The sequence below is a fragment of the Nocardioides sp. genome (assembly GCF_041393715.1).
Classification (GTDB): Bacteria; Actinomycetota; Actinomycetes; order Propionibacteriales; family Nocardioidaceae; genus Nocardioides.
On sequence record NZ_JAWKJQ010000001.1, the window covers coordinates 1 to 55,037 of the forward strand.

Here is a 55,037-nt window from a genome sequence, read left to right on the forward strand (position 1 = left end):
CGTCCGCGAGCTGCGTGGGCTCGGGCTGACCCCGTTGCTGCTCACCGGCGACAACCAACGGGCCGCACGAGCGGTGGCGGCGGAGGTCGGCATCGAGGACGTGGTCGCCGAGGTGCTGCCGGCCGACAAGGTCGACGCCGTCCGACGCCTCCAGGAGGACGGCAAGGTCGTGGCCATGGTCGGCGACGGGGTCAACGACGCTGCGGCGCTCGCCCAGGCCGACCTGGGGCTCGCGCTCGGCACCGGGACCGACGTGGCCATCCAGGCCAGCGACCTCACCCTGGTGCGCGGCGACCTCCGGGTCGCGGCCGACGCGGTGCGGCTGTCCCGGCGTACCCTCCGGACGATCCAGGGCAACCTGTTCTGGGCGTTCGCCTACAACGTGGCCGCGCTCCCGCTGGCCGCCTCGGGCCTGCTCAACCCGATGATCGCCGGCGCCGCCATGGCCTTCTCGAGCGTGTTCGTGGTGTCCAACAGCCTCCGCCTGCGCCGCTTCCGCTGACAGGTGGCGTCGTGGGGCGCCGATCGGGGGTGCAAGACTGCGGTCATGGCGCAGCGACCCGACGTCCAGGCCGCCGGTGCCGTGGTGACGCGCAAGGGCGGCGACGTGCTGGTCGTGCATCGGCCCCGCTACGACGACTGGTCCTTCCCGAAGGGCAAGCTCAACCGCGGTGAGCACGTCGTCGCCGCCGCGGTGCGAGAGGTGGGCGAGGAGACCGGGTTGCGGATCCGGCTCGGCCCACGGCTCCCCACACAGCGCTACCCGCTGGGCCGCACCCGCCACAAGGTCGTGCACTACTGGACCGCCCGCGTCGTCGGCAGCGACGACGTGAGTGGCTATCAGCCCAATGCCGAGATCGACCGGGTGCGGTGGGTGTCCCGGAAGAAGGCGCGCAGACTGCTGAGCTACGACTTCGACCGCCAGACCCTGGCCGATGCCGACGGGCTCCCGCGCGGCACCAGGGCGCTGGTCGTGCTGCGCCACACCAAGGCCAGGGCCCGCAAGACCTGGAAGAAGGACGACCGGCAGCGCCCTCTGCTCGCGCTCGGGAGGCAGCAGGCGGAGCGGCTGGTGCCGCTGCTGGCGGCCTACGACGTCGAGCTGGTCGCCTCCTCGAGCTCCGCCCGATGCGTGCAGACCGTGACGCCCTACGCCGAGCGCAGCGGCTGGCCGGTGACAACGTACGACGCCCTCAGCGAGGAGGGCGCCACCGCCGCGTCGGTGCTGGAGGTCGTCGACGACCTGATGCACCACCGTGAGTGCGCCGTGCTGTGCACCCACCGGCCGGTGCTGCCGACCGTCTACGACTCGATGCGCCTGCAGGCGCTGGGGATCGAGGACCCCAAGCTCGAGCCCGGCCGGATGCTGGTGATCCATCACCGCAAGGGCGCCGTCGTGGCCGTCGAGCTGCACTGACCGTGCCCAGGGCGTGACCGGGGCCACAGCCGAAGTGCCGGATACTCGGGGGCTGTTCACCCCCCGTTCACCGGGCAGGGCCGATCCGGTCACCTGCCCCTCCTAGCGTCAGCGTCGTCAGCTCGACGAAGACTCAGGAGAAACGAAGTGAAGCGCACTTCCATCAGCCGGGCCCTGGTGCCCGGCATCGCCATCGCCGCCCTCGCCCTGGCCGGGTGTGGAGCGGGCAACGAGGACACGAGCAGCAGCGGCAGCAGCGACGGCAGCGACAGCGGCTACTCCGGGACCCTCGCCGGCGGTGGCTCCTCGGCCCAGGAGGCCGCCCAGGGCGCCTGGATCGCCGGCTTCCAGACCGCCAACCCCGACGCGACGGTGACCTACGACCCGGTGGGCTCCGGCGGTGGCCGCGAGAGCTTCATCTCGGGCGACTTCGCGTTCGCCGGCAGCGACGCCTACCTCACCGATGACGAGGGTGAGCTGACCAACGCCAAGGACCGGTGTGGCGGCGACGTCATCGAGATCCCCGACTACATCAGCCCCATCGCCATCATCTTCAACGTCGACGGGGTCGACAGCCTGCAGCTCTCCCCGGACACCCTGGCGGGCATCTTCGCGGGCAAGATCACCACGTGGGACGACGCGGCCATCAAGGCGGACAACCCCGACGCGTCGCTGCCCTCGGCCGCCATCAACGCGGTGCACCGCTCCGACGAGTCCGGCACCACCGAGAACTACACGTCCTACCTCGACGCGGTCTCCTCCAGCGTCTGGGACGCCGGTGTCGTCGAGACCTGGCCGACGGAGTACGGCGGTGAGGGCGCGAAGGGTACCTCGGGCGTCGTGGCCGCGGTGACCAACGGCAAGAACTCGATCGGCTACGCCGACGCGAGCCAGGCCGGTGGCCTGGGCGTGGCCTCCATCGGTGTGGGCAGCGAGTTCGTCGCGCCCGAGGCCGAGGCCGCGGCGAAGATCCTCTCGGTCTCGCCCGAGGCGTCGGTCGCCACCGACTCCCAGATCGTCTTCGACCTGGACCACACCACCGAGGAGTCGGGCGTCTACCCGATCGTGCTCACGTCCTACCTCATCGCCTGCCCGACGTACGACGACCAGGCGACCGCCGACCTGGTCAAGGGCTACCTGACCTACATCCTGAGCGACGAGGGTCAGCAGAAGGGCTCCGACGAGGCCGGCTCGGCCCCGCTGCCGAGCGACCTGCAGTCCAAGGCGCAGGCGCTCGTCGAGGGCATCGCCGCCAAGTAGCAGCCCGTTCTGCCCACGGTCGACCCTGGGGCCCGCGCCGGCACCGGCACGGGCCCCGGGCTCGTCCAGGCATACTGATCAACCAGGCATGGGAGGAGCGTTCATGAGCTCGACCGAGACCCCGACGAGCGCGGCGGTCGCCGACCCGGCCGACGACGGTTTCGGGCAGGTCACCGGACCCGGTGACTCGGTCTTCCGAGGGCTCGCGACCGCCTCCGGCTACCTCATCATGGTGGCCCTGGCCGGCGTGGCGATCTTCCTGGTCCTCGAGGGCTGGCCCGCGATCCAGGCCACCGGCGTGCAGGCCTACGGCAAGGACAACATCGTCCTGTTCGTCTGGCCGCTGCTCTTCGGGACGCTGCTGGCCGCGGTGCTCTCGCTGATCATCGCCGTGCCCCTCGCCATCGGCGGTGCCCTGGTCATCTCGCACTACGCACCCCGACCGCTGGCGAAGACCCTGGGCTATCTCGTCGACCTGCTGGCCGCGGTCCCCAGCGTGGTCTACGGCCTGTGGGGGATCGGCTTCCTGGCGCCCTGGATCCTGCCGTCCTACGAGTGGCTCGGGGCGCACCTCGACTTCGTGCCGTTCTTCAAGGGCCCGGCGCTGAGCGGTCGGACCATCCTCACCGCGTCGATCGTGCTGGCGATCATGGTGCTGCCGATCATCACCGCGATCTGCCGCGAGATCTTCGCCCAGACGCCGACCATGCACCAGGAGGCGGCGCTGGCCCTGGGCGCCACCCGCTGGGAGATGATCCGGATGACGGTCTTCCCCTACTCCCGCTCGGGGGTCGTCTCGGCGATCATGCTGGGCCTGGGCCGGGCGCTCGGCGAGACGATGGCCGTGGCGATGGTGCTGTCGGCAACCGGCATCGTGACCGTCAACCTGATCTCGACGCAGAACCCGTCCACCATCGCGGCCAACATCGCCCTCAACTTCGGCAACGCGTCCGGCACGAAGATCAACGTGCTGATCTTCAGCGGCCTGGTGCTGTTCGTGGCCACCTTCGCCGTGAACTTCCTGGGCCGGTGGGTCGCCGCCCGTGGCCAGGTCAAGGAGTGAGCTCGTGACGACGCCGACCCTCGAACGCCCCTCCGGAGGCGACCGCGCCTCGCTGCCGCTGACCGCGCCGCAGCTGCCCCCCGTCGCCCCGTTGCTCTCCGCGCTGATGGCCGTCGGGGCGGCCGTGCTGGTGGGACTGCTGCTGTCGTGGTCGCTGATCCCGATCGTGGTCCTGGGCTGGCTGCTGCTGCTCGTCGTGCTGCCGACCTGGTCGCTGCTGCTCGAAGGGCGCCGCAAGGCCGTCGACCGGATGGTCACGGGTCTGGTGTGGTCCACGTTCGCGCTGGCTATGCTGCCGCTCCTGAGCCTGATCTGGCAGGTGGTCGCCAAGGGCGCCCCGGCCCTGTCCGTGGAGTTCTTCACCTACTCCATGCGCAACGTGATCGGCGAAGGTGGCGGGATCTACCACGCGATCGTCGGCACGTTCCTGGTGACCGGCCTCGCCACGCTCATCTCGGTGCCGATCGGCGTGCTGGCGGCGGTCTACCTCGTCGAGTACTCCTCCGAGGGCAAGGTCGCGAAGACGGTGACCTTCCTGGTCGACGTGATGACGGGCATCCCGTCGATCGTGGCCGGTCTGTTCGCCTTCGCGCTCTTCGTGCTCATCTTCGGACCGGGCATCAGGATGGGCTTCGGAGGCTCGGTCGCCCTGTCCGTGCTGATGATCCCGATCGTCGTGCGGGCCACCGAGGAGATGCTCAAGCTGGTGCCCGACGAGCTGCGCGAGGCGTCGTACGCCCTCGGCGTGCCGAAGTGGCGCACGATCGTCAAGGTGGTGCTGCCGACGGCGCTGTCGGGCATCGTCACCGGCATCACGCTGGCGATCGCCCGGGTGGCCGGGGAGACCGCGCCGCTGCTGATCATCGCCGGCAGTGCGACGTCGATGAACTGGAACCCGTTCTCGGAGCGGATGGCGACCCTGCCGGTCTTCATCTTCTCCTCCATCACCGAGACCGGTCGCTACCCCGAGGCGCAGACCCAGCGAGCCTGGGGAGCCGCCCTCGTCCTGATCATGATCGTGATGGCCCTCAACCTGATAGCCCGCGTCATCGGCCGGGTGTTCGCACCCAAGACCGGACGCTGACCGCAGCGGCAACGAGAGAAGAAGCAACCATGGCGAAGAGCATCGACGTCTCCGACCTCGACATCTACTACGGCGACTTCCTCGCCGTCGAAGGCGTCAACATGACGATCAAGGCGCGCTCGGTCACCGCCTTCATCGGGCCCTCGGGCTGCGGCAAGTCGACCGTGCTGCGGTCCCTCAACCGGATGCACGAGGTCATCCCCGGCGCCCGCGTCGAGGGCAAGGTCGTGGTCGGCGGACAGTCGCTCTACGACCCGGCGGTCGACCCGGTCGCCGTGCGCCGTCAGATCGGCATGGTCTTCCAGCGGCCCAACCCGTTCCCGACCATGTCGATCTACGAGAACGTGCTCGCCGGCAATCGGCTCAACTCCAAGAAGATGAAGAAGGCCGAGGCCGACGAGATCGTCGAGCGGTCTCTCAAGGGCGCCAACCTGTGGGGTGAGGTCAAGGACCGCCTCGGCAAGCCCGGCATGGGCCTGTCCGGCGGCCAGCAGCAGCGGCTGTGCATCGCCCGCGCGATCGCGGTGGAGCCGCAGATCCTGCTGATGGACGAGCCGTGCTCGGCGCTCGACCCGATCTCGACCTCGGCCGTGGAGGACCTGATCCACGACCTCAAGGACCGCTACACGATCGTGATCGTCACCCACAACATGCAGCAGGCGGCGCGGGTCTCGGAGGACACCGCGTTCTTCAACCTCAAGGGTGCCGGCCAGCCCGGTCATCTGGTGGAGTTCAACGCCACCAAGCAGATGTTCACCAACCCCGACGAGGAGGCCACCGAGGCCTACATCTCGGGGCGCTTCGGCTGAGGGTGTCTCCTGGTGGGGCGGTGTGACCGCTCAGCCCAGGAACAGGTGCAGCACGGCGTACGCCGCGGCGGCGACGCCGGCCGCCATCGGGAAGGTCAGCACCCAGGCCACCAGGATGGAGCGGGCCACGCCCCAGCGGACCGCGGAGAGCCGCTTGGTGGCGCCGACGCCCATCACCGCCGAGGTGATGGTGTGGGTGGTCGAGATCGGCGCCTCGAAGGCGTACGCCGTGGTGTAGAGCACGCCGGCGGCCACCGACTCGGCCGCGAACCCGCGGGCGGGGTCGAGGTCGATGATCCGGCGTCCGAGGGTGCGCATGATCCGCCAGCCGCCGGAGAGCGTCCCGAGCGAGATGGCCGTGGCTGCGGCGATCACCACCCAGACCGGCAGCGGGTCGTCGCTGCTGACGTAGTTGCCGGTGAGCAGGGCCAGGAAGATGACGCCCATCGTCTTCTGCGCGTCCTGGAGACCGTGACCCAGCGCCATCGCCGCGGCGGAGACGGTCTGGGCGAGCCGGAAGCCACGCTGCGCCTTCGTCGGATGCGCACGGCGGAACAGCCACATGATCGCCACCATCACCGCGAAGGCGAGGCCGAAGGCGACCACCGGTGAGACCAGCATCGGGACCAGCACCTTGTCGACCACGGTGTTCCAGTTGACCGAGGCGCCCGCCGCCAACGCTGCCCCGGCGAGCCCGCCGATCAGCGCATGGGACGACGACGACGGCAGCCCGAAGTACCACGTGACGAGGTTCCAGCAGATGGCACCCGCCAGGCCGGCCATCACCACCACCAGGCCCGCGCTGCCCGACGGCGGGGTGATCGTGTCGCTGACCGTCTTGGCGACCTTCTGGCCGAGGAAGCCGCCGACGAAGTTCATCACCGCGGCCATCGCCAGGGCGACCCGCGGCGTCAGCGCCCGGGTCGAGACGGAGGTGGCGATCGCGTTGGCGGCGTCGTGGAAGCCGTTGGTGTAGTCGAACGCCAGGGCGACGACGACCACCGCGACGATGATCGCGAGCTCCATCGGGTCAGGACTCCTTGACCGCGATCTGCTCCACCGTGTTGGCGACGAGTTCGAAGGCGTCGATGGCGCGCTCCAGGCACTCGACGACGTCCTTGACCTTGAGCACCTGGAGGGCCTTGTAGCCGCCGCCGAAGAGCTCGGCGATGATCCGGCGGTAGGCCCGGTCGCCGGACCGCTCGAGCCGGTTGACCTCCGACACGTAGTCGCCGAGCTGCTGCGGGTTGCGCAGCTTGGGCATCGCCTCGGCCGTGAGCTCCGCGCAGATCTGCAGCACCTGCGCCTGCTCGCTGACCTCGGCGGGCATCGCCTTGATGTCGTAGAGCAACAGCATGTCGACGGCCTCGTCGAGCAGGTCCATCACGTCGTCGAGCTGGTTCGCCAGCGTGTGGATGTCCTCCCGGTCGAAGGGCGTGACGAACGTGCTGTTGACCCGGTGCACGACGGCGCGCACGGTCTCGTCGGCCGCGTGCTCGGCGTCGCGCATCCGCTTCGCCACCAGCTCGCGGTCGCTGGTCTCGTCGAACATCTCGGCGAGCAGCCCGGCGCCCACGACGAGGTGCTGGGCCGCCTCGGCGAAGAGGTCGTAGAAGGCGCCGTCGACGGGGCGGAACCGGAACAAGAAGGCACTCCTGGCGTGACGGTCGTGGGTCGGTCGAACAAACCGTGCACATGCTAGGGCGTCCGGGTGAACAGCAGGCAACCGCGGGCCGGCCGGCGGCCCTGGGGCCGGCCCCACCCGGGCGACTCCCGGGCTCAGCCGCGCCGGGCGCGCTGCCGTTCGATCAGGGCGGCCTGCAGGTGTCGGGAGCCCTCGGTGCGGAACCATCGGCCGTCGGTCGCGAGCTCCCAGGCGCTCGTCTCCTCGTCGAAGGCGAGGTCGAGCAGCTGGCCGGCCTCGGCCACCTCGTCCTCGCCCGGCAGCCGGACCAGCACCTCCACGCGGCGGTCGAGGTTGCGGTGCATCATGTCGGACGAGCCGATCCAGGCCTGGGGGCGGCCGCCGTTCTCGAACCCGAAGATCCGGCTGTGCTCGAGGAACCGTCCCAGCACCGACCGCACCCGGATCGTCTCGGAGAGACCGGGGACGCCGGGGCGCAGCGCGCAGATGCCGCGGATCAGCAGCTCCACCGGCACCCCCTCCTGGGACGCGAGGTAGAGCGCGTCGATGATCCCCTCGTCGACGATCGAGTTGGCCTTGATCCGGATCCTCGCGGGTCGCCCCTCCCGATGATGCGCGATCTCGGCGTGGATCTGGCCCACCAGCCCGGAGCGCACCGAGTCGGGGGCGACGAACAGCTGGTCGTACTGCGCGTTGCGGGAGAAGCCGCTGATGTTGTTGAAGAGGTTGGCCACGTCCTCGCCGATGGCGGGGTCGCAGGTGAGCAGCCCCAGGTCCTCGTAGAGGCGGGCGGTCTTGGGGTTGTAGTTGCCGGTGCCGATGTGGGTGTAGCGGCGGATGCCGTCGGGCTCGTCACGCACCACCATGGCCAGCTTGCAGTGGGTCTTGAGGCCGACCAGGCCGTAGACCACGTGACAGCCGGCCTGCTCCAGCTTGCGGGCCCACCGGATGTTGGCCTCCTCGTCGAAGCGGGCCTTGATCTCGACGATCACCAGCACCTGCTTGCCGGCCTCGGCGGCGTCGACCAGGGCGTCGATGATGGGGCTGTCGCCGGAGGTGCGATAGAGCGTCTGCTTGATCGCCAGCACGTGCGGGTCGGCCGCCGCCTGCTCGAGGAAGCGCTGGACCGAGGTGGCGAAGGAGTCGTAGGGGTGGTGCAGCAGCACGTCGTGCCGGCGTACGGCGTCGAAGACGTCGACCGGCGAGGCCGACTCCTTCTCCGCGAGCAGGCGGTGGGTGGTCGGGACGAACGCGGGGTACTTCAGGTCGTCGCGCGCGATGTCGGCGATGACGTGGAGCCCGGTCAGGTCCAGCGGGCCGGGCAGCCGGAAGACCTCCTCGTCGGAGATGCCGAGCTCGGAGACGAGCAGGTCGAGCACCTTGGCGTCGATGGACTCCTCGACCTCCAGCCGCACCGGCGGCCCGAACCGGCGCCGCAGCAGCTCCTTCTCGAGCGCCTTGAGGAGGTTCTCGGCGTCGTCCTCCTCCACCTCGAGGTCCTCGTTGCGGGTGACCCGGAAGGTGTGCACCTGCAGCACCTCCATGCCCGGGAAGAGCCGCTTGAGGTGGGCGCCGATGACGTCCTCGAGGGGCACGAACCGGGTGTTGCCCAGGCCCACGAACCGGTCGAAGATCGGCGGCACCTTGACCCGCGCGAAGTGCTCGGTGCCGGTCGACGGGTTGCGCACCAGCACGGCCAGGTTGAGGCTCAGGCCGGAGATGTAGGGGAAGGGATGGGCCGGGTCGACCGCCAGCGGCGTGAGCACCGGGAAGACGCGGTCGCGGAAGAGCCGCTTGCAGTACTTCTGCTCGTCGCGGTCGAGCTCCTCCCAGCGGACCAGCTCGATGCCCTCCTTCGAGAGCGCGGGCACCAGGTCGTCGCGGAAGACCCCGGCATGCCGTTCCATCAGCTCACGCGAGCGGGTCCAGATCGCCTCCACGATCTCGCGCGGCATCAGGCCGGACGCCGCCTTGACCGCGACGCCGGCCGCGATCCGGCGCTTGAGACCGGCCACCCGGACCATGAAGAACTCGTCGAGGTTGCTCGCGAAGATCGCCAGGAACCGGGCCCGTTCGAGCAGCGGCAACGAGTCGTCCTCGGCCAGCTCCAGCACCCGCTGGTTGAACCGGAGCCACGACAGCTCGCGGTCGATGAACCGGTCGGCGAACTTCTCGACCGCCGCCTTGGCCTCCTCCGAGGGCTCGTAGGGCGGCGGCACATGGAAGGTGTCCGAGGGGTGCGCGAACGGGTCGTTTCCCTCCGGACCCTCATCGATGGGGGCGGTCACGTGGGAGGGGAGCAGGCCTTCGGTGGACACGGCACCAGTCTGTCAGGTCTCCCACGAGGTTGACCCGGCAGAAGTTCGCGTCGATCCGTCACAAGATCAGGTTGACCCGGCCGAAGTTCATGAAGTTCTGCCGGGTCAACCGAGAAAGGTGGCGAGTCCGTCGAGGAGACGGTCGACGTCGTCGTCGTCGGTGTACGGCGCCAGGCCGGCACGCAGGCCGCCGGTGTCACCGAGGCCCAGCCGCCGGGCCGGCTCGTAGGCGTAGAACGTGCCGGAGGGGGCCAGCACGTGGCGCGAGGCGAGGTGCTCGGCGGCCTCGTCGGTGCTGCGGCCGGGGAGGGTGAGCAGCGTGGTCGGGGTGCGGTGCGCCGCCACGGAGTGCACGACGACCGCGTCGCCGAGCCCGGCGAGGCCCTCGGCGAGGCGGGCCGAGAGTCGCTCCTCGTGGCCGTGGATCGCGGCGAAGGCCGCCCGCAGCCGCGCGCGACGCGGAGCGCTCGGGTCGCCCCCGTCGAGGCCGGCGAGGAAGTCGACGGCGGCGGTGGCGCCGGCCATCAGCTCGTAGGGGAGGGTGCCGAGCTCGAAGCGCTCGGGGACCGCGTCGGTGGCCGGCAGCAGCTTGTCGGGGTGCAGCGTCTCGAGCAGGGCAGGGTCACCGCCGAGGACGCCGCAGTGCGGGCCCAGGAACTTGTAGGGCGAGCAGACGAACAGGTCCGCACCCATCGCGGGCACGTCGACCAGCTCGTGCGCCGCGAGGTGGACGCCGTCGACGAAGAGGAGCGCGCCCACCCGGTGCGCCAGCGCCCCGAGCGCGGGGATGTCGGGTCGGGTGCCGAGCAGGTTGGACGCGCCGGTGACCGCCACCAGCCGGGTCCTCTCGGTGATCGCCTCGGCCAGGCTGGTGGGGTCGAGGTCGGCGGTGCCGGGGTCGATGTCGACCCAGCGCACCGTGACCTGGCGGGCCTCGGCGGCCTGCACCCAGGGGCGGACGTCGGCGTCGTGGTCGAGCCGGGTGACGACCACCTCGTCGCCCGCGGACCACTGCTTGGCCAGCGCCCGCGAGACGTCGTAGATCAGCTGGGTGGCGCTGCGGCCGTAGACGATGCCGGTGGCCGGGACGCCCAGCAGGTCGGCGTACGCCCGGCGGAACGCGGCGACGGTGTCGTCGGCGTTGCGCTCCGAGGCGACCAGGCCGCCGCGGTTGGAGAGCGGTCCGGCCAGGGTCCGGGCGACCGCGTCGGCCACGACCTGCGGGGTCTGGGTGCCGCCGGGGCCGTCGAAGTGGGCGATGCCGGACGCGAGGGACGGGAACTGCGCGCGCAGCGCGGCGACGTCGTAGGCCATGGCCGCAGGATGTCAGGTGGCGCGGGCGTACATCACGTGGGTGTCCGCGGGCGCGTGGGTGAAGCCGAGGCGCTCGTAGACCGCGCGGGCGGGCAGGTTGTCGGACTCGACGTAGAGCAGGATCTCGCGGACGCCGGCCTCGGCGAGGTGGTGCAACCCGGCGAGGGTGAGCAGGCGGCCCAGGCCGCGCCCCTGGGCGCTGGGGGAGATGGCGACGACGTAGACCTCGCCGAGGTCGGGGGAGTGGCGCTTGGTCCAGTGGAAGCCGAGCAGGGCGCCGTCGCCGTCGACGGCCAGCAGCAGTCCGGCGGGGTCGAACCACGGCTCGGCCATCCGGGCCGCGAGATCCGCGTCGTCCATGCCGCCCTGCTCGGGATGGTGGGCGAAGGCCGCGGCGTTGACCGCCAGCACCGCCGCGGCGTCGTCGGGCCGGTAGCCGCGGATCGTCAGGTCGGCTGGGATCTCGAGCGTCGGGAGCGGGGTCGTCGCTGGCCGGCGCATCACCCACAGCTCGCGCACACGGGCGAAGCCGTGCCGCTCTGCCAGCGCCGCCGCGGCCGGGTGGTCGCCGTGGGACCAGGCGGTGGCGACCGGGGCGCCGGTGAGCACGGCGGCGGCGAGCCGGCCACCGAGGCCGCGTCCACGGGCCCCCGGGGCGACCACCAGGTCGAGCGTCGCCTCGCGGACGAGTGCGAACCCGTGCTCGTCGACGATCCAGAGCCGGTGGGTGGCATCGAGCCCGTGGTGCTTGAGTCGCAGCTGCGCCGCCTCGTCGAGGGGGTCGGCGCCGTCGCCGTCCAGGCAGGCGGCTCGGACGGCGGCCACCACGGGCGCGCCGCGGTCGGCGTACGACGCGGGGGCGAGCTCCTCGACGCTCAGGCGTCCAGCTCCTGCGGCTCGGCGGCCTCCGGTGCCGCCTCGTTGCGGCGGCCCCGGTCGGCGGCCGAGACGAAGCGGTAGCCGACGTTGCGGACGGTGCCGATCAGGGTCTCGTGCTCGGGGCCCAGCTTGGCGCGGAGCCGCCGGACGTGCACGTCGACGGTGCGGGTGCCGCCGAAGTAGTCGTAGCCCCACACCTCCGACAGCAGCTGCTGGCGACTGAACACCCGGCCCGGGTGCTGCGCGAGGTACTTCAGCAGCTCGAACTCCTTGAACGTCAGGTCGAGCACGCGGGAGCCGATCTTGGCGGTGTAGGTCGCGTCGTCGACGGTCACCTCGCCGCTGCGGATGACGTGGGCCTCGGGGTCGTCCGCGGCCCGCTCCACGAGCCGGCCGAGGGCCAGCCTGATCCGGGCCTCCAGCTCGGCGGGGCCGCAGTCGGCGAGCACGACGTCGTCCATCCCCCAGTCGGAGGCCACCACGGCCAGACCGCCCTCGGTGACGACCAGCAGCACCGGATGGTCGCTCCCGGTGGCCCTGATCAGCCGGCAGAGGTCACGTGCGCCGGCGAGCTCCTGGCGGCCGTCGACGAGCACCACGTCGGCCTCGGGGGCGTCGAGCAGCGCGCTGCCCTCGGCCGGGAGCACCTTGACCGAGTGCGGCAGCAGCGCGAGCGCAGGCAGCACCTCCACGCTCGGCTGGAGCGCGCTCGTCAAGAGCAGCAGGGTGCTCACTCGCACCTCCCGTGGGCGGCCATGGTGCTTGCAGGGATAGGGCAGGATATCCCGTCGTGGAGCCTTCGACCGCCTCGTCGACCGGTCCTGAGACCGTCGAGAGCAAGATCACGGTGCGCTACTGGGCCTCCGCGCGGGCGACGGCCGGCCTCGAGGGGGAGCAGGTGGACGCCTCGGCGGCGCTCTCCCTGGCAGCGCTGGTGGACGCCCTGGTCGAACGGCACGACAGCCCGCGGCTGCGCTCGGTCCTCGACGTCTGCTCGGTCCTCGTCGGCGACCGGCCCGCCGGGTCCGGCGATCGCGCCGAGGTGTGGGTCGAGCCGGGCGACTCGGTGGAGTTCCTGCCGCCCTTCGCCGGCGGCTGACCCCGCCCGCGAGATGCCGGAAATGGTCGCGCGAGATGCGGGAAATGGTCGCGCGAGCGCGGGAATGACCGCCGTCGTACGCCGGTTGCACCAGCCATGACCGCCGGCCAGTGGGTGCTGCTCTCCTGCGTGGTGCTCGCGCTGGCCATCGGCGGCTACCGCGCCCTCTCCGACGGACGGTTCCGAGGCACCCATCGGGTGCGTGGCGTCGACGAGGCCGACGAGGCCCACGAGGCCGACAGGACCGCCGAACCCGGCAGGGCCGACGCGGCCGACGCCCCCACGGCACCGGGCGCGATCGACCTGGCGGCCCTGGGCGAGCAGCTGGGGGAGCGGGCGACGCTGCTGCAGTTCTCGTCGGCCTTCTGCGCGCCCTGCCGGGTCACCCGCCGCACCCTGGCGGAGGTCGCCGACCTGGTGCCCGGCGTGACCCACGTCGAGGTCGACGCCGAGCACCACCTCGACCTGGTCCGGCGCCTCGGGGTGCTGCGGACGCCGACCACGCTGATCCTCGACGCGTCCGGCCGCGAGGTGACCCGAGCGGCCGGGGCTCCTCGGCGCGACCAGGTGCTCGCGGCGCTGGGCGAGCCGGTCTGATGTCCACATCTTGGACGAGTATCTCGACAGTCGAGATTCAGGCACGGAGCACTCCGGAACCGCCTACCGTTCTCGGCATGTCCTCGACCCTGCTGACCCGCCGCCGCGCAGTGGACCACTGCCGCGTGCGCTCGTCGCTGTGTCGAATGTCCTGACCGGACGTCACCCGCGCCGCTGACCCCGCTCCGGGGCGGCCCCTCGCTCGAGGGCTGCGGCCTGCCTGGCGTCCGAGGTGTTCCCGACCGCCACCCCTCAGGACCCTGGAGCTCGCCATGAGCAAGCAGATCGACCCTCGCGGCCAGCGTTTCGCCGCCGCGCTCACCGCCCTCGTCCTCGCCGTCGTGCTGGCACTGTCGCCCAGCCCGCTGGCCGTCGCGCTGCTCGCGGCGCAGACGGCGCTGTTCGCCATCGCGGCCGGGCTCGGCGTCAGCCAGACGCCGCACGCCTGGCTCTTCCGCTCGTTCGTGCGGCCCCGGCTGGCGCCGCCGCGCGAGTGGGAGGACGCCGCGCCGCCGCGCTTCGCCCAGGCGGTCGGGCTGGTCTTCGCCTCCGTCGGGCTGGCCGGCTTCCTCGCCGGCGCGACCTCCCTCGGCCTCGTCGCCACCGGGTTCGCGCTGGTCGCCGCGCTGCTCAACGCGGTCTTCGGGCTGTGCTTGGGCTGCGAGGTCTACCTGCTGGGCCGGCGTACGGCCGCCCGGTTCGGGGCTCGCGATGCGTCGCAGACGGCGCGCTGAGGCGTCGCAGACGGGGCGCTGAGGCGTCGCAGACGGTTCAGCCGTCAGAACTTCACCCACCACCTTCATCACTTCCACCGCACAGGAGATCCGCCATGCCCCGAGAGACCGCTCTGGTCACCGCCGACTGGGTCGAGGAGCACCTCGACGACCCGACCGTCGTCCTCGTCGAGGTCGACGAGGACACCACCGCCTACGACAAGGGCCACCTCCGAGGCGCCGTCAAGCTCGACTGGACGACCGACCTCCAGGACCAGGTGCGCCGTGACTTCGTCGCCAAGGACCGGTTCGCCGAGCTGCTGTCGGAGCGCGGCATCGACAACGACCACACCGTCGTGCTCTACGGCGGCAACAACAACTGGTTCGCGGCCTACGCCTACTGGTACTTCACGCTCTACGGCCACGCCGACGTCCGCCTGCTCGACGGCGGGCGCAAGAAGTGGGAGCTCGACAGCCGCGAGCTCACCGACGAGCTGCCTCAGCGCGCCGCCACGTCGTACCGGGCGGAGGAGCAGGACCTCTCGCTTCGCGCCTTCCGCGACGAGGTCGTCGCCGCGATCGGCACCCAGAACCTGGTCGACGTCCGCAGCCCCGATGAGTACGCCGGCCGGTTGCTGGCCCCGGCCCACCTCCCGCAGGAGCAGGCCCAGCGCGCCGGCCACATCCCGACCGCGCTGAACGTCCCGTGGAGCAAGGCGGCCAACGACGACGGCACCTTCCGCTCCGACGACGAGCTGCGCACGCTCTATGCCGACGCCGGCATCGACTGGAGCAAGGACACCATCGCCTACTGCCGGATCGGCGAGCGGTCGTCGCACACCTGGTTCGTGCTGCGCGAGCTGCTCGGGCAGGACCACGTCAAGAACTACGACGGCTCCTGGACCGAGTATGGCTCCCTGGTCGGGGTGCCCGTGGCCCTCGGCGACGAGCGGGGCGAGGCGTGAGCGCCGGCACCGTGGTCCAGGGCTGCGGTGCGCCGGTCGGTGGGCTGCCGCTCGACGGGGTGAAGGTCGAGATCGAGGCCGTCGTGCAGGGCCGGGTCGTGCGCGCCGACGAGTCGCCGGTCGACGGCGCCTACGTCCGGCTGCTCGACCGGACCGGCGAGTTCACCGCCGAGGTCCGCACCTCTCCGGAGGGGCACTTCCGCTTCTTCGCCGGCGACGGGTCGTGGACGCTGCGCACCCTCGCGCCCGGCGCTGCCACGGTCGACACGGTCGTCGACGCCGCCACGGGCTCGGTGGTCGAGGCGCTGATCACCGTCTGATCCCGCCGGTACGCCGGCCGGCCCGCCGCCTCGTTCACGCAACGAGCGGCGGGCCGCGCCGTCTGCGACGCCTCGCGCAGCCGTCTGCGACGCCTCGCGTCCCCGTCTGCGACGTCCCGCGCAGCCGTCTGCGACGCCTTGCGTCAGCGTTCGAGGATCATCGTGACCGGGCCGTCGTTGAGGTAGCCGACCGCCATGTCGGCGCCGAAGACGCCGCGGGCGACCGTGGCCCCGAGCCGTTCGAGCTCGACGCAGAACGCCTCGTAGACGGGCTCCGACAGCTCCCCGGGAGCGGCGGCCTGCCAGGTGGGGCGGCGGCCCTTGCGCGCGTCGCCGTACAGCGTGAACTGGCTGACCACCAGGATCGGGGCATCGACGTCGGAGGCCGACCGCTCGTCGCGCAGGATCCGCAGGTCCCAGATCTTGCGGGCCATCCAGGAGGTCTCGTCCGGCCCGTCGGCATGCGTCACGCCGAGATAGACGAGCAGGCCCGGGCCCTCGATCTCACCGACAACCTTGCTGTCGACCGAGACACTTGCCCCAAGAACTCGCTGCACCACGGCTCTCATGTGGAAATCTTCCTGCTCAGGGGTTCGACGCGGGAGGCAGCAGCATGCCACGATGACACCATGCCCGATGCCGTCACCGTGCCTGCCGACCGCCTGCTGATCACCGTCGCTCCCACCGGAGCCGAGACGGCCAAGGCCGACTGCCCGCAGCTCCCGACCACGCCCGAGGAGCTGGCCACCACGGCGCGCGAGTGCGAGGCGGCCGGCGCGGCGATGATCCATCTCCACGTCCGCGACCGCGAGCACCGGCCGACGCTCGACCTGCCGCTGCTCAAGGAGTGGGTGGCGGCGGTGCGCGAGTCGACCGACCTGGTCGTCCAGCTGTCGACCGGGGGCTCGGTCCACGACCCGCTCGACCACCGGCTGAAGGTCCTCGACGCCGAGCCCGACTCCTGCTCGCTGACGATGGGCACCACCAACTTCGGCGACGACGTCTTCATGAACCCCTGGCCCTTCGTCACCGAGCTCTACCAGCTCAGCCAGGAGCGCCAGGTCGTGCCGGAGTTCGAGCTGTTCGACCTCGGCCAGGTGCACGCGATGCGGCGGCTGCTCGACAGGTTCGGGCTGCCCTACGGCGGCCGCGTCCACGCCGACCTGGTGATGGGCGTGCCGGGCGGCATGGACGGCACCGCCGACGCCCTCGTCGCCGCCGTCGCGGCCCTCCCCGCCCAGACGACCTCCTGGTCGGCGACCGGCATCGGCCGCTCCACTCTCGCCGTCGCCCTCGCCTCGCTCTCCAAGGGCGGCCATCTCCGCGTGGGCATGGAGGACGTGCTGACCATCGCGAAGGGCGTGCCGGTCGAGAGCAACAAGCAGCTCGTCGACCGGGTCGTCGAGCTGGCCCGGATCGCGCAGCGCACTCCGATGACGCCGGCCGAGGCGCGGACGTTCCTGGCGATCCGCGCCGCCTGACGCGGCTCCGGACGGCGTCAGGTCGTCTGGCAGGCTCGTCGACATGACCACCGAGGCGATCCGCGAGGACCTGACGTACGCCGGCGTGCTCGAGGCCGCCGAGGCGATCGCGGGCGTGCTCCCGCCCACCCCTGCGTGGAGCTATCCGCTCCTCGACCAGGCGGCCGGCCGCACGGTGGTGCTCAAGCACGAGAACGTCCAGCCCACCGGTGCCTTCAAGGCCCGCGGCGGCATCGCGCTGGCCGCGACCCTGGACCCGGCCACGCCCGGTCTGGTCACCGCGTCGACCGGCAACCACGCCCAGTCGGTCGCCCTGTGCGCCCGCCAGCGCTCGATCCCCGCGATGGTGGTGATGCCGGTCAGCGCACCGTCCAACAAGATCGACGCGACCACGGCGCTCGGGGCCGAGGTGGTGCTGCACGGCCCGACGATGACCGAGGCGGTAGCCCATGCCCGTGAGCTGGCGACCGCCCGCGGCTGGCGCTACGTCGACCCCGCCGACCCCGCGATCATCCATGGGCACGCCACGCTGACCCTCGAGCTGCTGCGCACCCACCCCGACCTGGAGGAGATCTACGTCCCCGTCGGGAGCGGCACCAGCGCGGCCGGCGCCTGCCTGGTCCGCGACGAGCTCGCGCCGTCGTGCCGGGTGGTCGCGGTGCAGTCGGCCCAGGCGCCCGCGGCCTTCGAGTCCTGGCGCGGCAGGGCGCCGGCGACCGCGCCGTGCACGACCCGCGCGAGCGGGCTCGCGACGGCGGCGTCCTTCGAGCTGCCGCAGCGGGTGCTCCGGGAGCGGCTCGACGACTTCCTGCTGGTGGAGGACGACGCGATCGACGACGCCCGGGTGTTGCTGGCCACGCACGCCCACACCCTCGCCGAGGGCGCCGGTGCCGCTGCGCTCGCGGGCGTCCTGGCCGCCCCGTCGAGCGCACGCAAGGTCGCGGCGGTCGTCAGTGGCGGCAACGCCGACCCTCGTGAGCTGGCAGACCTGGCCGACCGGTCGGCGTACGTGCGTCAGTAGACGAGGGCCTGGACCCCGTCGGCCAACACCTCTTCGGTGAACGTCGCGGCTCCCGCGACGCGGACGCCCGGCAGCACGGCGTGGGCACCGATCGAGCGGCGCTCCGCGCACTGCGAGCACACCGTGAGCCGACCGCCCGCCAGCACCGCGTCGCGCAGCTCGGCCAACGAGGTCGCTCCCGCCAGCCGGAACTCCTCGGCCTTGCCCGGCAGGGCGAACCACGCCGCCTCTCCCGCGAGCCACAGGCTCACCTCGGCGCCCGCGGTCACCGCCATCGTCGCCACCATGAAGCCCTGGTTGCAGCGCTCGGGGTCATCGGCGCCACAGGTGACCTTGACGACGAGGGAACGGGTCATGTGGTCAATCTAGGACCCCCGCGCGCCGCCTAGACTTCCCCCATGCCGTTCGAGATCCCCGAGAACATCCACCCCCACTGCGCCCGGCTGGCGTGGCTGCTGGGCACCTGGGCCGGCAACGGACACGGGGAGTACCCCACGATCGAGCCGTTCCAGTTCGGCCAGGAGCTGATCTTCCAGCAGGACGGCCGTCCCTTCATCCACTACTTCGCGCGCTCCTGGATCGTCGACGAGGCCGGTGCGCTGGTTCGGCAGGCGGCGCAGGAGACGGGGTTCATCCGCCCGCAGGAGGACGGCACCCTCGAGGTCGTGATGACCCACAACCTCGGCTATGTCGAGGTCTGGCACGGCGAGCTCCACCCCGAGCAGCCGCGCTTCGAGATCGCCACCGACGCCGTCGCCCGCACCGCCACCGCCAAGGAGTACGCCGGAGGCAAGCGCCTCTACGGCTATGTCGACGGCGACCTGCTCTACGCCTTCGACATGGCCGCGATGGGCCAGCCGCTGCAGCCGCACACGCACGCCCAGCTGAAGCGGCAGGGCTGAGCGGGCCGGGGCAGACGATGTCGGACCTGTCGGAGCGGCTGCGCGAGCACGGCCTGCGGCGCACCCCGCAGCGCGAGCTGATCCTGGCCGCCGTCGACCGGCTCGGTCACGCGACCCCCGACGAGGTGCTGGCCGAGGTGCGCACCCGGTCCGAGGCGATCAACATCTCGACGGTCTATCGGACGCTGGAGACGCTCGAGGAGCTCGGCCTGGTCCGCCATGCCCATCTGAGCGACCGCGCGCCGACCTACCACTCCGTCGTCGACCACGAGCACTTCCACCTGGTCTGCCGGAATTGCCACCGCATCGTCTCTGTTGGACCGGATGTCCTGGCCGACGTCCTGGCGCGGCTGCGCGACGAGCACGGGTTCGTCGCCGACGTGGGACACCTGACGATGTTCGGCCGCTGTGTCGAGTGTGCCGAGCCCGAGGAGGAGACGTGACAACCAGCCCGCTGCTGGAGCTGCCCGGCGCCGTCGAGGCCGACGGCGTCGATGCCGGGGTGGCCGCCCACTACGGCTCGTTCCACGGCGAGCAGCGAGCGCTCGAGTCGGGCGCCGGCTTCGTCGACCTGTCCCACCGTGACGTGCTGCGGGTGACCGGACCGGACCGGCTCGGCTGGCTGCACTCGCTGACCACCCAGGCCTTCGAGGGTCTCCAGCCCGGGGTCTGGACGACCGCCCTGGTGCTGTCCCCGCAGGGTCACGTGGAGCATGCGTTCACCGGCGTCGACGACGGCGAGGCGTGCACCGCCCACACCGAGCCGGGCGCCGGGGCGGCGCTGGTGGAGTTCCTCGACCGGATGCGGTTCATGATGCGGGTCGAGGTCTCGCTGGTCGACGACCTCGCTGTCGTCGGCCTGCCCGGGGGCGGGTTCGAGCTCGTCGACCGCGCCGCGCTGCCGGCGTACGCCGAGGCGCACGGGCCGGCCGCCGGCATCTGGGCCGAGGAGGCCCTGCGGATCGCGCGCGGCGAGCCGCGCCTCGGTCTCGACACCGACCACCGCACCATTCCCAACGAGGTCGGCTGGCTCGGCTCCGCGGTCCACCTCGACAAGGGCTGCTATCGCGGCCAGGAGACCGTGGCCCGGGTGCACAACCTCGGCCGCCCGCCCCGGCGGCTGACGCTGCTCCACCTCGACGGCACCGAGAACGCCCTGCCCGCGGTCGGCGCCGACGTGCTCGCCGGCGACCGGGTCGTCGGCCGCGTCGGCTCCTCGGCGCGCCACCACGAGCTCGGGCCGATCGCGCTGGCGCTGCTCAAGCGCAACACCCCCGTCGACGCGCCGCTCGTCGTCGACGGGATCGCCGCCGGCCAGGAGGTCGTGGTCGACCCAGAGGTCGGACTGCACGTGCGCGCCACGTTGCGCTGAGCGTTCACTGCCCGTTCACCGCCCCTGCGCTGCGCTGCGACGGAGGCGCTGCGGGGACGTCATGCGAACCGCCCGCCGGGACGCGCACCACGGATGACGTCGTTTGGCAGCGTCATCCGAACCGGTCGCCGGGGCAGCCGGAACGTATGACGTCTCCGGACCCGCCGCGGAGCGCACCGCGGTGGCCGAGCCGTAGCACCCCCGCGCCGACTCGTCCCAGGGAGGAACGCCCTCGCGCGGAGGTGCCGAGCTCAGGCGCCGGTGTTGATCATCCCGGCGCCGACGGTGACACCGGTGGCCTCGTCGATCAGGATGAACGACCCGGTGGTGCGGTTCTTGGAGTAGGGGTCGCACAGCAGCGGCACGGTGGTGCGCAGCTGGATGCGGCCGATCTCGTTGAGACCGAGCTCCTTGGTGTCCTGGTCGCGGTGCAGCGTGTTGACGTCGAGGCGGTACTGGATGTCCTTGACCAGCGCCCGGCCGGTGCGGGTGGTGTGCTTGATCGCGAGCTTCTGGCGCGGACGCAGCGGCTCGTTGGTCATCCAGCAGATCATCGCGTCGATGTCCTGGCTGGGCTTGGGCGCGTTGTTGACGCGGGCGATCATGTCGCCGCGCGACACGTCGACGTCGTCGGCGAGCCGCACCGTGACCGACATCGGCGGGAAGGCCTCGTCGATCTCGGTGTCGAACATGTCGATCGCCTCGACGGTGGAGGTCATGCCGGAGGGCAGGACGACGACCTCGTCGCCCTTCTTGATCACCCCGCCGGCGACCTGGCCGGCGTACCCGCGGTAGTCGTGGAACTCGTCGGACTTCGGCCGGACCACGAACTGCACCGGGAAGCGGACGTCGACCAGGTCGCGGTCGGAGGCGACGTGGACGTGCTCGAGGTGGTGCATCAGCGTCGGGCCGTGGTACCACGGCATCTTGTCGCTGCGCTCGACGACGTTGTCGCCCTGGAGCGCCGAGATCGGGATGACCTCGAGGTCGGGGATGTTGAGCTTGGTCGCGAACTGCGTGAACTCGTTGTGGATCTTCTCGTAGATCTCCTCGGAGAAGTCGACGAGGTCCATCTTGTTGACGGCCAGCACCAGGTGCGGGACCCGCAGCAGCGAGAGGAGTACGGCGTGGCGCCGGGACTGCTCGGTCAGCCCCTGTCGCGCGTCGACCAGCACCAGGCCCAGGTCGGCGGTCGAGGCGCCGGTGACCATGTTGCGGGTGTACTGCACGTGGCCCGGCGTGTCGGCGATGATGAACTTGCGCGTGGGCGTGGCGAAGTAGCGGTAGGCGACATCGATGGTGATGCCCTGCTCGCGCTCCGAGCGGAGCCCGTCGGTGAGCAGCGCCAGGTCGGTGTAGTCGTAGCCCTTGGAGTGGCTGGTGGCCTCGACGGCCTCCAGCTGGTCCTCGAAGATCGACTTGGAGTCGAGCAGCAGGCGGCCGATCAGCGTGGACTTGCCGTCGTCGACGGAGCCGGCGGTGGCGAAGCGGAGCAGGTCCATGGGGGCCCGTCCGGTGTGTGCCTCGGCAACGGGTGACATCTCGGGAGACATCAGAAGTAGCCCTCCTTCTTGCGGTCCTCCATGGCGGCCTCGGAGAACCGGTCGTCACCGCGGGTCGCGCCGCGCTCGGTCACCCGGGCGATCGCGATCTCGTCGATGATGGCGTCGATGGTGTCGGCGGTGGACTCGACGCAACCGGTCAGGGTGCGGTCGCCGACGGTGCGGAAACGGACGGTGCGGGTCTCGACCTGCTCGGAGCCCCGCGGCTGGATCTCCTCGCCGACCGACAGCAGCATCCCGTCGCGGGAGATGACCTCGCGCTGGTGGGCGAAGTAGATCGAGGGGATCTCGATGCCCTCGTGGCCGATGTAGTGCCAGATGTCGAGCTCGGTCCAGTTGGACAGCGGGAAGATCCGCATGTGCTCGCCGGAGTGCAGGCGGCCGTTGTAGAGGGCCCACAGCTCGGGACGCTGGTTCTTCGGGTCCCACTGGCCGAAGTCGTCGCGGTGGGAGTAGACGCGCTCCTTGGCGCGGGCCTTCTCCTCGTCGCGCCGCCCGCCACCGAACGCGGCGGTGAAGCCGTTGGACTCGATCGCCTCGAGCAGGGTGCCGGTCTGCATCCGGTTGCGCGAGGTCTTGCCGTCGTCGACGACCACGCCGTTGGCGATCGCCTCCTCGACGCTGGCGACCACCAGGCGGGCGCCCAGGCGGCTCACCCAGGAGTCGCGGGTGTCGAGCACCTCGGGGAAGTCCAGGCCGGTGTCGACCTGCAGCAGCGGGAACGGCAGCTTGGCGGGATAGAAGGCCTTCTCCGCCAGCCGGAGCATGACGATGGAGTCCTTGCCGCCCGAGAACATCAGGACCGGCTTCTCGAACTCGGCCGCGACCTCGCGGAAGATGTGGATGGACTCCGCCTCCAGCTGGTCGAGCTGGCTCAGCTGGTAGTCGGCGTGGGTGGGTGGCGCGCTCATGCGGATGGTCAGGCCTCTCGTCGTGACAGCGCTGCCATCGTATCGGCGGGGTAGCCCTCTGCCAGAATCGCGCCCACGGTGGTCTGGTTCTCACACAGCTACTCCTCAGTAGCCGTCGCCTATGCTGGGCGCCGCGCGAGGCCGGAGTGAGCCTCGAAGGACAGGGATGGATCGAGCTGTGACCGCTGGCGACCCGCACCCGCACCAGTACGCCGTCGTGGTGGCCGGCGGCTCCGGGACCCGGCTCTGGCCGGTGAGCCGGCAGTCCCTGCCGAAGCAGATGCAGGCGCTGATGTCGGAGAAGAGCCTGATCGCCGAGACCGTCGACCGGCTCGAGGGTGTGGTCCCGGCCGAGCGGATCTTCGTGTCCACGACCGCCAACTACCTCGAGCCGATCCGGTCGCTGCTGCCCGCCATCCCGCGCGAGAACTACATCGTCGAGCCCGAGAGCCGCGGGCCGACCGTGGCCTTCGCCCTGCTGGCCAGCGAGATCGTGGCCCGCGACCCCGACGCCGTGGTGTTCAGCCTCGCCTCCGACCACGCCGTGACCGAGGTCGACAAGTTCCGCCAGGCGGTGCTGACCTCTCTCGACTATGTCGAGCGCCATCCCGAGGAGATCGTGGTGGTCGGGATCACCCCGACCCGTGCCGACACCGGGCTCGGCTACCTCCGGGTCCGGGAGCCGGTCCAGGACGACCCGTTGGTCTATCGCGCCGGCAAGTACGTCGAGAAGCCGTCGCTGGAGGTGGCCCGCGACTACGTGCAGTCCGGGCAGTCGTTCTGGAACGCCGCCTACTACTGCTTCCGGGCGCAGACGCTGCTGGACGCCTACGCCGACGCCAACCCGCTGCTGGTCGAGCGGACGGCCGACTTCCTCAAGACCGGCGACCTGGCGACCTACCGGGAGATCCCCGGCGAGTTCCACGAGATCGACATCATCGACAGCGCCACCTATCCGCTGGCCGTGGTGCCCGGCGACTTCCGCTGGAGCGACATCGGCAACTGGTCCTCGCTGCACCGCGCGCTCGCCGAGGTCTCCGGCTCCGACGTGGTGACCTCGGGCGACAACCAGTACGTCGACGTCGACAGCCACAACGTGTTCGTGCGCAGCACCGACGGTCGTCAGGTCGTGGTGATGGGGATGCAGGACGTCGGCATCATCTGCACCGACGACGCGATCGTGGTGGTCGGGCTCAAGGAGCTCGAGTCGTCACCCGGGAGGATGAGGGCCCTGCTCGACCGGCTCCGCGAGAGCGGCAAGGGCGACCTGCTGTGACCCCGACAGCCACGGGCTCGGCGGTGCCCGAGCGGTGGACGCCCGGCGTGCTCGAGGCGCTGTCGGGCAACGACGGGCGGCTCGTCCACGTCATCCTGATCGCCACCAAGCCCGACATCATCAAGCAGGCGCCGCTGCATCCCGAGCTGGTCGGCCGGGGCGAGCTGGTGGTGGTCTGCCACACCGGCCAGCACTACGACGACAACTACAGCGGCGGCATGCTCGAGGAGTTCGGGCTGCCCGTCGACGTCCACCTGGGGATCGACGGCACCCTGTCGGGCAAGGTGGCGCAGATGGTCGACCGGTTCGGCCGGGTGATCGACACGCTGCGTGGCCTGGGGCTGACGCCGCTGCCCTACATCCACGGCGACACGCTCACGTCCATGGCGATCGGGGTCGCGTCCTATCTCAACGCCGTGGCCTGTGTGCACGTCGAGGCCGGCATCCGCACCATCACGCCCCGTGCGGAGGTGCTCGAGGGGTGGCTCGCTGCGTTCCGGAGCGGCGCGTTCGACTGGTCGTCGTACGCCGCCGCGCACCGCGACCCGGACACCTACGAGCGCGGCAGCCGCGAGCCCTTCCCCGAGCAGTTCAACACCCGGGTGTCCGACGCGGGGTCCGGTTTCCACGCCGCGCCCGTGGAGCTCGACCGCGGGTTCCTGCTCGACGAGGGCTTCCCGGCGGACACCGTCGAGGTCACCGGCAACACCGTCGTCGACGCCACCCGGGCCGCCGACGCCGACGCCGACGCGGTGACCATCTTCGAGACCTACCCCCAGCTGCGCGGGGGCCGGTTCGTGCGGATCTGCATCCATCGTCGCGAGAACACCGAGGATGCGACTCGCTTCGGCGTCCTGTTCGACGCGATGGAGTCACTGGTGCGCGCGGGCCGTGAGGTCCTGTTCATCCGGCTGTTCGGCACCGACGCCGCGCTGGAGCGCTTCGGCCTGACGGCGCGGCTGGCCGCGCTGGAGGCGGAGTTCCCGGAGACCTTCATCTCCTCGCCCGTCTGGAAGAACTACCGCGACGTGGTGGCCGCGATGCGCGAGTGCGCGGTGGTCGCCACCGACTCCGGCTCGATGCAGGAGGAGATGAACATCCTCGGCATCCCCTGCGTCACCCTGCGCTTCGGCAGCGACCGCGGCGAGACGCTGCTCGCCGGGGGCAACGTGCTCGCCCCGCCGGTCGATGCTGCCTTCGTGGCCCGGGTGATCGAGCTGGCGATGGAGCATCCCGAGCTCGGTGAGGTGCCGCCGCTCTACGGCGAGCACGTCTCACGACGGATCGTCGACGGGGTGCTCGCCCGTGCCGTGCCCGGGGCCGGGCTCTTCCGTGCCGAGGAGGCCCGGCTGTCGCTCTAGCGGCTGGGCTCAGTGAGGCTCGTCGACCTTCTTCATGCCCACGATGCCGGGCCGGTAGGTCGGGTCCTCGAGCTGTGCGACGGTCGGGGCGCCGAACATCGGCAGCCCGTGGAGTCGCTTCAGCACGCCCCAGATCAGCGGCACCAGCACCACCATCGCGAGGCCGACGCCGGCCACCAGCATCGGGTGGGTCTCGTCCTCGCCGGCGCCGAGCGGGGCCCAGCCGGCCTTGTCGAGGAGCGCGACCCCGCTCATCGTCAGCACCACGACGATGCCGCGGCGGATGACCGACTGCGGCACCCGCGGCGCGATCCGGCTGCCGAGGATGCTGCCCGGCACCGAGCCGATCAGCAGGGGGATCAGCACCGCGAAGTCGAGCCCGTGCAGCACGATGTTGGAGATCGCCGCGGCGAGCACCAGAGGGACCGCCTGGACCAGGTCGGTGCCGACCAGCCGGACCGCGGAGAGGCCGGGGTAGAGCATCAGCAGGGCGATCATGATGACCGAGCCCGAGCCGACGCTGGTGATGCCGACCAGCAGCCCGCCGAGCGCGCCCACCAGCAGGGTCGGGAGGGGGCGGACGGCCGGGTCGGAGTCACCGAGGTGGCCGCCGCCCCGCAGGCTGCGCAGGTTGAGGTAGAGCCGGGCGGCGTACGTCGCCGCGGCGAGCAGCAGCGCGAAGCCGATCGACAGCTTGAGCACCTTGTCGAGCTCACCGGGTGGAGCCAGCCAGGCGATCAGGTAGGGCCCGAGCAGGGCCATCGGGATCGACCCGATCATCAGCCACTTCGCGAGCTGGAGATGGGGGGAGCCCTCGCGCTGGTGCACGATCGCCCCGCCGGTCTTGTAGACCGCGGCGGCGGTGAGGTCGGCGGTCACCACCGTGGCGGCGTCGCCGACGCCGAGGAAGATCAGGGCCGGGGTCATCAGGGCACCCCCGCCCATGCCGGTGAGGCCGACGACGACACCGACGACGAAGCCCGCCGTGACGATGGCGAGGAAGCCGGTGGAGAGCTCGGGCATGAGGGAACCCCCGTGGTCGGTGGAGCTGACCGCCTTACTCTACTAAATTACGTGACTTTGTCGATTCTGGCTCACGGGAGGTCCAGATAGCCCGCCTGGCGGAGCCCCTCGAGCACCTCGCCGAGGGCGTCGTCGATGCTCCGCCCGGTGGTGTCCACGCGAACGGCCGCATCGTCGGGCTCCTCGTAGGGGGAGGAGATGCCGGTGAACTCGGGGATCTCGCCGCGCCGCGCCTTGGCGTAGAGCCCCTTGCGGTCGCGGCGCTCGCACTCCTCCAGGGGGGTGGCGACGTGGACCAGGAAGAACGCGCCACCCGCCGCGTCGACCATCTGGCGCACCTGCTGGCGCGTCTCGTCGAACGGGGCGATCGGGCTGCACACGGCGACGCCGCCGTGCCGGGAGATCTCCGCGGCGACCCAGCCGATCCTGCGGATGTTGGTCTCCCGGTCGGCCTTGGAGAAGGTCAGCCCGGCGGACAGGTGACGGCGGACGACGTCGCCGTCGAGGCTGGTGACCGTGCGGCCGCCGCGCTCCAGCAGGCGGTCCATGAACGCCTGCGCCAGCGTCGACTTGCCCGACCCCGACAGGCCGGTGAAGAAGACCACCAGCCCCTGGCGCTCGGGCGGGGGGCGGTCGAAGTCGACCACGGCCGCGACCTCGTCGGGCAGCTCTCCGCCCTCGACCAGGCCGGCGACGGGGTCGCCGTCGGCGTAGTTCTCGACCACCTGGACCCCGAGGTGATGGTCGAGGTCGGCGTCGCCACGAGAGGCGAGCGGCACCGCGACCACGGCGGCGTCGTCGAGCAGGTCGGCGGCGGTCAGCGTCGCCCGCAGCGTGCCGACGGTCGACAGCGCCGGCGTGCCCGTTCCGACGAGTGCCAGCAGCACGACCGGACCGACCTCACGCAGGTGGTCGAGCTGGCGGTCGGTGAGCGGCTCGGCGACCGGCACCCAGGTCCGGCCGGCGTACTGCTCCTGGGCCTGCGCGGGGCTCAGGTAGAGCCGCCGGAACGGGCCGTGCTGCGCGTGGGTCAGCGCCCGCACGCGGCCGTCGAGGTCGACGACCGCGAGCGGCAGCCCCTCGGGGTCGACCAGCTCGACCTCGCCGGACTCATGGGCCGCGTCGACCGCCGCGGCGGGCAGCTCGAGGGTGACCGGGCTGCCCGGCTCGTTGAAGCCGGTGATCGGCTGCAGCGCGCCGCTGGTGAGCAGCTCGAGATCGTCGAGCTCGCGGGGGGTCGGGTGGTACTGCGGCGTCGGTGTCGGCACGCGCTCATCCTGCCACCGCGACTTGCCGGCGCCGTCAGTAGTCTGCGCGCATGGCCACCCCTCCCGGACCGCAGCCGCCGGAACCGCAGCCGGTGGTCGCCGAGATCGTCCGGTCTGGCTTCGTCGAGGGCCACCACTACGGCTCGGTCGTGGCTCTCGAGGCGACGGGGGAGATGGCCTGGCGTCTCGGTGACGTACGCCGGCCGGTGTTGCCGCGTTCGAGCCTGAAGCCGTTGCAGGCGCTCGGCATGGTGCGCTGCGGCCTGGAGCTGCCGGCCGAGCTGCTGGCGCTGGCCTGCTCCTCCCACGCCGGGGAGGGGTTCCACCTCGACGGCGTGCGCGAGATCCTCGCCGGCGCGGGGCTCGACGAGTCCGCACTGCAGACGCCCCCCGACCTGCCGCTCGAGCAGTCGGTGCGCGAGGCCTACCTGCGTGCCGGCGGCGAGCGTTCCTCGTTGGTGATGAACTGCTCGGGCAAGCATGCGGCGATGCTCGCCACCTGCGTGCTCCGCCAGTGGCCGACCGACGACTACCTGCGCCCCGACCACCCGCTGCAGCAGGCGCTGGCCTCGACCGTCGCCGAGCTCACGGGCGAGCCGCCCGAGCTGGCGGTGGACGGGTGCGGGGCGCCCGCCCTGTCGACCAGCCTGACGGGCCTCGCGCGTGCCTTCGGCCTGCTCGCCCGGGGGGTGCGGACCAACGGGGCCGCCGACCCGGGTGCCGCCGCGGTCGCGGACGCGATCCGCGAGCACCCGGCCCACGTCTCCGGCACCGGGCGCGACGAGCTCCGGTTGCTCCGCGCGGTGCCGGGGCTGATCGCCAAGCTGGGTGCCGAGGCGTGCTATGTCGCCGCGCTGCCCGACGGGCGCTCCTGGGCGCTCAAGATCGACGACGGCGGGGACCGGGCCCGGGTGGTCGCGATGGCGGCCGTCCTGCTGCGCGACGGGGTCGGGGATCTCCCCGGGGTCGACGCGGCCTCCCTCGAGCGACTGGCCGTCGCCGAGCTGCGCGGTGGTGGACGGGTGGTCGGCGACGTGCGCGCGGTGCTGCCTGCCGGCTAGCCGACGAGATGCGTGGCAACCGTCACTTTCGGCAGCCAGGCAAGGAGTTCCGTCATCGCGTGTGAGTCGTCTCACCGCGCCCGGGTTTGATTTGCTAACTCTGGCAAGCAAGAATGGGGGCATGGCCAGGACCAAGGTCGGGAAGCGCGTCGAGGATCTCGGCGACTACCTGAAGGAGCAGCGCCTCGGGGCGAAGCTCACGCTGCGACAGCTCGCCGAGCAGGCGGGCGTGTCGAACCCCTACCTGAGCCAGATCGAGCGCGGCCTGCGCAAGCCCTCCGCCGAGGTGCTCCAGCAGATCGCGAAGGCGCTACGGATCTCCGCCGAGCAGCTCTACGTGCGGGCCGGCATCGTCGGCCTCGACGAGAGCGGGTCGGTGGAGCTGGCGATCCTCGCGGACACCGGTCTCACCGAGCGCCAGAAGCAGTCCCTGCTCGACGTCTACTCCTCGTTCCTCGCGACGAACGCGATCGACGAGGCAGGCGAGCAGACCGAGAACGACTGACCCCAGACCTCCCGTGGCCGCCTCGGCCCGCGAGAACCCCAGAAAGAAGAAGGAGCACCACGATGCCCCAGACCACCCTCCCGGCCAACGTCCAGGAGACGCTGACCAAGCAGTTCTACGCGGGTGTCGGCATGACCGACCTGGCCGTCGAGGCCGTCCGCGACTACGTCACCGACATGCAGAAGCGCGTCGCCGACGTGCAGGACTCCCTGGCCAAGTCGTTCGCCGACTTCGAGCCCGAGGCCGCCCGCAAGCAGGCCGTCGTGGCCGTCAACGCCCGCTTCGAGGCGCTGAGCAAGGACGCCAAGGCCCGTCGTACCCTCGTCGAGTCCCGCATCACCGAGCTCCAGAAGGACGCCGTCGAGCTCCCCGCCCGCGTGCAGGCGCTGGTCGCCGAGCTGGTCAACGACAATGTCGAGACCGCCGGTGACACCTACGGCGACCTGGTCGCCCGCGGCGAGAAGCTGGTCGCCCGGATCCGCAACCAGCAGGCGACCAAGGACCTGGTCTCCGAGGCCAAGGTGACCGTGGCGAAGGCCAAGACCACCAAGACCCAGGCCGAGAAGGCCGCGTCGTCGGCGAAGTCCTCCGCCAAGGCCACCGCCACCCGCGCCAAGAAGAAGGCCGCCCCGGCCAAGAGCAGCGCGAAGGCCACCGCCACCGCCGCCAAGAAGACCGCGTCGCGTGCCGCCAAGGCCGTTGCCGACGCCGCCGAGAAGGTCGGCGACTGACCACCCCCGCCTCGCCCAGCGCGAGGTGACCACGTCACGGCCCCGGGACCACCACGGTCCCGGGGCCGTGGTGCTGTCTCCTGCCAACGATCGGGGAGGACGGTCAGGAGAGGGCGGCGAGGTCGGCGTCGACCATCCGGTGCACCAGCTCGGGGAAGCCGACCGTGGGCGCCCAGCCGAGCAGGTCGCGGGCGCGGGAGGCGTCGCCGCAGGAGTCGACGGGGTCCACCGGACGGGCCAGTGACGGGTCGACCGTGACCAGCGGCGCCCAGTCGCCGATCCCGGCCCGGGCGAAGGCGGCCGCGACGAACTCGCGCACCGAGTGGGAGCGACCGGTCGCCACGACGTAGTCGGCGGGCGAGTCCGCGTGGGCGGCGCGCAGCATCGCGTCGACGTAGTCGGGTGCCCAGCCCCAGTCGCGGCGGGCGTCGAGGGTCCCCAGCACCAACCGGTCTGCGCGCCCGGCCGCGATCGCCGCCACCCCTTGGCTGATCTTGCGCGTCACGAACGACGGGGGCCGCCGCGGCGACTCGTGGTTGTAGAGGATCATCGAGCTCGCGTGCAGGCCCTCGGCGCGAGCCCGCCCGACGGCCAGGTGGGCGTGCGCCTTGGCCCGGCCGTACGGCGACACCGGGCGCAGCGGGGTCGACTCGTCCTGCGGACAGCGGTCGGGCCGGCCGAAGATCTCGGCGCTCGACGCCTGGACGAAGCGCGGCGACCCCGGGAGCGCCGCGACGCTCGACACCAGCGCCTCGGCGGCCGCGGCGTTGACCGCCCAGGTCGGCTCCGGCTCCGCCCACGAGCGGGCCACCGAGCTCTGCCCGGCGAGGTTGACCACCAGGTCGGGCGCGAGGTCGCGCACCAGCCGGTCGGTGGTCGCGTGCTCGGTCAGGTCGCCCGCGTGGAGCACCACCGCGCTCGGACACCAGGGCGGCGCCGGCTCCCCGGGCGGCTGCAGCCCGTGCACCTCGACCCCCGCCGCGACCAGCCGCTCCGCGAGGTAGCCGCCGTCCTGACCGCCGACGCCCGTCACCAGCGCCCGGGTCGGGCGCCAGGTGGCGGCGGACGGACTCACCAGCCGGCCTCGAGCGCCGCGATGTCGGCGTCGACCATCATCGCCACCAGCTCGTGGAACCCGACCCGCGGCTTCCAGCCCAGCACCTCGCGCGCCTTGCTCGCGTCGCCGACCAAGCGGTCGACCTCCGCCGGCCGCAGGAACCGCGGGTCCTGCCGGACGAAGCCCTCCCAGTCGGTGATCCCGACGTGCCCGAACGCGGCCGCCACGAAGTCTCGCACCGAGTGGGCCTCGCCGGTCGCGATCACGTAGTCGTCGGGCTCGTCCTGCTGCAGCATCAGCCACATCGCCTCGACGTAGTCACCGGCGAACCCCCAGTCGCGGCGGGCGTCGAGGTTGCCCAGCACCAGCTCGTCGGCGCGGCCGAGATGAATCGCCGCCACCGCCTGGCTGATCTTGCGGGTCACGAACTCCGGCCCGCGCCGCGGGGACTCGTGGTTGAACAGGATGCCGGAGGAGGCGTGCATGCCGTAGGACTCGCGGTAGTTGATCGTCATGTGGTGGCCGAACACCTTGGAGACGCCGTACGGCGACCGCGGCCACAGCAGCGTCCGCTCGTGCTGCGGCGACTCCTCGACCTTGCCGAACATCTCCGAGCTCGACGCCTGGTAGAACCGCACCCGACCCGGGTCCTCGGCGCAGTGCAGCCGCACCGCCTCCAGCATCGTCAGCGCGCCCTTGGCCGTGACGTCACTGGTGTGCGCGGCGTTCTCCCAGGAGTAGGCCACGAACGACACGGCCCCCAGGTTGTAGACCTCGTCGGGGTCGCTGTCGCGCAGCGCCCGGATCAGGCTGCTCATGTCGGTGAGGTCGCCGGCATGCAGGGTGACCGCCGGCAGCAGCGTCTCGACGAGATCGCGCTTGGGGTTGTTCTGGCCGCGGATGACGCCGTGGACGTCGTAGCCCTTCTCGAGCAGGAGCTCGGCGAGGTAGAGCCCGTCCTGGCCGGTGATGCCGGTGATCAGGGCGGTCGGCATGGCGGCGAGGTGTCGCTCAGGCGGTGGGGTAGGAGTCGCCGACCCGCTGGCGGGCGGCCCAGGCCGAGGACACCATGTCACGCAGGTCGTGGCGCATCGCCCAGCCGAGGTCGCGCGCAGCCAGCTCGCCGGTCGCGACGATCCGGGCCGGGTCGCCGGGGCGGCGCGGCCCGATCTCGGGCTGGAAGTCGATGCCGGTCACCTCGCGGATGGTGTCCATGATCTCCTTGTTGGAGGAGCCCGCGCCGCTGCCGAGGTTGTAGACCGGCTCGACCGGCTCGCCCCGCAGCATCCGCTCGGCGGCGGCGACGTGGGCGGCCGCGAGGTCGGAGACGTGGATGTAGTCGCGGATGCAGGTGCCGTCGGGGGTGGGGTAGTCGTCGCCGTTGATCCGGGGCGTGCCGCCGCGGTAGAGCGTGTCGAGCACGATCGGGAACAGGTTGTGCGGGCTGGCGTCGTAGACGTCCTCGTAGCCGCTGCCGACCACGTTGAAGTAGCGCAGTGAGGTGTGGGTCAGGCCGTGGGCCTTGGCGACGTCGCGCAGCAGCCACTCGCCGATCAGCTTGCTCTCACCGTACGGCGACTCCGGCCGGGTCGCCGTCTCCTCGGTCACCACGTCGGTGTCGGGGGTGCCGAAGGTGGCGGCACTGGAGGAGAAGACGAGCTTGTCGACCCCGCAGTTGAGCATCGCGCGGAGCAGCACGACCGTGCCGGTGACGTTCTGGTCATAGGTGTGCAGCGGTCGGCTCACCGAGACGCCGGCGTACTTGAAGCCGGCCACGTGGATCACACCGACCACGCCGTGCCCGCGCAGCGTCTCCTCGACGGCGAGCGGGTCGAGCAGCGTCGCCCGGACCAGGGGGACGTCGTCGGGCATGAAGCCGGAGAAGCCGCTGGACAGGTCGTCGAGCACGACGGCGCTCATGCCCGCGTCACGGAGGCTGCGCACGACGTGCGCTCCGATGTAGCCCGCCCCGCCCGTCACCAACCAGGTCATCCGTGTGCTCCTTCGCCGTTGAAGAACCTCACCGTACGGGATCGGCCGACCGGTACGCTCGGGCAGGTGCGCCCACCCCGCGTCGCTCTCGCAGTGACCCTCGCCGCCGTCGTGGTGGCGGGGCTGCAGACGGTGCCCGCGCTGGCCCACGCGCCGACCGCGACCCCGTCGGGACCGCCATCCGTGCCGCCCGCGGCCGCCCGGTCCGCGGCCGCGGTCGAGTCGAAGGCGCCCCTCGCCGGGAAGTACGTCGTCATCGACCCGGGACACCAGCTCGGCAACCACAACTTCCCGAAGAAGATCAACAAGCTGGTGCCCGCCGGCGGCTTCAAGAAGCCCTGCAACACCACGGGAACGGCCACCAACGGCGGGTTCGCCGAGGCGACCTTCAACTTCCGGGTCGCGGTGCTGCTCAAGAAGCGGCTCGAGGCCGCGGGCGCCACGGTGCGGATGACGCGCACGGCCAACAGCCAGAAGCTGTGGGGCCCCTGCGTGGACACGCGCGGGCGGGCGGGCAACCGGCACCCGGCCGACCTGAAGATCTCGATCCACGGCGACGGTGCCTACGGCGCCGGTCCTGGCTTCCACGTGATCGCGCCCACCGACCGCAAGAAGTGGACCCACGACATCTTCAAGCCGTCTCGGCGGCTGGCCAAGACGGTGCGGGCGTCCTTCGTGGCCGCCGGGTTGCCGAAGGCGGGCTACATCGCCGGCGGTGACGGGCTCGACTTCCGCGGCGACCTGGCGACGCTCAACCTCTCGGACGTCCCGGCGGTGATGGTCGAGTGCGGCAACATGCGCAACGCCAAGGACGCCCGCCGGATGACCACGCGCAAGGGCCGGGTGAAGTACGCCGGCGCGCTGGCCAAGGCCGTCAAGGGCTATCTCGGCTGACGGCTCAGAGCCGTTGCATCGCGGTCAGTGCCGCGCGCACCGTCGGCACCTCGTGGGTGCGGAACATGCCGGTGCCCGCGAGCCGCGCGAGGACCGCGAAGAACGGCTCGGCGGAGCGGTACTCCTCCTGGAACAGGTCGAACGCGTGCGGCAGTGCGTGGCAGACGGGCAGTCCCAGGGCGCGCAGCTCGAAGGTCCGCAGCAGCACCCGCGTCTGGTAGTCGATGCGGGTCTGCGGGTCCGTGAGGTTGCCGTAGTAGAGGCCGAGCCCGGGGTCGATCACCAGCCGGCCCTCGCCGACGCCCGCCGCCCGGGCAGCGGTCGCGCGGGTCCGGAAGTGCTCGAGGTAGCCCGGCATCGGGTCCTCGTCGCGAGGCACGTCACCCACGTCGCGGGCGTCGTCGCCGGGGACCCAGCAGACCACGACCGTGGCGTCGTACTCCGCGGCGCAGGCGAAGATCTGGTCGTCGGCCGCCTGGCCGGTGTAGTTGAGGACCCGCGCGCCGGCCTTCAGGCAGGCGACGGCCAGGTCGGCGTCGTAGGTCTCGGCGGAGACGACGACGCCCTCAGCCGCGAGCCGCTCCACCACCGGCACCATGAGCTCTGCCTGCCGCTGGGCGCTGACCCGGGTGGCCGGTCCGTTGGTGGACTCCGCTCCGAGGTCGACCAGGTCGGCACCCTGCGCACCGAGCAGCAGCCCCCGGCGGACGGCGGAGTCGGTGGAGGTCGCGATGCTGTCGCGGTAGGTCGAGTCGCGCGAGAGGTTGACGGTGCCCATCACCACGGGGTGCGTGTCGGAGTCGACCTCGCGGTCGCCCAGCAGGATCGGCGCGACCGGCGCGTCGAGCGCGTCACGGCGCTCCTCGGCCAGCCCGAGCAGCCGGGACAGCGTGATCATGCGGCGACCCTACTGAGGGCCGTCAACGACGGCGGCCCTGGCGGACATAGCGGGCGAACAGGAACGACTGGTGCTCGAGCAGCTGGGCCAGGTCGAAGGGGCGCGGCTCGGAGGAGTCGTCGCCGGCCGGAACCAGCGCCGGTTGGTACGGCGCCAGGGTGAGGCAGACCTCGTCGACGGCGTCCTCCCGGGCGAAGTCGCCGAGCAGCCCGGGCCCGCCCTCGCACACGACGCGGCGCAGCCCCCGGTCGTGGAGGGCGGCCAGGAGGGCCGTTGCGGTCACCGTCTCGTCGTCGAGCTGGAGGACCGTGGCGTGGTCGCGGGCGCGGGAGAGAGCGTCGGGCGAGGCGTCGGCGCCGGTGACGACGATCGGTGTCAGGGCGGAGTCGGAGAAGACCCGCTCCTGCCAGGGCAGGTCGAGGCTGCCGCTGACGACGACGAGCTGAGGGGCGTCGTGCTGACCACGGCTGCGCCGCTCCTCGACGGCGTCGTCGCGAGCCCGCATCGGGCCGTAGCGCTCGACGCGCAGTGTCTGCGCGCCGATGACCACGGCGTCGGCCAGCCGGCGTACCTCCGCGAGGACGTCGCGGTCGAGGTCGGACGAGACCGAGCGGCTGCGGCCGTCGGGCCCGGCGACGCCGCCGTCCAGCGTGCGCAGCATGGTCACCCGCGTCCAGGGCGTCTCGTCGGGCCACGCGTAGGCCCCCTCGGGCAGGGCCGCTCCCTCGGTGTCCGGTGCTCCCGGCAGGCCGAGCAGGATCCGCATGGCGGCGAGCGTAGCGGGGGTGGGTTTGCTCCTCCGAGGAGCGAGATCGCGAATTTCACGGCCGAGAACAACGATCCGGCTCCTCGGAGGCGCACATCCCCGGCTCCCAGGAAGGCCCCAGAGGTCTCGGTCAGCCCGCCTCGGCGGAGGTGGGGGCGACCACCCAGCTGCCCTTCCGCATGACTCGCACGACCCGCCACGAAGGGTCCAGCACGACCAGGTCGGCCACGGCCCCCGGGGCGAGGTCGGCTCGGGGCAGCCCGAGGGCCCGCGCGGGGCCGACCGAGGTCTGCTGGACCGCGGCGCGGAGCGCCGCGTCCCGTTCGAGGCCGCCGTGGGACAGCACGAACCGGAAGAGCTGGTCCATCGTGGCGGTGCTGCCGGCGATCGTGTCCGTGCCGGCCAACCGGGCGACGCCGTCCACGACCTCGACGGCGAGCGAGCCGAGCCGGTAGTCGCCGTCGGCCATGCCCGCCGCCGCCATCGCGTCGGTGACCAGCGAGATCCGCTCGGGGCCGGCGGCCGCCAGGACCTGACGGTAGAGCGCCGGGTGCAGGTGGGTGCCGTCGGTGATCATCTCGAGCGTGACCCGCTCGTCCTCCATCAGGGCGACGACCGGGCCCGGCTCCCGATGGTGCACCGGGCGCATCGCGTTGAACAGGTGCGTCGCCACCCGGGCGCCGGCCTCGATGGCGGCGCGTGCGTCGTCGTAGGTCCCGTCGGTGTGGCCGACGGCGGCCACCGCCCCGGCGTCGACGACCCGCCGGATCGCCTCGAGCGCTCCGGGGAGCTCCGGGGCGATCGTCACCATCCGGATCGTGCCGCCGCCGAGGCGCAGCACCGCATCCACCTCGGCGAGGTCCGGCGCGCGGAGCGCGGACGGCTCGTGGGCGCCGCGACGCTCGGGAGCGAGCCACGGTCCTTCGAGGTGGATGCCGGCCAGCAGCCCGTCGCGCACCTGGTCCGCGAGCGCCTCGACCTGCCGGCGCAGCGTCTCGGGCGGAGCCGAGACCAGCGAGGCCACCTGGGTGGTGGTCCCGTGGGCCAGGTGCAGCGCCGCGGCCGCCCGGGTCGCCTCCGCGGTGCCGTCGGAGAACGTCGCCCCGCCACCGCCGTGGACATGGGTGTCCACGAAGCCGGGGACGACGGTGCTCCCTTCCAGGTCCACGTCGGCTGGCCGCGGTGGCTCGCCGCCGCCCACCGCCACGATGCGGTCGGCGTCGGTCTCCACCCAGCCCGGGCGCAACACGTCCCGGTCGGTGACCACTTCCTGGGCGCGGACCAGCATCACAGCCCCTGCCACGACGGCTTGGCGAGGTAGGTCTCGCGGTAGTAGCCGGCCAGCTGCAGTCGGCTGGCCGCGGCCTCGTCGACCAGCACGCTGACGTGTGGATGGTGCTGCAGCACCGAGGCCGGCCACATCGCGCTGACCGCCCCCTCGGCCAGCTGGTGCACCGCCTGCGCCTTCCCCTGGCCGGTGGCGACCAGCACCACGTGTCGGGCCGACATGATCGTGGCCAGCCCCTGGGTGAGGCAGTGCGTGGGCACCGCCTCGAGGTCGTCGCCGAAGAACCGCGCGTTGTCGAGGCGGGTCTGCCGAGTGAGCGTTTTGATCCGGGTCCGCGAGGCCAACGAGGAGCCCGGCTCGTTGAAGCCGATGTGGCCGTCGGTGCCGATCCCGAGGATCTGCAGGTCCACCCCGCCGGCGTCCGCGATCGCCTGCTCGTACGCCGCGCAGGCGGCCGGCACGTCCGCCGCCAGCCCGTCGGGTCCGGCCACTCGGGACGGGTCGAGGTCGACCCGTCCCGTGAGCTCGCGCTCGATGACGTGGAGGTAGCGCTCGGGATGGTCGGCCGCGAGGCCGACGTACTCGTCGAGGGTGAAGGCCCGCGCTCCCGCGAAGCTCACCTGGCCCGCGTCGTGCCGGCGCACGAGCTCGTCGTACGTCGGCAGCGGCGAGGACCCGGTGGCCAGTCCGAGCACGGCGTCCGGCTTGCGGTCGAGCAGGGCGCAGATCTGGTCGGCGGCCAGCCGGCCGATGGCCTCGGCGTCCGGGAGGATCACGATCTCCATGAGGGCTCCTTCCGGGCTCAGCGCTCGAAGGACAGCAGGCCGTCGAGCGCCGCCACCTGGGCGGACGCCGCCGCCACCACCGACACCTGGTCCGCCTGGGAGTCCATCACGACCACCGGCACGATCGGGTTGCGACCCGTCGACTCGATGTCGGGTACGTCGGCGGTCACGATCCGCTGGCCCACCTCGACCCGGTCGCCCTCGGTCACGTGGGTCTCGAACCCGCGCCCCTCGAGCTGCACCGTGTCGAGCCCGAGGTGCACCAGCACTCCGACGTTGTCGTCGGTGAGGACGACGTAGGCGTGCGGCCAGAGCTTCACCAGCTTCCCGCTGACCGGGGCCACCGCGTCGACGCGCTCGCGCGGGGGGTCGATGGCCACGCCGTGACCGACCAGACCGTCGGCGAAGGTGGCGTCGGGCACGTCGCCGAGGGGGACGACCCGACCCGGGACCGGGGCCAGCACCGAGACGCTGACCGAGATCGCGACCGGGGCCGTCTCGGCCGCCGCCGGTGCGGGGTCCGCCACCGCGGTGGCCACCGGCGCGGCAGCGGCCAGGGCCGCGTTGATGTCCTCCTTCAGCGCGTCGGCCTGAGTGCCGAAGATCGCCTGCACGTTGTTGCCGACCTCGATCACGCCGGCCGCACCCAGGGCCTTCAACCGAGCCTTGTCGACGAGTGCCTTGTCGGCCACCTCGATCCGCAGCCGGGTGATGCACGCGTCGACGTGCTCGAGGTTGGCGCGACCTCCGAAGGCGGTGATCAGCTGCTCGGCGCGGGCGGACGCACCCGTGGCGACCGAGCCGGACCCGTCGTCGGTCAGGTTGGCGGCCTGCTCGGCCTCGAACTCGTCCTCGGGCTCGCGTCCGGGGGTGCGCATGTTCCAGCGCTCGATCGCGAACCGGAACATGAAGTAGTAGAGGAAGAAGAAGAACACTCCCATCGCCAGCAGGATCGGGATGTTCTTGGCCGCGGGCGCGGTGCCGTAGAGCAGCAGGTCGATCAGGCCGGCGGAGAACGAGAACCCGAGGTGCACGTCCAGGGCGTAGGCGATCGCCAGGGAGAGTCCGGTGAGCAGCGCGTGGATCACGTAGAGCGGGAACGCCACGAACATGAACGCGAACTCCAGCGGCTCGGTGACGCCGGTGAGGAAGGCGGTGAGCGCCGCCGCGGAGAGGATGCCGACCGCGACCTTCTTCTGGCTCGGCTTGGCCGACCGGATCATCGCCAGCGCCGCGCCGGGCAGGCCGAACATCAGGATCGGGTAGAAGCCGGCGGTCAGCCGCCCGGCCTCGGGGTCGCCGGCGGCGAAGCGGGTGAGCTCGCCGGACACCGGACCGTCGGGGCCGACGTAGTCGCCGTAGATGAACCAGACGTAGGTGTTGACGATGTGGTGCAGGCCCAGCGGGATCAGCATCCGGTTGACGAAGCCGTAGAGGAACGCGCCGAAGACGCCGGCGCCACCGATGAACTCACCGACCGAGGTCAGGCCCGAGTTGAAGATCGGGTAGAACCAGCTCATCCCGAAGGCCAGCACCAGGCTGGTGACGGACACGACGATCGGGACGAACCGGCGGCCGCCGAAGAAGCCGAGGTACGACGGCAGCTGGATGTTGTGGTAGCGGTCGAACAGCCAGGCGGTCACCAGCCCGACGACGATGCCGGCGAAGACGCTGTAGTTGATCGTCGCCTGGTTGCCGGCGGCGTCGGTGACGCCGTCCAGGACCACCGGCGACATGGACGTGAAGACCGCCGACATGACGAGGTAGCCCGCCACGGCCGAGAGCGCGGTCGAGCCGTCCGCCTTGCGGGCGAACCCGATGGCCACACCGACCGCGAACAGCAGCGGCAGGTTGGCGAAGATCGCGCCACCCGCGGCGCTCATCGCCTCGAAGAACGGCCCGATGACCGCGGTGTCGATCTTGCCCAGCAGGTCTGGCTGCCCGAGGCGCAGCAGGATGCCGGCGGCCGGGAGCAGGGCGATGGGCAGCATCAGGCTCTTGCCGAGTCGTTGCAGCTGGGCGAACCCGGGGATGCGCAGCCCCGAGCGGCCGGCGCTCGTGGTGCTCTCCGTGGCTGAGGTGGTGCTCATGGTTCCTCCTTGCCGTCCTGGGGTGACGGCGGTGGGGCGGGAGTGCCGAGAATTGGTCTATACCTTTGGTATATTGGCATAGACCAATCTGAGGCGCAAGGGGCGCGGGGAAATTGGTCTATGCCAATGCGGTAGGCTGGGTCGCGCCATGAAGGTGCCCAAGTACTTCCACGTGAAGACCCAGATCCTCGCGCTGATCGCGGACCTGGCTCCCGGCGACGCCGTACCGACCGAACGCGACCTCGCCGAGCGGCTGGACACGTCGCGGACGACGGTGCGGCGCGCCATCGCCGAGCTGGTCGCCGACGGTCGGGTGGTGCACACGCAGGGGAGCGGCACCTTCGTCGCGCAGCCGAAGCTGATGCAGGTGCGGCAGCTGACGTCGTTCTCGCAGGACCTCACCAGCGAGGGCTGGCGCCCCGGCAGCGTCCTGCTCGACATCGCCGAGTTGCCGGCTGCGGGCGAGGTGGCCGCGCGACTGGGGCTCGGGGCGGGGGAGACCGTCCACCGCGTGGAGAGGATCCGCACCGCCGCCGACGAGCCGATCGCCCACGAGATCGCGCACGTGCCCGGCCCGCTCGCCGGGTTCGCCGACCAGCTCGCCACCCGCGGGTCCCTCTATGCGACGCTCCGCGAGGCCTACGGCGTCGAGCTCGACATCGTCGAGGACACCGTCGAGACCGCGCTCGCCGACCCGCAGCAGGCGTCGATGCTGGGCTGTGACATCGGGCTGCCGATGCTGCTGGTGCACCGGACCGGGTGGGACGTGGCCGGGCGGCCCGTGGAGTTCACGCGATCCGTCTTCCGCGGTGACCGGTTCCGGTTCGTGGCGCGGCAGCAGGTCGCCGGGTTTCGCGCCTCCGAGGAGCCAGATCGCTGATTTCAGCCGCGAAATCTGCGATCTCGCTCCTCGGAGGAGCAAACCCCGTAACGCCAGGCAGGGCTAGAGCGTGTCGTCGAGCAGCTCGCGCAGGGCCTCGAAGTGGCGCTCGGTGGCGGCCGGGTCGAAGACCGCCGTGTCGGCCATGGTGTAGCCGTGGCGAGCGCCGGCGTAGACCTCGTTGACGGCGTCGAGCCCGGCGGCGTCGAGGGCGTCGTGGAGACGCGCGACCGCCTCGGCGTCCATGGAGGCATCGTGGTCGGCATGCCCGAAGACGAACCGGGCACGAGCCGCGCCCAGCCCGAGGTGCGGGCTGTCGGGAGCGTCGGTGGCCAGCCCTCCGCCGTGAAAGCCGGCACACGCCGCCACCAGGTCCGGGTGCGCGCACGCGGCGCGGATCGCCAGCCGGGCGCCCATGCAGTAGCCCACCACGCCGACCGGAGCGGTGACGTCGGCCCTCGAGGTGAGCGCTGAGAGGTACGCCGCGATGTCGGGCAGCGCCAGGTCGGGCGTCAGCCGACCCACGCGCGGCATCGCCTCGGCGAAGAACGACGCCCGCTTCTCGTCGGTGTCGAGGGGCCCGTCGGCGCTGGTCTCGGCGGCCGTCCCCTCGCGGTGGAACACGTGTGGTGCCAGCACGACGTAGCCCCAGGACGCGATCCGGTCGGCCATCTCGAAGATCCGCGGACGCAGCCCGATCGCATCCATGAACAGCAGCACGCCCGGGTGACTGCCGCCGTCCCCCGGGACGGCCAACCACGCCTCCGCGCTCCCGTCGGGCGTCGGGACCTCGAGCCGCATGGCGCCAGCGTACGCTCGACCACCCACCCAGCCACCCAGCCACCCGGGAGCACCATGAAGCTTCTCCTCACCTCTGCGGGCGTCGCCAACGCGAGCATCGAGCGGGCCCTGGTCGACCTCCTCGGCAAGCCGATCAGCGAGTCGAGCGCGCTGTGCATCCCGACGGCGCAGTACGGCCATCCCATGGTCGGACCGGGCATCAAGCCCTGGGAGTTCATCAGCGGCAACGAGAGGCTGCCGATGGTCGACCTGGGCTGGAGGTCGATGGGCGTGCTGGAGCTGACCGCGCTGCCCAGCATCGACGAGGAACGCTGGATGCCGCTGGTGCGCGGGACCGACGCGCTGCTCGTCGCGGGCGGCGACGTGCTCTACCTCTGTCACTGGATGCGCGAGTCCGGGCTGGCCGGCCTGCTGGACGAGCTCGACGAGACGGTCTGGGTCGGACTCAGCGCCGGCAGCATGGTGCTCACCCCCGAGGTCGGCGAGGACTTCATCCAGTGGCGCCCGCCCAGCGGCGACCTCAGCACCCTGGGGCTTGTCGACTTCTCGATCTGCCCCCACCTGGCCCCCGACGGCAGGCCCGGCAACTCGATGGCCGAGGCGCTGGCCTGGGCGGAGGGCATCGACGGGCCGGCGTACGCCATCGACGACGACACCGCCATCCAGGTCGTCGACGGAGAGGTGACGGTGGTATCCGAGGTCCAGTGGGCGCTGCTCACCACTCCATGACATCGCCAAGACAGTGGAGTGACAGTTCACCTGTAGTACTACTGGACGTCGTAGCGGGCCCCTAGCGTCACGGGGCATGGCAGCTTACGAAGTCACCCGTCGTGCGCTGCTCCGGACCTCCCTCGGGGCGGGGTCCGCCGCAGCCTTCTACCACGTTCTCGGTGGATGGGGCCGCGCTTATGCGGAGCCTCTCGCCGCCGGTCTCGCAGACCCGGCGCGCCAACGCATGTTCGCCTACGACGCGCCCAACGCGCTCGCCCCGGACTTCCGGTTCAAGCCCGTGGTCAAACCCGGCTTCGACCGCTACGACGTCCGGCTGCGCAAGGTCAGGGCCAACACCGGCCTGGTCAACCGCAACCACCGACGGGTGACGACGCCCGTCTACGCCTACGGCGACGCCGACGGCTACAGCTGGCCGGGCCGGACCTTCGTCGCCCATCGCGACCGGCAGGTCCGCGCGGCCTTCCGGAACCAGCTTCCCCTCGGGAAGGAGCACCTGCTGCCCGTCGACACGTCCGGGCACTGGGCCTACTCCCTGCACGGCTACCGCAACCGCACCATCGTCGACGACGGAGTCCCGATCGTCACCCACCTGCACGGAGGCCACACCCGCAGCGACTGGGACGGCTTCCCGGAGTACTTCTACACCCGCGGCTACGGCGTCACCGGGCCCGGCTTCCCGGGACGGGTGCACATCTTCGACAACGACCAGGAGGGCGGCTTCCTCTGGTACCACGACCACGTGCTGGGCATCACCCGCCTCAACGTGTACGCCGGCCTGGCCGGCATGTACTTCCTGCGTGACGACGTCGACACCGGCGGCCGCAGCAACGCCCGCGGCCTCCCCTACGGTCCGCACGAGCTGGCCTACGTCATCCAGGACCGGATGTTCCGCAACAACGGCTCGCTGTTCTACCCCGCCTTCCCGGGCGACCCCGCCTGGGCGGACTTCATCACCGACGAGGGACTCAACGACGAGGAGGTCCCGCAGCCCTCGGCGCTGGCGGAGTTCTTCGGCGACATCGTCACCGTCAACGGCGTGGTCTGGCCCCGGGCCGAGGTGGAGGCGCGGCACTACCGGGTCCGGTTGCTCAACGGGTGCGACTCGAGGTTCCTCGCGATGCAGCTCCGCGTGGTCCCCGAGGGCGCCACCAGTCTCGACGGCGCCTCGGAGCCGTTGCCGTTCTCCATCATCGGCTCCGACCAGGGGCTCGGCCGGGTCGAGCAGGTCGACCACGTGCTGATGGGCCCCGGCGAGCGGCTCGACCTGGTGCTGGACTTCCGTGGGCTCAAGGGCAAGCGGGTGATCCTGGCCAACACCGCGGCCGACGCGCCCTTCGGAGGAGACCTCGACGGCGACCCCGACGACTTCTTCCCCGACCGGCGTACCGACCGGCTGCTGGCCTTCGACGTCGTCCAGCCGTTCCGCGTGGGGATCCCCGACTCGTTCGACCCCTCGGACCCGGGGCACTACGCCGGCGTCGCCGGTCCGGTGGCCAAGGTCCGCAGGCTCGCGCTCTACGAGGGCACCGACGAGTACGGCCGGCTGCAGCCCATGCTCGGCACCGCCGAGCCGACCATGGACGCCAGCGGTGCGATGGTCGACGGCGCCCTGCCCTGGCACATGCCGATCACCGAGAATCCGCTGATCGACACCACCGAGGTGTGGGAGATCTACAACAACACCATGGACGCCCATCCGGTGCACCTGCACCAGGTGAGCTTCGAGGTGCTCGACCGGCGTGCGTTCACTGCCGACCTGGTCGACCAGCCGGTGATGCAGCACGACGGGGCGATGGGGCACGGCGCACGGATGAGCGGCACGGTCGTGGACCCGACGCCGCTGGCCGCCTCGGGCCACTACACCGCCAGCCCGAAGGACATGGTCACCGCGCTACCCGGTCAGGTGACCCGGATCAAGATGCACTGGGACGTGCCCGGACGCTACGTCTGGCACTGCCACATCCTCTCCCACGAGGACCACGACATGATGCGGCCGCTGGAGGTGGTCACCAGCTGAGGCTCGCGCGGCGGCGGCCCCGGCCGCCGCTCGGCCGCCACTAGAGTCCGGTCATGAGCGCCACCACCCTGGCGGACTTCCGCCGCGAGCCGCTGCTGTTCGGACCGTCCCCGATCCACCCGTTGCCGCGCCTCAGCGAGGCGCTGGGCGGACGCGTCGAGATCTGGGCGAAGCGCGAGGACTGCAACTCCGGGATCGCCTTCGGCGGCAACAAGGTGCGCAAGCTGGAGTACCTCGCCGCCGAGGCGATCGACACCGGCTGCGACACGCTGGTCTCGATCGGCGGCATCCAGTCCAACCACACGCGGCAGGTCACCGGGGTCGCGGCGCACCTCGGGCTGAAGGCGGTCACCGTCCAGGAGGGCTGGGTCGACTACCCCGACCTCGCCTACGACAAGGTCGGCAACATCCAGCTGACCCGGATCATGGGCGGCGACCTCCGGATCGACCCGGCCGGGTTCGACATCGGGATGCGCGACTCGTGGAAGCGGGCGATCGACTCCGTGGTCGAGGCGGGCGGCAGGCCCTACCCGATCCCGGCCGGCGCCTCGGACCACCCGCTGGGCGGGATGGGCTTCGCCAACTGGGCGGTCGAGGTCGAGGCCCAGGAGGCCGAGCGCGACACCTTCTTCGACCACGTCGTGGTCTGCACGGTGACCGGCTCGACGCACGCGGGCATGGTCGCCGGCTTCGCGCTGTCGGACCGCCCCGGACGCAGGGTGGTCGGCATCGACGCCTCCGGGACCCTCGACCAGACGCGTGACCAGGTGTGGCGGATCGCCTCGGCGACGGCGGAGCGCATCGGGCTCGGCCGGCCGCTGCGCGACGACGAGCTGACCCTGGTCGACGGCTATGTCGGGCCGGCGTACGGTCTGCCGGACCGGACGACCGTCGAGGCGATCCAGCTCGCCGCCCGCACCGAGGGCATGCTCACCGACCCGGTCTATGAGGGGAAGTCGATGGCCGGCCTGATCGGCATGGTGCGGTCCGGGGAGATCCCAGCGGGCTCGCGGGTGCTCTACGCACACCTCGGCGGCCAGCCGGCGCTGTCGGCGTACGCCGGCTATCCGGGGCTCGGCGCGCCGGAGCGCGAGCTGTCGCACTGACGGCCCCCGGCGCGGCACCCACGCCGCGCGGCACTAGCCTCGGGACGAGGCAGGAGGAGGAGAGCGATGGACAAGGTCGTCGAGTCGGCCGCGCAGGCGGTCGCGGACATCACCTCGGGATCGTCGTTGGCCGTGGGGGGCTTCGGTCTGTGCGGCATCCCGTCGGTGCTGATCCAGGCCATCCACGATGCGGGCGTGGTCGACCTGGAGGCGGTGTCGAACAACTGCGGCGTCGACGAGTGGGGACTCGGCGTGCTGCTGCGCGACAAGCGGATCCGGCGGATGGTGTCGTCCTACGTCGGCGAGAACAAGGAGTTCGCCCGGCAGTACCTCGCCGGTGAGCTGGAGGTGGAGCTGACCCCGCAGGGCACGCTGGCCGAGCGGCTGCGCGCCGGGGGTCGGGCATCCCCGCGTTCTTCACGGCGACCGGGGTCGGCACCCAGGTGGCCGACGGCGGGCTGCCGTGGAGGTACGACGACGAGGGCAACGTCGCCATCGCCTCGCCGGCCAAGGAGGTGCGCTCCTTCGCCACGGCCGAGGGTGCGAAGGACTTCGTCCTCGAGGAGGCGATCGTCTGCGACTTCGGGCTGGTGCGCGCCTGGCGCGGCGACCGGCACGGCAACCTGGTGTTCAACAAGTCCAGCCGCAACTTCAACCCGCTGGCCGCGATGGCCGGCCGGGTGACGATCGCGGAGGTGGAGGAGCTGGTCGAGCCCGGCGAGCTCGACCCCGACTCGATCCACACGCCGGGGGTCTACGTGCAGCGGGTGGTGCCGCTGACCCCGGAGCAGGCGGCCGAGAAGCGGATCGAGAAGCGCACCGTCTCCGAGGGGGTGGCCCGATGAGCTGGACGCGCGAGCAGATGGCCGCCCGGGCGGCGAGCGAGCTGGCCGACGGGTCCTACGTCAACCTCGGCATCGGGCTGCCCACGCTGGTGCCCAACTACGTCCCCGACGACGTCGAGCTGGTGCTGCAGAGCGAGAACGGCATCCTCGGCGTCGGGGCCTACCCGACCGAGGACCAGGTCGACCCCGACCTGATCAACGCGGGCAAGGAGACCGTCACGCTGCGCCGCGGGGCGTCGTTCTTCGACTCGGCGACGAGCTTCGGGATGATCCGTGGCGGCAAGATCGACGCCGCCATCCTGGGCGCGATGCAGGTCTCGGCGAAGGGTGACATCGCCAACTGGATGATCCCCGGCAAGATGGTCAAGGGCATGGGCGGTGCCATGGACCTGGTCCACGGCGCCAAGCGGGTGATCGTGCTGATGGAGCACGTCGCGCGCGACGGGTCCTACAAGATCGTCGAGGAGTGCTCGCTGCCGTTGACCGGCCTGGGCGTGGTGCAGCGGATCATCACCGACCTGGCCGTCATCGACGTCACCGACGCCGGCCTGGTGCTGCGCGAGCTGGCGCCCGACGTCACCGCCGACGAGGTGCGCGAGAAGACCGAGCCGCCACTGGGCTAGCCCCTCAGGACCGGGTCAGCCACAGCTCGTTGTCGCTGGGGTCGGCCAGCTCGACGCGGCCGTCGTACGACGCGAGCCGGGTGGCGCCCAGCGCGACCAGCCGGTCGGCCTCGGCGTCGAGGTCGTCGGTCGCCAGCTCGAGGCGCTGCCGGTTGGGGCCGTGCTTCGGCACCAGTGGCGGCCCGCCCCAGGCGATCTTCGTGCCGCCGGCCGGCGACTGCACCGCGGTCTCCTCGTCCTGATCCCACACCAGCGGCCAGTCGAGCGCCTGGCTCCAGAAGACGCCCACGGCGCGGGTGCCGTCGCAGGCCAGCTCGCCGAGGAGGCCGCACCCCGCGAGGAAGGCGTTGCCGGCCTCGATGACGCAGAGCTCGTTGCCCTCGGGGTCGGCAAGCACCACGTGCCCCTCCTCGGGGCGCTGTCCCACGTCGACGTGGTGCCCGCCGAGGTCGAGCGCGCGGGTCACCGACGCCGCCTGGTGCTCGGGAGTCTCGCTGGTCACGTGCAGGTGCACGCGGCTCTGCCCGGACTTCACGCTGTCGCTCGGCACGAACCGCAGCGCCACCTCACCCGGTGGGCCCGGCAGCAGCGGACCGCGGGCGTCGCCCACGAGGTCACGTCCGAGCAGCCCGGCCCAGAACCGGGCCAGCTGCCCGGGGTCGCGGGCGTCGCAGGCGAGTGCGACCAGTCGGCTGCCCATCCCGGCACGCTAGGTCGCCGACCCACGGCGGGCAACCGGTTTCCGCCGGGCGTGGGAGGATCGCGGTGATGCCCCCCGCCGCGCCGAGGTACTCCGAGGAACCCGCCGACCCGCGGGCCTACACGCGTCGCAACGACCGCCTCTACTCCCGCTTCGCCCGCGTCTACGACGTCGTCGCCAAGTCGCTGCCGGTCTGGCGTCGCTGGCTCGGCACGGCCATCCCGCTGATCGAGGGGCCTCGCGTGCTGGAGGTCTCCTTCGGCACCGGCTGGCTCCTCACGCAGTACGCCGACCGGTTCCGCACCGACGGGCTCGACCTCAACCCGGCGATGCTCGACGTGGCCGCCCGCAACCTGGCCAGGGCCGGGAAGCAGGCCGACCTGCGGCTCGGCAGCGTCGAGGCCCTTCCCTACCCCGAGGCGACCTTCGACACGGTGGTCAACACGATGGCCTTCACGGGCTACCCCGACGGCGCGGCCGCCGCGGCGGAGCTCGCCCGGGTGCTCAAGCCCGGTGGCCGACTGGTGCTCGTCGACATCGCGTTCCCGCGTGACGGCAACCGTCGCGGGACGGCGCTGGTCCAGTGGTTCTGGAAGCCGTTCGGCGACCTGGTGCGCGACGTCGCCCCGCTGCTCGCCGACGCCGGCCTCGACGTCACCGAGGAGGAGGTCGGTGGCTGGGGGAGCGTGCACCGCTACCTCGCCGTCAAGCCGGCCGGTCGCTGACGAGGAGCTGTCAGGATCCGGCGCTTGATACCCCCCGGGGTATAGTGGTCGGGCCCCGTCCGTCCGACCCGAGGATCCAGCCGCGCCATGACCGGAGCCGAACTCAGCCTGCTCGGCGCCTTCGTCGGCGGCCTGCTGTCCTTCCTGTCCCCGTGCGTGCTGCCGGTGGTGCCGGCGTACGTCTCCGTGGTGACGGGGCTCAGCGTCACCTCGGTGCAGGAGGGGGGACGGTCGCACCTCGGTCAGGTCCTGAAGACCTCGCTCGGCTTCGTCCTCGGCTTCAGTGTCGTGTTCGTGCTGCTCGGGCTCTCGGTCACGGCCGCCGGTGGGGCACTGCTCGCCAACAAGGTGCTGCTGACCCGGATCTCCGGGCTGGTGGTGCTGGCGATGGCGCTGTTCCTGCTCGCGTCGCTGGCGGTGCAGGCTCCGTGGCTCTATCAGGAGAAGCGCTGGCACCCCCAGCTCGACCGGTTCGGCCCGTTCGCGGCCCCGGTGGCCGGGGTGGCGTTCGGCTTCGGGTGGACCCCCTGCATCGGGCCGGTGCTGACCAGCATCCTGGCCGTCGCCGCGAGCACCGGTCAGCTGGGCCGCGGTGGGCTGATGCTGGTCGCCTACTCCGCGGGACTGGCCGTGCCGTTCCTGGCCGCCGCGCTGGCGCTGGACCGGATGGCCGGCACCTTCGGTTTCGTGAAACGGCACTTCCCGGCGATCACGGCCGCGTCCGCGGTCGTGCTCGCGGGCTTCGGAGTGCTGCTGGCGCTCAACCGGATGTCCCTGGTGACCACCGCCACCCAGTCGATCCTCTCCGCCCTCGGTCTCGACGGCCTGCTGGGCCTCGGCTGAGCCACGCCCACCCCGAAAGGAACCACCCATGACCTCCACCCAGACCCGCGCCGAGCAGCGTGAGGCCCGGACCGCCGCCCTCAAGGCCGAGGCCGCGCGCCGACAGCGCCTCCGGGTTGTCGCGGTGGTCGCCGCCGCGCTCGCCGTCTTCGCCGCCGTGGGGGTGCTGGCGCTGCGGGACGCCGGCGGGGGCAGCACCGTCGACGGCGCCTACCACGCCTCGCGGGAGTCGTTCCGGCTGCCCGGCCTGCTCGACGACCAGCCGGTCGACCTCGGCGACTACGCCGGCACGCCGGTCGTGGTCAACTTCTTCGCCTCGTGGTGCGTCTACTGCAACGAGGAGCTGCCCGGCTTCGTGCAGGTCGCGCAGGCGACGGACGGCCAGGTCGCCTTCGTCGGCGTCGACACCAACGACACCGGCGACGGCGCGGCGATGGCCAGTCGGTTCGACCTCGCCGGCGCCGGCTTCGCGCTGGCCCGTGACATCGGCCAGGAGCCCGCGGCGGACCAGTGGTCGTCGTACGGCTCGCAGGGACTTCCGGTCACCGCGTTCTACGACGCCGACGGCAACCTGGTCGACTTCGCCGGCGGGATGCTCAGCCAGGCCGACCTGGAGCAGCGGCTCAAGGACGACTTCGGTGTCGACGTCGACGCGCCCGACGCCGCCGAGCTCGGTGCGCCGGTGATCCCGCTGATCCCGCGGGGCGCCTACGAGCTGCTCGCCCGCCAGTCGGGCAGCGGAGCCGTGGTCGTCGACCTGCGGGGTGCCGACGAGTTCGCCGCAGGACACCTGCCCGGGGCGGTCGACGTGGGCAGCGACGGGCTGGCCGACGCGATGGCCGGCTGGGACCCCTCGGTGAGCTACTTCCTCTACGACGCCGACGGCACCGGCGCCGAAGCCGCCGCGACCCAGATGCACGACGCGGGCTTCAAGCACGTCTACTTCATCGAGGGCGGCTTCGCCGCCTGGGTGGACCAGGGCATGCCCACGTCGTAGCCAGCGAACCTGCTCGGGACTAGGGTCGCACCATGGGCGACCGCGTGTCCGTCAGTCGGGAGATCGCCGCGTCACCCGAGACCCTCTACGCGATGGTGGCAGACCTCCCGCGGATGGGGGAGTGGTCGCCGGAGAACCAGGGGGGCCGCTGGCTCGATGGTGCCGCCGAGGCCAGCCCCGGCGCCCGGTTCCGTGGCCGGAACCGGCACGGCTGGCACTCCTGGAGCACCCTGGTGACGGTGGTCGACGCCGAGCCCGGTCGACGCTTCGCCTTCCGGGTGGACCTCGGGCCGGTGCCCATCTCGCAGTGGACCTACGAGCTCGAGGCCGTGCCCGCCGGGTGCCGGGTGACCGAGTCGTGGGCCGACCGGCGGCCGCGCTGGTTCGTGCCCATCGCGGCCCTGGCCACCGGGGTGGGTGACCGGACGCCGTACACCCGGGACGGGATGGCCCAGACCCTCGAGAGCCTGGCCGCGGCTGCGACGTAGGTGTCAGTGCTCCTCGGTCGCGTGTGAGTCGGTCAGCACCCGCGTGCCCACCACGGTGATCACGGCCACCAGGCCGGCGAGGATGGCGAAGCCGATCCGCTGGCTGCGCAGGAACTCCTCGACGACCGGCTGCGACCAACCGGACGTCGGCAGCGTGGTGCCCATGACGGCCGCGGTCACGGTGCCGATCACCGCGACGCCGAAGGAGTTGCCGATCTCCTGTGCGGTGTCGTTGAGCGCGGACCCGAGGGAGGTGTGGTCCTCGGGCAGCGCTTCGATCAGGGCGACCGCCGAGGTGGTCATCACCACCCGCATGCCGACCGCGAGTAGGACCAGGCCCGCCGCGAAGAGCGGATAGCCCGCACCGAGCGCCACAATCAGCACGAGCAGCGCGGCCAGCAGCGAGCCCCCGCCCACCAGCGCCGTACGCCGGTGGCCGAGGCGGTCGACCAGGGCATCGGTGAGCGGGCCCGCGAGGAACATGCCGGCGACCAGCGGGAGGGTGCCGAAGCCGGCGAGCATCGGGCTCCAGCCCCAGGCGTACTGGAACAGCTGGGTCCCCGCGAAGCTGACGCCGACCATCGCGATCATCGCCGAGGTCTGCAGGATGGCGCTGCCGCGCACGGTGGGTCGGGAGAAGAGCCTCAGGTCGAGCATCGGGGTGGTCGTGCGCCGCTCGCGGACCACGAAGCCGGCGCCGCACAGCGCCGCGGCCAGCGCGGAGGCGAGCGTGGTGACCGCGAGCCAGCCGTCCTCGACGGCCAGCGTGAAGGTCAGCAGTCCGGTCGCGAGAGCGGCGACCGAGAGCAGCGCGCCGGGCAGGTCCGCTCCGCCGGGTCGCAGGTCGGCCGGGTCGTCGACGGTGATGCCCCGGTGGACCCCCCACCAGGCAAGGGCGGCGATCGGCGCGTTGGCCACGAGGAGCACCTGCCAGGGCAGGTGGGTCACCGCCAGGCCGCCCAGCGCGGGGCCGACGATGACGCCGATCATCGCGACGCTGACGATCAGGCCGATCGCCCGGCGGCGCAGCTGGTCGTCGTCGAAGAGCCGGTAGGTCAGCGACATGGTGCCGGGCGCGACCAGGGCGGCGAAGACGCCGAGCAGGGCGCGCACCGCGATCAGCTGCCCGGCGCTGCTCACCGCGAGGACCAGCAGCGAGGACAGGCCGAAGCCCGCCAGCCCGACCAGCAGCATCCGGCGGCGGCCGAGCCGGTCGCCGAGGGTGCCGCCGACGAGCAGCAGGCCGCCGAAGGTGAGGGAGTAGCCACCGACGATCCACTGCAGGCCGGTGGGGCCGACGGCGAGGTCGCGGCCGATCGTCGGCAGCGCGACGGTGAGCACGGAGTTGTCGACCATCTCCACCAGCATGGTCAGGCAGAGGGCGAGCAGGGCCGGGGCGGCGGCCCACAGGGAGGTGGGCCTGGGGCGCCGGCCGGGCGTGGTGCCCGGGGACGTCGTGGTGGGTGTGGTGCTGGCGGTGGATGACGAGGCGGTGGTGGTCATCGGGGGCCTCCCTTCCGAGAACTGGGTGTCGAACGTTGTTCGAGTCGAACTGTGTTCGAGAATAGAACGATGTTCGAAATCCGGCAAGTCGGCGCTAGGGTGAGGCCATGCCGCCCCGCCCTCGGAGTGACCGTCGACCCGGCCGTCGGGTCACCCTGTCGCGCGAGCAGATCGTCGAGACCGCGATCGCGGTGCTGGACCGCGACGGCATCGGCGGTCTGACGTTGCGCGGGCTCGCGGCCGAGCTGGGGGGAGGGTTGGGCAGCGTCTATTGGCACGTCGACGGCAAGGCCGAGCTGATCGAGCTGGCCTGCGACGAGCTGATCGGCAGGGCGTTGGAGGCGGCCGGTCCGCCCGGCGGCGCCGCGGCCGACGTACCGTCACCGCCGATGGAGGTCGACCTCGAGACTTCCGACCCGGTCGTGCTGGACGCCGTCGACCGGCTGCGCCGGATGGCGATGGCGCTCTTCTGGCAGCTCGACCGGCATCCGTGGCTGGCCGTGCAGTCGCAGGCCGCCTTCGCCGGCGGGTCCAACGGCCTCCTGGTCTGGGAGCGACTCGGCAGGCCGCTGGCCGACCTCGGCCTGACGCCGCGCCAGCAGTTCCACGGGAGCACCGCCCTGATGGGCTACGTGCTGGGCGTGGCCTCGGTGATGGCGGAGCAGGGTGCAGGTGCCGACCGCGAACGGTCCCAGGAGGAGCAGCTCGAGGACGTGGTGGAGGGCTGGCTGGCCGACGCCCCCGAGGAGCTCACCTGGGTCCGCTCGGTCGCCGACGAGTTCGTCCACCACGACGACGTGGCGCAGTTCAGCGCCGGTCTCGACCTGCTGCTGCTCGGCCTGGTCCGCCAGGCGCTCGCCGGCTGAGGGGCTGCTCGGCGTCAGGCCTCCTCCACGAACTTCACCTGGTGGCCCTCCGGGTCCTGCGCCCAGGAGAAGCGGAGCCGACCGTCGGGCGAGACGGCCGGGTCGCGCAGGTTGGTCGCCCCGGCCGCCAGCGCACGGGCGTGCCAGTCGTCCACGCTGTCGCACCACAGCACGACCTCGCTGGAGGCGGTCGTTCCGCTGGTGGCCTCGAGGCCGGTGTGCCGTCTCAGCGCCTCGATCGAGGTGAGGCCGATCCGCGCGCTGCCGGCCTGGACCTCGGCGTGCTCGACCTGGCCCTCGTGGGGTGCTCGGAACGCCTCCGGCAGCCCGAGCGCCACGAAGAACGCGAGCGTCCGCTCGACGTCGCGGCAGAACAGGTTCACCTGCATCGTGACCTCGGCCATGGCGTCAAACTACGCGGTGGCTACTGCGACCGCCGGGCCCGAGCGGCGGCCTTGGCGCGCTCGTTCTGGTCTAGGTTGACCTTGCGGATCCGCACCGTCTCGGGGGTGACCTCGACGCACTCGTCCTCGCGGCAGAACTCCAGGCACTGCTCGAGGCTCAGCTTGCGCGGCGGGACCAGCTTCTCGAAGTTGTCGGCCGTGGAGGAGCGGATGTTGGTCTGCTGCTTCTCCTTGGTGATGTTGACGTCCATGTCGTCGGCGCGGGAGTTCTCGCCGACGATCATGCCCTCGTAGACCTCGGTGGTGGGCTCGACGAACATCACGCCGCGCTCCTGCAGGTTGGTCATGGCGTACGCCGTCGCGGCGCCGGCGCGGTCGGCCACCAGCGAGCCGGTGGAGCGGGAGCGGATCTCGCCGGCCCACGGCTCGTAGCGCTCGAAGACGTGGTGGGCGATGCCGGTGCCCCGGGTCTCGGTGAGGAACTCGGTGCGGAAGCCGATCAGTCCGCGGCTCGGCACCACGAAGTCCATCCGCACCCAGCCGGTGCCGTGGTTGGTCATCTGCTCCATCCGGCCCTTGCGGAGGGCGAGCAGCTCGGTGATGGCGCCGAGGTACTCCTCGGGGGCGTCGATGGTGAGCCGCTCGGTGGGCTCCTGCAGCTTGCCGTCGACCTCACGGGTGACCACCTGCGGCTTGCCGACGGTCAGCTCGTAGCCCTCGCGTCGCATCTGCTCCACGAGGATCGCCAGCGCCAGCTCGCCGCGGCCCTGCACCTCCCAGGCGTCGGGCCGGTCGGTGGGCAGCACCCGCAGCGAGACGTTGCCGATCAGCTCGCGGTCGAGCCGGTCCTTGACCAGCCGGGCGGTGACCTTCGCGCCCTTGACCCGGCCGGCCAGCGGTGAGGTGTTGGTGCCGATCGTCATCGAGATGGCCGGCTCGTCGACGGTGATCAGCGGCAGCGCGACCGGGTTGTCCGGGTCGGCGAGGGTGTCGCCGATCATGATCTCGGGGATGCCGGCGATCGCGGCGATGTCGCCCGGTCCCACCTCGGCGGCCGGCACCCGCTCCAGCGCCTCGGTCATCAGGAGCTCGGAGACCCGGACCTTGGAGGTCGAGCCGTCGCGCTGCATCCAGGCGACCGTCTGCCCCTTCATCAGGGTGCCCTGGTGGACGCGCACCAGTGCCAGCCGGCCGAGGAACGGCGAGGCGTCGAGGTTGGTGACGTGGGCCTGCAGCGGCGCTCCCTCGTCGTACGTCGGCGCGGGGATGGTCTCGAGGATGGTGCGGAACAGCGGCTCGAGGTCGGGGGAGTCGGGCAGCCCGCCGTTGTCGGGCATCTCCAGCGAGGCGCGGCCCGCCTTGGCGGAGGCGTAGACGACCGGGAAGTCGAGGGCGTCCTGGCTGTGGCTCTCGTCGAGCAGGTCGAGGAACAGCTCGTAGGTCTCGTCGACCACCTCGGCGATCCGCGCGTCGGACCGGTCGACCTTGTTGACCACCAGCACCACCGGCATGTCGGCGTTGAGCGCCTTGCGCAGCACGAACCGGGTCTGCGGCAGCGGCCCCTCGGAGGCGTCGACGAGCAGCACGATGCCGTCGACCATCGACAGCCCGCGCTCGACCTCGCCACCGAAGTCGGCGTGGCCGGGCGTGTCGATGATGTTCACGGTCACCGGGCCGCCGGCGATGTCGAGGGCGGCTGGGCCGGCGTAGGACACGGCCGTGTTCTTCGCGAGGATGGTGATGCCCTTCTCCCGCTCCAGGTCGCCGGAGTCCATCACCC

At 71.7% G+C, this 55,037-nt stretch carries 57 protein-coding genes and 1 pseudogene (1 of these 58 running past the window's edge); 33 read left to right on the forward strand and 25 right to left on the reverse strand.

Translation table 11 applies throughout. From position 1 onward, the window contains the following. The 6 genes from R2740_RS00005 to pstB all read left to right on the forward strand — a co-directional run. Positions 1-502 (forward strand): HAD-IC family P-type ATPase (locus R2740_RS00005; protein ID WP_371300604.1); only part of this gene is annotated, 502 nt, incomplete at its 5' end. A 45-nt stretch (positions 503-547) separates the two neighbouring features. Further along, complete coding sequence (locus R2740_RS00010) at positions 548-1,417, forward strand: NUDIX domain-containing protein (protein WP_371300606.1); 870 nt, start codon at positions 548-550, stop codon at positions 1,415-1,417. A gap of 147 nt (positions 1,418-1,564) precedes the next feature. After that, positions 1,565-2,677 (forward strand): phosphate ABC transporter substrate-binding protein PstS, encoded by a 1,113-nt coding sequence (gene pstS, locus R2740_RS00015; RefSeq protein WP_371300607.1) that lies wholly within the window; start codon positions 1,565-1,567, stop codon positions 2,675-2,677. 103 nt (positions 2,678-2,780) lie between these two features. Further along, the gene (gene pstC / locus R2740_RS00020) at positions 2,781-3,740 is read left to right on the forward strand and encodes a phosphate ABC transporter permease subunit PstC (RefSeq protein ID WP_371300608.1); all 960 of its coding nucleotides are present in this window, start codon (positions 2,781-2,783) and stop codon (positions 3,738-3,740) included. Between the two features lie 4 nt (positions 3,741-3,744). Further along, on the forward strand, positions 3,745-4,824 hold the full coding sequence (gene pstA / locus R2740_RS00025; RefSeq protein ID WP_371300609.1) for a phosphate ABC transporter permease PstA: 1,080 nt from the start codon (positions 3,745-3,747) through the stop codon (positions 4,822-4,824). 29 nt (positions 4,825-4,853) lie between these two features. After that, a complete protein-coding gene (gene pstB, locus R2740_RS00030) occupies positions 4,854-5,633 on the forward strand; it encodes a phosphate ABC transporter ATP-binding protein PstB (protein ID WP_371300610.1) in 780 nt (259 codons plus the stop codon). A gap of 30 nt (positions 5,634-5,663) precedes the next feature. Here pstB and R2740_RS00035 read toward each other — a convergent pair whose 3' ends face one another. From R2740_RS00035 to R2740_RS00060, 6 genes are all read right to left on the reverse strand, one after another. Beyond that, a complete protein-coding gene (locus R2740_RS00035) occupies positions 5,664-6,659 on the reverse strand; it encodes an anion permease (protein ID WP_371300611.1) in 996 nt (331 codons plus the stop codon). 4 nt (positions 6,660-6,663) lie between these two features. Then, positions 6,664-7,278 (reverse strand): DUF47 domain-containing protein, encoded by a 615-nt coding sequence (locus R2740_RS00040; protein WP_371300612.1) that lies wholly within the window; start codon positions 7,276-7,278, stop codon positions 6,664-6,666. 134 nt (positions 7,279-7,412) lie between these two features. Then, complete coding sequence (locus R2740_RS00045) at positions 7,413-9,497, reverse strand: RNA degradosome polyphosphate kinase (RefSeq protein WP_371301161.1); 2,085 nt, start codon at positions 9,495-9,497, stop codon at positions 7,413-7,415. Between the two features lie 204 nt (positions 9,498-9,701). Next, entirely contained in the window at positions 9,702-10,910 is a 1,209-nt protein-coding gene (locus tag R2740_RS00050) for a cysteine desulfurase-like protein (protein ID WP_371300613.1), read from the reverse strand. 12 nt (positions 10,911-10,922) lie between these two features. Beyond that, positions 10,923-11,735, reverse strand: coding sequence for a mycothiol synthase (gene mshD / locus R2740_RS00055; protein ID WP_371300614.1), 813 nt, complete (start codon positions 11,733-11,735; stop codon positions 10,923-10,925). 50 nt (positions 11,736-11,785) lie between these two features. After that, on the reverse strand, positions 11,786-12,523 hold the full coding sequence (locus R2740_RS00060; protein ID WP_371300615.1) for a response regulator transcription factor: 738 nt from the start codon (positions 12,521-12,523) through the stop codon (positions 11,786-11,788). A gap of 56 nt (positions 12,524-12,579) precedes the next feature. On the opposite strand from R2740_RS00060, the gene R2740_RS00065 reads away from it, so the two are divergent. From R2740_RS00065 to R2740_RS00085, 5 genes are all read left to right on the forward strand, one after another. Beyond that, complete coding sequence (locus R2740_RS00065) at positions 12,580-12,888, forward strand: MoaD/ThiS family protein (protein WP_371300616.1); 309 nt, start codon at positions 12,580-12,582, stop codon at positions 12,886-12,888. A gap of 96 nt (positions 12,889-12,984) precedes the next feature. Beyond that, positions 12,985-13,485 (forward strand): TlpA family protein disulfide reductase, encoded by a 501-nt coding sequence (locus R2740_RS00070; RefSeq protein WP_371300617.1) that lies wholly within the window; start codon positions 12,985-12,987, stop codon positions 13,483-13,485. Positions 13,486-13,757: 272 nt separating this feature from the next. Beyond that, entirely contained in the window at positions 13,758-14,219 is a 462-nt protein-coding gene (locus tag R2740_RS00075) for a DUF4395 domain-containing protein (RefSeq protein ID WP_371300618.1), read from the forward strand. A 95-nt stretch (positions 14,220-14,314) separates the two neighbouring features. Then, complete coding sequence (locus tag R2740_RS00080; RefSeq protein WP_371300619.1) at positions 14,315-15,163, forward strand: sulfurtransferase; 849 nt, start codon at positions 14,315-14,317, stop codon at positions 15,161-15,163. Next, a complete protein-coding gene (locus R2740_RS00085; protein WP_371300620.1) occupies positions 15,160-15,483 on the forward strand; it encodes a DUF1416 domain-containing protein in 324 nt (107 codons plus the stop codon). The genes R2740_RS00080 and R2740_RS00085 overlap by 4 nt, the downstream gene beginning before the upstream one ends. A gap of 143 nt (positions 15,484-15,626) precedes the next feature. On the opposite strand, the gene dtd is transcribed toward R2740_RS00085, so the two are convergent. Then, positions 15,627-16,052, reverse strand: coding sequence for a D-aminoacyl-tRNA deacylase (gene dtd / locus R2740_RS00090; RefSeq protein WP_371300621.1), 426 nt, complete (start codon positions 16,050-16,052; stop codon positions 15,627-15,629). A 60-nt stretch (positions 16,053-16,112) separates the two neighbouring features. Here dtd and R2740_RS00095 point away from each other — a divergent pair, with 60 nt between their 5' ends. Together R2740_RS00095 and R2740_RS00100 are read left to right on the forward strand one after the other, a co-directional pair. After that, positions 16,113-16,964, forward strand: a complete 852-nt coding sequence (locus tag R2740_RS00095) for a 3-keto-5-aminohexanoate cleavage protein (protein WP_371300622.1) — start codon at positions 16,113-16,115, stop codon at positions 16,962-16,964. Between the two features lie 43 nt (positions 16,965-17,007). Further along, complete coding sequence (locus R2740_RS00100) at positions 17,008-17,985, forward strand: threonine/serine dehydratase (RefSeq protein WP_371300624.1); 978 nt, start codon at positions 17,008-17,010, stop codon at positions 17,983-17,985. Here the strand turns inward: R2740_RS00100 and R2740_RS00105 are convergent. After that, positions 17,979-18,341: a DsrE family protein gene (locus tag R2740_RS00105; RefSeq protein WP_371300625.1), complete on the reverse strand. Its 363-nt coding sequence runs from the start codon at positions 18,339-18,341 to the stop codon at positions 17,979-17,981. The genes R2740_RS00100 and R2740_RS00105 overlap by 7 nt on opposite strands. A gap of 42 nt (positions 18,342-18,383) precedes the next feature. On the opposite strand from R2740_RS00105, the gene R2740_RS00110 reads away from it, so the two are divergent. The 3 genes from R2740_RS00110 to R2740_RS00120 are packed head-to-tail and all read left to right on the forward strand — an operon-like array spanning position 18,384 to position 20,259. After that, positions 18,384-18,887, forward strand: coding sequence for an FABP family protein (locus tag R2740_RS00110; protein ID WP_371300626.1), 504 nt, complete (start codon positions 18,384-18,386; stop codon positions 18,885-18,887). Between the two features lie 17 nt (positions 18,888-18,904). Further along, positions 18,905-19,330, forward strand: a complete 426-nt coding sequence (locus R2740_RS00115) for a Fur family transcriptional regulator (RefSeq protein ID WP_371300627.1) — start codon at positions 18,905-18,907, stop codon at positions 19,328-19,330. Next, on the forward strand, positions 19,327-20,259 hold the full coding sequence (locus tag R2740_RS00120) for a folate-binding protein YgfZ (protein WP_371300628.1): 933 nt from the start codon (positions 19,327-19,329) through the stop codon (positions 20,257-20,259). Before R2740_RS00115 ends, R2740_RS00120 begins: the two co-directional genes overlap by 4 nt. 251 nt (positions 20,260-20,510) lie before the next feature. Here the strand turns inward: R2740_RS00120 and R2740_RS00125 are convergent, their stop codons facing one another. After that, positions 20,511-21,761 (reverse strand): sulfate adenylyltransferase subunit 1, encoded by a 1,251-nt coding sequence (locus R2740_RS00125; protein ID WP_371300629.1) that lies wholly within the window; start codon positions 21,759-21,761, stop codon positions 20,511-20,513. A gap of 50 nt (positions 21,762-21,811) precedes the next feature. Next, positions 21,812-22,732, reverse strand: coding sequence for a sulfate adenylyltransferase subunit CysD (cysD, locus tag R2740_RS00130; RefSeq protein WP_371300630.1), 921 nt, complete (start codon positions 22,730-22,732; stop codon positions 21,812-21,814). A gap of 178 nt (positions 22,733-22,910) precedes the next feature. On the opposite strand from cysD, the gene R2740_RS00135 reads away from it, so the two are divergent. Both R2740_RS00135 and R2740_RS00140 read left to right on the forward strand, forming a co-directional pair. Continuing rightward, complete coding sequence (locus R2740_RS00135; protein ID WP_371300631.1) at positions 22,911-24,008, forward strand: mannose-1-phosphate guanylyltransferase; 1,098 nt, start codon at positions 22,911-22,913, stop codon at positions 24,006-24,008. Continuing rightward, on the forward strand, positions 24,005-25,369 hold the full coding sequence (locus tag R2740_RS00140) for a UDP-N-acetyl glucosamine 2-epimerase (protein ID WP_371300632.1): 1,365 nt from the start codon (positions 24,005-24,007) through the stop codon (positions 25,367-25,369). The genes R2740_RS00135 and R2740_RS00140 overlap by 4 nt, the downstream gene beginning before the upstream one ends. Before the next feature lie 9 nt (positions 25,370-25,378). Here the strand turns inward: R2740_RS00140 and R2740_RS00145 are convergent, their stop codons facing one another. Both R2740_RS00145 and cysC read right to left on the reverse strand, forming a co-directional pair. After that, a complete protein-coding gene (locus R2740_RS00145; protein WP_371300633.1) occupies positions 25,379-26,392 on the reverse strand; it encodes a sulfite exporter TauE/SafE family protein in 1,014 nt (337 codons plus the stop codon). 71 nt (positions 26,393-26,463) lie between these two features. Continuing rightward, on the reverse strand, positions 26,464-27,660 hold the full coding sequence (cysC, locus tag R2740_RS00150; RefSeq protein WP_371300634.1) for an adenylyl-sulfate kinase: 1,197 nt from the start codon (positions 27,658-27,660) through the stop codon (positions 26,464-26,466). Positions 27,661-27,710: 50 nt separating this feature from the next. Here cysC and R2740_RS00155 point away from each other — a divergent pair, with 50 nt between their 5' ends. The 3 genes from R2740_RS00155 (at position 27,711) to R2740_RS00165 (ending at position 29,957) form a co-directional block, all read left to right on the forward strand. Then, on the forward strand, positions 27,711-28,721 hold the full coding sequence (locus R2740_RS00155; protein ID WP_371300635.1) for an asparaginase: 1,011 nt from the start codon (positions 27,711-27,713) through the stop codon (positions 28,719-28,721). Between the two features lie 121 nt (positions 28,722-28,842). Further along, complete coding sequence (locus R2740_RS00160) at positions 28,843-29,226, forward strand: helix-turn-helix domain-containing protein (RefSeq protein ID WP_371300637.1); 384 nt, start codon at positions 28,843-28,845, stop codon at positions 29,224-29,226. A 62-nt stretch (positions 29,227-29,288) separates the two neighbouring features. After that, on the forward strand, positions 29,289-29,957 hold the full coding sequence (locus R2740_RS00165) for a hypothetical protein (RefSeq protein ID WP_371300638.1): 669 nt from the start codon (positions 29,289-29,291) through the stop codon (positions 29,955-29,957). 103 nt (positions 29,958-30,060) lie between these two features. Here the strand turns inward: R2740_RS00165 and R2740_RS00170 are convergent, their stop codons facing one another. Genes R2740_RS00170 through galE form a run of 3 tightly spaced genes read right to left on the reverse strand, consistent with a single transcriptional unit; the run spans position 30,061 to position 33,006 of the window. After that, complete coding sequence (locus R2740_RS00170) at positions 30,061-31,032, reverse strand: GDP-mannose 4,6-dehydratase (protein WP_371300639.1); 972 nt, start codon at positions 31,030-31,032, stop codon at positions 30,061-30,063. Then, a complete protein-coding gene (gmd, locus tag R2740_RS00175; protein ID WP_371300640.1) occupies positions 31,029-32,009 on the reverse strand; it encodes a GDP-mannose 4,6-dehydratase in 981 nt (326 codons plus the stop codon). The genes R2740_RS00170 and gmd overlap by 4 nt, the downstream gene beginning before the upstream one ends. Positions 32,010-32,025: 16 nt before the next feature. After that, positions 32,026-33,006, reverse strand: coding sequence for a UDP-glucose 4-epimerase GalE (gene galE / locus R2740_RS00180; protein WP_371300641.1), 981 nt, complete (start codon positions 33,004-33,006; stop codon positions 32,026-32,028). A 66-nt stretch (positions 33,007-33,072) separates the two neighbouring features. Here galE and R2740_RS00185 point away from each other — a divergent pair, with 66 nt between their 5' ends. After that, positions 33,073-33,900: an N-acetylmuramoyl-L-alanine amidase gene (locus R2740_RS00185; RefSeq protein ID WP_371300643.1), complete on the forward strand. Its 828-nt coding sequence runs from the start codon at positions 33,073-33,075 to the stop codon at positions 33,898-33,900. 4 nt (positions 33,901-33,904) lie between these two features. Here R2740_RS00185 and R2740_RS00190 read toward each other — a convergent pair whose 3' ends face one another. The 5 genes from R2740_RS00190 to R2740_RS00210 form a co-directional block, all read right to left on the reverse strand. Beyond that, positions 33,905-34,798 (reverse strand): dihydropteroate synthase, encoded by an 894-nt coding sequence (locus tag R2740_RS00190; protein WP_371300644.1) that lies wholly within the window; start codon positions 34,796-34,798, stop codon positions 33,905-33,907. Between the two features lie 22 nt (positions 34,799-34,820). Then, entirely contained in the window at positions 34,821-35,564 is a 744-nt protein-coding gene (locus R2740_RS00195; protein ID WP_371300645.1) for a dihydrofolate reductase family protein, read from the reverse strand. A 130-nt stretch (positions 35,565-35,694) separates the two neighbouring features. After that, positions 35,695-36,852: an N-acetylglucosamine-6-phosphate deacetylase gene (gene nagA, locus R2740_RS00200; protein WP_371300646.1), complete on the reverse strand. Its 1,158-nt coding sequence runs from the start codon at positions 36,850-36,852 to the stop codon at positions 35,695-35,697. After that, on the reverse strand, positions 36,852-37,637 hold the full coding sequence (gene nagB / locus R2740_RS00205) for a glucosamine-6-phosphate deaminase (protein WP_371300647.1): 786 nt from the start codon (positions 37,635-37,637) through the stop codon (positions 36,852-36,854). Before nagB ends, nagA begins: the two co-directional genes overlap by 1 nt. A 17-nt stretch (positions 37,638-37,654) precedes the next feature. After that, positions 37,655-39,727 (reverse strand): glucose PTS transporter subunit IIA, encoded by a 2,073-nt coding sequence (locus R2740_RS00210; protein WP_371300648.1) that lies wholly within the window; start codon positions 39,725-39,727, stop codon positions 37,655-37,657. 148 nt (positions 39,728-39,875) lie between these two features. Between R2740_RS00210 and R2740_RS00215 the strand changes: the two genes are divergently transcribed. Then, positions 39,876-40,607 (forward strand): GntR family transcriptional regulator, encoded by a 732-nt coding sequence (locus R2740_RS00215; protein WP_371300649.1) that lies wholly within the window; start codon positions 39,876-39,878, stop codon positions 40,605-40,607. A 63-nt stretch (positions 40,608-40,670) separates the two neighbouring features. On the opposite strand, the gene R2740_RS00220 is transcribed toward R2740_RS00215, so the two are convergent. Beyond that, a complete protein-coding gene (locus tag R2740_RS00220; protein ID WP_371300650.1) occupies positions 40,671-41,408 on the reverse strand; it encodes a dienelactone hydrolase family protein in 738 nt (245 codons plus the stop codon). Between the two features lie 54 nt (positions 41,409-41,462). On the opposite strand from R2740_RS00220, the gene R2740_RS00225 reads away from it, so the two are divergent. From R2740_RS00225 to R2740_RS00245, 5 genes and pseudogenes are all read left to right on the forward strand, one after another. Then, on the forward strand, positions 41,463-42,137 hold the full coding sequence (locus R2740_RS00225) for a Type 1 glutamine amidotransferase-like domain-containing protein (protein ID WP_371300651.1): 675 nt from the start codon (positions 41,463-41,465) through the stop codon (positions 42,135-42,137). Between the two features lie 226 nt (positions 42,138-42,363). After that, positions 42,364-44,157: a multicopper oxidase family protein gene (locus tag R2740_RS00230; RefSeq protein WP_371300652.1), complete on the forward strand. Its 1,794-nt coding sequence runs from the start codon at positions 42,364-42,366 to the stop codon at positions 44,155-44,157. 53 nt (positions 44,158-44,210) lie between these two features. Next, positions 44,211-45,263 (forward strand): 1-aminocyclopropane-1-carboxylate deaminase, encoded by a 1,053-nt coding sequence (locus R2740_RS00235; RefSeq protein WP_371300654.1) that lies wholly within the window; start codon positions 44,211-44,213, stop codon positions 45,261-45,263. A gap of 66 nt (positions 45,264-45,329) precedes the next feature. Next, positions 45,330-46,108 (forward strand): annotated as a pseudogene (locus R2740_RS00240) (CoA transferase subunit A). After that, a complete protein-coding gene (locus R2740_RS00245; protein WP_371300655.1) occupies positions 46,105-46,731 on the forward strand; it encodes a CoA transferase subunit B in 627 nt (208 codons plus the stop codon). The pseudogene R2740_RS00240 and the gene R2740_RS00245 overlap by 4 nt, the downstream one beginning before the upstream one ends. Positions 46,732-46,735: 4 nt before the next feature. Here R2740_RS00245 and R2740_RS00250 read toward each other — a convergent pair whose 3' ends face one another. Then, positions 46,736-47,431: a VOC family protein gene (locus tag R2740_RS00250; RefSeq protein ID WP_371300656.1), complete on the reverse strand. Its 696-nt coding sequence runs from the start codon at positions 47,429-47,431 to the stop codon at positions 46,736-46,738. 68 nt (positions 47,432-47,499) lie between these two features. Between R2740_RS00250 and R2740_RS00255 the strand changes: the two genes are divergently transcribed. The 4 genes from R2740_RS00255 (at position 47,500) to R2740_RS00270 (ending at position 50,484) form a co-directional block, all read left to right on the forward strand. Next, positions 47,500-48,156 (forward strand): class I SAM-dependent methyltransferase, encoded by a 657-nt coding sequence (locus R2740_RS00255; protein WP_371300657.1) that lies wholly within the window; start codon positions 47,500-47,502, stop codon positions 48,154-48,156. Positions 48,157-48,243: 87 nt separating this feature from the next. Then, a complete protein-coding gene (locus tag R2740_RS00260; protein WP_371300658.1) occupies positions 48,244-48,999 on the forward strand; it encodes a cytochrome c biogenesis CcdA family protein in 756 nt (251 codons plus the stop codon). A 28-nt stretch (positions 49,000-49,027) separates the two neighbouring features. Next, positions 49,028-49,996: a rhodanese-like domain-containing protein gene (locus tag R2740_RS00265; RefSeq protein ID WP_371300659.1), complete on the forward strand. Its 969-nt coding sequence runs from the start codon at positions 49,028-49,030 to the stop codon at positions 49,994-49,996. A 32-nt stretch (positions 49,997-50,028) separates the two neighbouring features. Then, positions 50,029-50,484 carry an SRPBCC family protein gene (locus R2740_RS00270; protein WP_371300660.1) on the forward strand — a complete coding sequence of 152 codons (456 nt, stop codon included), beginning with the start codon at positions 50,029-50,031 and terminating at the stop codon, positions 50,482-50,484. 3 nt (positions 50,485-50,487) lie between these two features. Here the strand turns inward: R2740_RS00270 and R2740_RS00275 are convergent, their stop codons facing one another. Next, a complete protein-coding gene (locus tag R2740_RS00275; RefSeq protein WP_371300661.1) occupies positions 50,488-51,987 on the reverse strand; it encodes an MFS transporter in 1,500 nt (499 codons plus the stop codon). 107 nt (positions 51,988-52,094) lie between these two features. Here R2740_RS00275 and R2740_RS00280 point away from each other — a divergent pair, with 107 nt between their 5' ends. Continuing rightward, positions 52,095-52,853: a TetR/AcrR family transcriptional regulator gene (locus R2740_RS00280; protein ID WP_371300662.1), complete on the forward strand. Its 759-nt coding sequence runs from the start codon at positions 52,095-52,097 to the stop codon at positions 52,851-52,853. Between the two features lie 14 nt (positions 52,854-52,867). Here R2740_RS00280 and R2740_RS00285 read toward each other — a convergent pair whose 3' ends face one another. Both R2740_RS00285 and typA read right to left on the reverse strand, forming a co-directional pair. Continuing rightward, complete coding sequence (locus tag R2740_RS00285; RefSeq protein ID WP_371300663.1) at positions 52,868-53,257, reverse strand: VOC family protein; 390 nt, start codon at positions 53,255-53,257, stop codon at positions 52,868-52,870. Between the two features lie 20 nt (positions 53,258-53,277). Next, positions 53,278-55,037: the 3' portion of a translational GTPase TypA gene (typA, locus tag R2740_RS00290; protein WP_371300664.1), read on the reverse strand. The gene runs 139 nt beyond the window's last position; the window shows 1,760 of its 1,899 coding nt (coding positions 140-1,899); the start codon falls outside the window, past its right edge; its stop codon occupies positions 53,278-53,280.

Excerpts from the sequence above, each read along its gene's own strand:
- R2740_RS00270 (WP_371300660.1), top strand. The coding sequence starts at position 50,029 with ATGGGCGACCGCGTGTCCGTCAGTCGGGAGATCGCCGCGTCACCCGAG.
- R2740_RS00210 (WP_371300648.1), bottom strand. The coding sequence starts at position 39,727 with ATGAGCACCACCTCAGCCACGGAGAGCACCACGAGCGCCGGCCGCTCG.
- R2740_RS00070 (WP_371300617.1), top strand. The coding sequence starts at position 12,985 with ATGACCGCCGGCCAGTGGGTGCTGCTCTCCTGCGTGGTGCTCGCGCTG.
- pstB (WP_371300610.1), top strand. The coding sequence starts at position 4,854 with ATGGCGAAGAGCATCGACGTCTCCGACCTCGACATCTACTACGGCGAC.
- R2740_RS00010 (WP_371300606.1), top strand. The coding sequence starts at position 548 with ATGGCGCAGCGACCCGACGTCCAGGCCGCCGGTGCCGTGGTGACGCGC.
- R2740_RS00280 (WP_371300662.1), top strand. The coding sequence starts at position 52,095 with ATGCCGCCCCGCCCTCGGAGTGACCGTCGACCCGGCCGTCGGGTCACC.
- R2740_RS00285 (WP_371300663.1), bottom strand. The coding sequence starts at position 53,257 with ATGGCCGAGGTCACGATGCAGGTGAACCTGTTCTGCCGCGACGTCGAG.
- R2740_RS00275 (WP_371300661.1), bottom strand. The coding sequence starts at position 51,987 with ATGACCACCACCGCCTCGTCATCCACCGCCAGCACCACACCCACCACG.
- R2740_RS00095 (WP_371300622.1), top strand. The coding sequence starts at position 16,113 with ATGCCCGATGCCGTCACCGTGCCTGCCGACCGCCTGCTGATCACCGTC.
- R2740_RS00235 (WP_371300654.1), top strand. The coding sequence starts at position 44,211 with ATGAGCGCCACCACCCTGGCGGACTTCCGCCGCGAGCCGCTGCTGTTC.
- R2740_RS00190 (WP_371300644.1), bottom strand. The coding sequence starts at position 34,798 with ATGATCACGCTGTCCCGGCTGCTCGGGCTGGCCGAGGAGCGCCGTGAC.
- R2740_RS00105 (WP_371300625.1), bottom strand. The coding sequence starts at position 18,341 with ATGACCCGTTCCCTCGTCGTCAAGGTCACCTGTGGCGCCGATGACCCC.
- R2740_RS00195 (WP_371300645.1), bottom strand. The coding sequence starts at position 35,564 with ATGCGGATCCTGCTCGGCCTGCCGGGAGCACCGGACACCGAGGGAGCG.
- R2740_RS00035 (WP_371300611.1), bottom strand. The coding sequence starts at position 6,659 with ATGGAGCTCGCGATCATCGTCGCGGTGGTCGTCGTCGCCCTGGCGTTC.
- R2740_RS00100 (WP_371300624.1), top strand. The coding sequence starts at position 17,008 with ATGACCACCGAGGCGATCCGCGAGGACCTGACGTACGCCGGCGTGCTC.
- R2740_RS00220 (WP_371300650.1), bottom strand. The coding sequence starts at position 41,408 with ATGCGGCTCGAGGTCCCGACGCCCGACGGGAGCGCGGAGGCGTGGTTG.
- R2740_RS00215 (WP_371300649.1), top strand. The coding sequence starts at position 39,876 with ATGAAGGTGCCCAAGTACTTCCACGTGAAGACCCAGATCCTCGCGCTG.
- R2740_RS00110 (WP_371300626.1), top strand. The coding sequence starts at position 18,384 with ATGCCGTTCGAGATCCCCGAGAACATCCACCCCCACTGCGCCCGGCTG.
- R2740_RS00050 (WP_371300613.1), bottom strand. The coding sequence starts at position 10,910 with ATGGCCTACGACGTCGCCGCGCTGCGCGCGCAGTTCCCGTCCCTCGCG.
- gmd (WP_371300640.1), bottom strand. The coding sequence starts at position 32,009 with ATGCCGACCGCCCTGATCACCGGCATCACCGGCCAGGACGGGCTCTAC.
- R2740_RS00260 (WP_371300658.1), top strand. The coding sequence starts at position 48,244 with ATGACCGGAGCCGAACTCAGCCTGCTCGGCGCCTTCGTCGGCGGCCTG.
- R2740_RS00155 (WP_371300635.1), top strand. The coding sequence starts at position 27,711 with ATGGCCACCCCTCCCGGACCGCAGCCGCCGGAACCGCAGCCGGTGGTC.
- R2740_RS00225 (WP_371300651.1), top strand. The coding sequence starts at position 41,463 with ATGAAGCTTCTCCTCACCTCTGCGGGCGTCGCCAACGCGAGCATCGAG.
- R2740_RS00250 (WP_371300656.1), bottom strand. The coding sequence starts at position 47,431 with ATGGGCAGCCGACTGGTCGCACTCGCCTGCGACGCCCGCGACCCCGGG.
- nagA (WP_371300646.1), bottom strand. The coding sequence starts at position 36,852 with ATGCTGGTCCGCGCCCAGGAAGTGGTCACCGACCGGGACGTGTTGCGC.
- dtd (WP_371300621.1), bottom strand. The coding sequence starts at position 16,052 with ATGAGAGCCGTGGTGCAGCGAGTTCTTGGGGCAAGTGTCTCGGTCGAC.
- R2740_RS00245 (WP_371300655.1), top strand. The coding sequence starts at position 46,105 with ATGAGCTGGACGCGCGAGCAGATGGCCGCCCGGGCGGCGAGCGAGCTG.
- R2740_RS00165 (WP_371300638.1), top strand. The coding sequence starts at position 29,289 with ATGCCCCAGACCACCCTCCCGGCCAACGTCCAGGAGACGCTGACCAAG.
- R2740_RS00115 (WP_371300627.1), top strand. The coding sequence starts at position 18,905 with ATGTCGGACCTGTCGGAGCGGCTGCGCGAGCACGGCCTGCGGCGCACC.
- R2740_RS00075 (WP_371300618.1), top strand. The coding sequence starts at position 13,758 with ATGAGCAAGCAGATCGACCCTCGCGGCCAGCGTTTCGCCGCCGCGCTC.
- galE (WP_371300641.1), bottom strand. The coding sequence starts at position 33,006 with ATGACCTGGTTGGTGACGGGCGGGGCGGGCTACATCGGAGCGCACGTC.
- nagB (WP_371300647.1), bottom strand. The coding sequence starts at position 37,637 with ATGGAGATCGTGATCCTCCCGGACGCCGAGGCCATCGGCCGGCTGGCC.
- R2740_RS00230 (WP_371300652.1), top strand. The coding sequence starts at position 42,364 with ATGTTCGCCTACGACGCGCCCAACGCGCTCGCCCCGGACTTCCGGTTC.
- cysD (WP_371300630.1), bottom strand. The coding sequence starts at position 22,732 with ATGAGCGCGCCACCCACCCACGCCGACTACCAGCTGAGCCAGCTCGAC.
- R2740_RS00145 (WP_371300633.1), bottom strand. The coding sequence starts at position 26,392 with ATGCCCGAGCTCTCCACCGGCTTCCTCGCCATCGTCACGGCGGGCTTC.
- R2740_RS00265 (WP_371300659.1), top strand. The coding sequence starts at position 49,028 with ATGACCTCCACCCAGACCCGCGCCGAGCAGCGTGAGGCCCGGACCGCC.
- R2740_RS00080 (WP_371300619.1), top strand. The coding sequence starts at position 14,315 with ATGCCCCGAGAGACCGCTCTGGTCACCGCCGACTGGGTCGAGGAGCAC.
- R2740_RS00160 (WP_371300637.1), top strand. The coding sequence starts at position 28,843 with ATGGCCAGGACCAAGGTCGGGAAGCGCGTCGAGGATCTCGGCGACTAC.
- pstC (WP_371300608.1), top strand. The coding sequence starts at position 2,781 with ATGAGCTCGACCGAGACCCCGACGAGCGCGGCGGTCGCCGACCCGGCC.
- R2740_RS00255 (WP_371300657.1), top strand. The coding sequence starts at position 47,500 with ATGCCCCCCGCCGCGCCGAGGTACTCCGAGGAACCCGCCGACCCGCGG.
- R2740_RS00125 (WP_371300629.1), bottom strand. The coding sequence starts at position 21,761 with ATGGACCTGCTCCGCTTCGCCACCGCCGGCTCCGTCGACGACGGCAAG.